49 protein-coding genes are annotated in these 50,490 nt (G+C 71.0%); 24 read left to right on the forward strand and 25 right to left on the reverse strand.

The features are described from left to right. On the forward strand, positions 1-590 hold a 590-nt coding region (locus ABZ622_RS22760; RefSeq protein ID WP_360545867.1), incomplete at its 5' end, for a choice-of-anchor A family protein. 74 nt (positions 591-664) lie between these two features. Here the strand turns inward: ABZ622_RS22760 and ABZ622_RS22765 are convergent. Then, the gene (locus tag ABZ622_RS22765; protein ID WP_360545869.1) at positions 665-1,327 is read right to left on the reverse strand and encodes a hypothetical protein; all 663 of its coding nucleotides are present in this window, start codon (positions 1,325-1,327) and stop codon (positions 665-667) included. Between the two features lie 316 nt (positions 1,328-1,643). Between ABZ622_RS22765 and ABZ622_RS22770 the strand changes: the two genes are divergently transcribed. Next, on the forward strand, positions 1,644-2,852 hold the full coding sequence (locus tag ABZ622_RS22770; RefSeq protein WP_360546003.1) for a PQQ-binding-like beta-propeller repeat protein: 1,209 nt from the start codon (positions 1,644-1,646) through the stop codon (positions 2,850-2,852). A 126-nt stretch (positions 2,853-2,978) separates the two neighbouring features. Here ABZ622_RS22770 and ABZ622_RS22775 read toward each other — a convergent pair whose 3' ends face one another. Together ABZ622_RS22775 and ABZ622_RS22780 are read right to left on the reverse strand one after the other, a co-directional pair. Beyond that, positions 2,979-4,190 carry a DUF6596 domain-containing protein gene (locus tag ABZ622_RS22775; RefSeq protein ID WP_360545871.1) on the reverse strand — a complete coding sequence of 404 codons (1,212 nt, stop codon included), beginning with the start codon at positions 4,188-4,190 and terminating at the stop codon, positions 2,979-2,981. Next, positions 4,187-4,558 carry a YciI family protein gene (locus ABZ622_RS22780; RefSeq protein ID WP_360545873.1) on the reverse strand — a complete coding sequence of 124 codons (372 nt, stop codon included), beginning with the start codon at positions 4,556-4,558 and terminating at the stop codon, positions 4,187-4,189. The genes ABZ622_RS22775 and ABZ622_RS22780 overlap by 4 nt, the downstream gene beginning before the upstream one ends. A gap of 196 nt (positions 4,559-4,754) precedes the next feature. On the opposite strand from ABZ622_RS22780, the gene ABZ622_RS22785 reads away from it, so the two are divergent. Beyond that, entirely contained in the window at positions 4,755-6,281 is a 1,527-nt protein-coding gene (locus ABZ622_RS22785) for an MFS transporter (protein WP_360545875.1), read from the forward strand. Here ABZ622_RS22785 and ABZ622_RS22790 read toward each other — a convergent pair. Further along, complete coding sequence (locus ABZ622_RS22790) at positions 6,238-7,221, reverse strand: GNAT family protein (protein ID WP_360545877.1); 984 nt, start codon at positions 7,219-7,221, stop codon at positions 6,238-6,240. The two genes, ABZ622_RS22785 and ABZ622_RS22790, sit on opposite strands and share 44 nt — an antisense overlap. Before the next feature lie 52 nt (positions 7,222-7,273). Between ABZ622_RS22790 and ABZ622_RS22795 the strand changes: the two genes are divergently transcribed. Next, on the forward strand, positions 7,274-7,882 hold the full coding sequence (locus ABZ622_RS22795) for a TetR/AcrR family transcriptional regulator (RefSeq protein ID WP_360545879.1): 609 nt from the start codon (positions 7,274-7,276) through the stop codon (positions 7,880-7,882). Between the two features lie 21 nt (positions 7,883-7,903). On the opposite strand, the gene ABZ622_RS22800 is transcribed toward ABZ622_RS22795, so the two are convergent. The 4 genes from ABZ622_RS22800 to ABZ622_RS22815 form a co-directional block, all read right to left on the reverse strand. Beyond that, positions 7,904-8,566: an NUDIX domain-containing protein gene (locus tag ABZ622_RS22800; protein ID WP_360545881.1), complete on the reverse strand. Its 663-nt coding sequence runs from the start codon at positions 8,564-8,566 to the stop codon at positions 7,904-7,906. Continuing rightward, positions 8,563-8,976, reverse strand: a complete 414-nt coding sequence (locus ABZ622_RS22805; RefSeq protein WP_360545883.1) for a DUF4406 domain-containing protein — start codon at positions 8,974-8,976, stop codon at positions 8,563-8,565. The genes ABZ622_RS22800 and ABZ622_RS22805 overlap by 4 nt, the downstream gene beginning before the upstream one ends. Before the next feature lie 99 nt (positions 8,977-9,075). Beyond that, complete coding sequence (locus tag ABZ622_RS22810) at positions 9,076-9,861, reverse strand: DeoR/GlpR family DNA-binding transcription regulator (RefSeq protein ID WP_360545885.1); 786 nt, start codon at positions 9,859-9,861, stop codon at positions 9,076-9,078. A 54-nt stretch (positions 9,862-9,915) separates the two neighbouring features. Continuing rightward, positions 9,916-10,905, reverse strand: coding sequence for a CorA family divalent cation transporter (locus ABZ622_RS22815; protein WP_360545887.1), 990 nt, complete (start codon positions 10,903-10,905; stop codon positions 9,916-9,918). A gap of 286 nt (positions 10,906-11,191) precedes the next feature. Here ABZ622_RS22815 and ABZ622_RS22820 point away from each other — a divergent pair, with 286 nt between their 5' ends. Beyond that, on the forward strand, positions 11,192-12,604 hold the full coding sequence (locus tag ABZ622_RS22820) for an alpha/beta fold hydrolase (RefSeq protein WP_360545889.1): 1,413 nt from the start codon (positions 11,192-11,194) through the stop codon (positions 12,602-12,604). A gap of 27 nt (positions 12,605-12,631) precedes the next feature. On the opposite strand, the gene ABZ622_RS22825 is transcribed toward ABZ622_RS22820, so the two are convergent. Continuing rightward, positions 12,632-13,237, reverse strand: coding sequence for a L,D-transpeptidase (locus tag ABZ622_RS22825; RefSeq protein ID WP_360545891.1), 606 nt, complete (start codon positions 13,235-13,237; stop codon positions 12,632-12,634). A gap of 296 nt (positions 13,238-13,533) precedes the next feature. On the opposite strand from ABZ622_RS22825, the gene ABZ622_RS22830 reads away from it, so the two are divergent. From ABZ622_RS22830 to ABZ622_RS22840, 3 genes are all read left to right on the forward strand, one after another. Beyond that, positions 13,534-14,283 (forward strand): dienelactone hydrolase family protein, encoded by a 750-nt coding sequence (locus tag ABZ622_RS22830; protein ID WP_360545893.1) that lies wholly within the window; start codon positions 13,534-13,536, stop codon positions 14,281-14,283. Positions 14,284-14,432: 149 nt separating this feature from the next. Continuing rightward, the gene (locus ABZ622_RS22835) at positions 14,433-14,843 is read left to right on the forward strand and encodes a VOC family protein (protein WP_360545895.1); all 411 of its coding nucleotides are present in this window, start codon (positions 14,433-14,435) and stop codon (positions 14,841-14,843) included. Between the two features lie 103 nt (positions 14,844-14,946). Next, positions 14,947-15,588 carry a glyoxalase gene (locus tag ABZ622_RS22840; protein WP_360545897.1) on the forward strand — a complete coding sequence of 214 codons (642 nt, stop codon included), beginning with the start codon at positions 14,947-14,949 and terminating at the stop codon, positions 15,586-15,588. A gap of 292 nt (positions 15,589-15,880) precedes the next feature. On the opposite strand, the gene ABZ622_RS22845 is transcribed toward ABZ622_RS22840, so the two are convergent. The 9 genes from ABZ622_RS22845 to ABZ622_RS22885 form a co-directional block, all read right to left on the reverse strand. Further along, entirely contained in the window at positions 15,881-17,128 is a 1,248-nt protein-coding gene (locus tag ABZ622_RS22845; protein ID WP_360545899.1) for a hypothetical protein, read from the reverse strand. Further along, positions 17,125-18,222 (reverse strand): ThiF family adenylyltransferase, encoded by a 1,098-nt coding sequence (locus tag ABZ622_RS22850; RefSeq protein ID WP_360545901.1) that lies wholly within the window; start codon positions 18,220-18,222, stop codon positions 17,125-17,127. Before ABZ622_RS22850 ends, ABZ622_RS22845 begins: the two co-directional genes overlap by 4 nt. Before the next feature lie 156 nt (positions 18,223-18,378). Further along, complete coding sequence (locus ABZ622_RS22855; RefSeq protein WP_360545903.1) at positions 18,379-21,390, reverse strand: BTAD domain-containing putative transcriptional regulator; 3,012 nt, start codon at positions 21,388-21,390, stop codon at positions 18,379-18,381. A 197-nt stretch (positions 21,391-21,587) separates the two neighbouring features. Beyond that, entirely contained in the window at positions 21,588-22,061 is a 474-nt protein-coding gene (locus ABZ622_RS22860; protein WP_360545905.1) for a hypothetical protein, read from the reverse strand. Between the two features lie 151 nt (positions 22,062-22,212). Next, positions 22,213-23,475 carry an arginine deiminase gene (locus tag ABZ622_RS22865; RefSeq protein WP_360545907.1) on the reverse strand — a complete coding sequence of 421 codons (1,263 nt, stop codon included), beginning with the start codon at positions 23,473-23,475 and terminating at the stop codon, positions 22,213-22,215. 65 nt (positions 23,476-23,540) lie between these two features. Next, a complete protein-coding gene (locus tag ABZ622_RS22870) occupies positions 23,541-24,983 on the reverse strand; it encodes a basic amino acid/polyamine antiporter (protein WP_360545909.1) in 1,443 nt (480 codons plus the stop codon). Between the two features lie 435 nt (positions 24,984-25,418). Then, a complete protein-coding gene (locus ABZ622_RS22875; RefSeq protein WP_360545911.1) occupies positions 25,419-25,829 on the reverse strand; it encodes an arsenate reductase ArsC in 411 nt (136 codons plus the stop codon). Next, on the reverse strand, positions 25,822-26,937 hold the full coding sequence (gene arsB, locus ABZ622_RS22880; protein ID WP_360545913.1) for an ACR3 family arsenite efflux transporter: 1,116 nt from the start codon (positions 26,935-26,937) through the stop codon (positions 25,822-25,824). Before arsB ends, ABZ622_RS22875 begins: the two co-directional genes overlap by 8 nt. Beyond that, a complete protein-coding gene (locus ABZ622_RS22885) occupies positions 26,934-27,326 on the reverse strand; it encodes a metalloregulator ArsR/SmtB family transcription factor (RefSeq protein ID WP_360545915.1) in 393 nt (130 codons plus the stop codon). The genes arsB and ABZ622_RS22885 overlap by 4 nt, the downstream gene beginning before the upstream one ends. Before the next feature lie 104 nt (positions 27,327-27,430). Between ABZ622_RS22885 and arsM the strand changes: the two genes are divergently transcribed. After that, positions 27,431-28,246, forward strand: coding sequence for an arsenite methyltransferase (arsM, locus tag ABZ622_RS22890; RefSeq protein ID WP_360545917.1), 816 nt, complete (start codon positions 27,431-27,433; stop codon positions 28,244-28,246). A gap of 49 nt (positions 28,247-28,295) precedes the next feature. Here arsM and ABZ622_RS22895 read toward each other — a convergent pair whose 3' ends face one another. Continuing rightward, a complete protein-coding gene (locus tag ABZ622_RS22895; RefSeq protein ID WP_360545919.1) occupies positions 28,296-29,201 on the reverse strand; it encodes a LysR family transcriptional regulator in 906 nt (301 codons plus the stop codon). A gap of 170 nt (positions 29,202-29,371) precedes the next feature. On the opposite strand from ABZ622_RS22895, the gene ABZ622_RS22900 reads away from it, so the two are divergent. Then, positions 29,372-30,313 (forward strand): EamA family transporter, encoded by a 942-nt coding sequence (locus ABZ622_RS22900; RefSeq protein ID WP_360546005.1) that lies wholly within the window; start codon positions 29,372-29,374, stop codon positions 30,311-30,313. On the opposite strand, the gene ABZ622_RS22905 is transcribed toward ABZ622_RS22900, so the two are convergent. Both ABZ622_RS22905 and ABZ622_RS22910 read right to left on the reverse strand, forming a co-directional pair. Further along, positions 30,273-30,551, reverse strand: a complete 279-nt coding sequence (locus tag ABZ622_RS22905) for a hypothetical protein (protein ID WP_360545921.1) — start codon at positions 30,549-30,551, stop codon at positions 30,273-30,275. The genes ABZ622_RS22900 and ABZ622_RS22905 overlap by 41 nt on opposite strands. Before the next feature lie 136 nt (positions 30,552-30,687). Beyond that, a complete protein-coding gene (locus tag ABZ622_RS22910) occupies positions 30,688-31,296 on the reverse strand; it encodes a TetR/AcrR family transcriptional regulator (protein WP_360545923.1) in 609 nt (202 codons plus the stop codon). 140 nt (positions 31,297-31,436) lie between these two features. On the opposite strand from ABZ622_RS22910, the gene ABZ622_RS22915 reads away from it, so the two are divergent. The 3 genes from ABZ622_RS22915 to ABZ622_RS22925 all read left to right on the forward strand — a co-directional run bounded on the left by ABZ622_RS22915 (position 31,437) and on the right by ABZ622_RS22925 (position 33,709). Further along, positions 31,437-32,240 carry an alpha/beta hydrolase gene (locus ABZ622_RS22915; protein ID WP_360545925.1) on the forward strand — a complete coding sequence of 268 codons (804 nt, stop codon included), beginning with the start codon at positions 31,437-31,439 and terminating at the stop codon, positions 32,238-32,240. Positions 32,241-32,318: 78 nt separating this feature from the next. Further along, on the forward strand, positions 32,319-32,537 hold the full coding sequence (locus tag ABZ622_RS22920) for a DUF4287 domain-containing protein (RefSeq protein WP_360545927.1): 219 nt from the start codon (positions 32,319-32,321) through the stop codon (positions 32,535-32,537). Positions 32,538-32,764: 227 nt separating this feature from the next. Continuing rightward, positions 32,765-33,709, forward strand: coding sequence for a peptidoglycan recognition family protein (locus ABZ622_RS22925; protein WP_360545929.1), 945 nt, complete (start codon positions 32,765-32,767; stop codon positions 33,707-33,709). Between the two features lie 76 nt (positions 33,710-33,785). Here ABZ622_RS22925 and ABZ622_RS22930 read toward each other — a convergent pair whose 3' ends face one another. Together ABZ622_RS22930 and ABZ622_RS22935 are read right to left on the reverse strand one after the other, a co-directional pair. After that, positions 33,786-34,601 (reverse strand): SGNH/GDSL hydrolase family protein, encoded by an 816-nt coding sequence (locus tag ABZ622_RS22930; protein ID WP_360545931.1) that lies wholly within the window; start codon positions 34,599-34,601, stop codon positions 33,786-33,788. Further along, positions 34,588-35,157: a PadR family transcriptional regulator gene (locus tag ABZ622_RS22935; protein WP_360545933.1), complete on the reverse strand. Its 570-nt coding sequence runs from the start codon at positions 35,155-35,157 to the stop codon at positions 34,588-34,590. The genes ABZ622_RS22930 and ABZ622_RS22935 overlap by 14 nt, the downstream gene beginning before the upstream one ends. 87 nt (positions 35,158-35,244) lie before the next feature. On the opposite strand from ABZ622_RS22935, the gene ABZ622_RS22940 reads away from it, so the two are divergent. Together ABZ622_RS22940 and ABZ622_RS22945 are read left to right on the forward strand one after the other, a co-directional pair. Beyond that, complete coding sequence (locus ABZ622_RS22940; RefSeq protein ID WP_360545935.1) at positions 35,245-35,688, forward strand: nuclear transport factor 2 family protein; 444 nt, start codon at positions 35,245-35,247, stop codon at positions 35,686-35,688. An 80-nt stretch (positions 35,689-35,768) separates the two neighbouring features. After that, positions 35,769-36,665 carry an alpha/beta fold hydrolase gene (locus tag ABZ622_RS22945; RefSeq protein WP_360545937.1) on the forward strand — a complete coding sequence of 299 codons (897 nt, stop codon included), beginning with the start codon at positions 35,769-35,771 and terminating at the stop codon, positions 36,663-36,665. 75 nt (positions 36,666-36,740) lie between these two features. Here ABZ622_RS22945 and ABZ622_RS22950 read toward each other — a convergent pair whose 3' ends face one another. Together ABZ622_RS22950 and ABZ622_RS22955 are read right to left on the reverse strand one after the other, a co-directional pair. Further along, positions 36,741-38,288: an FAD-dependent monooxygenase gene (locus ABZ622_RS22950; protein ID WP_360545939.1), complete on the reverse strand. Its 1,548-nt coding sequence runs from the start codon at positions 38,286-38,288 to the stop codon at positions 36,741-36,743. A 109-nt stretch (positions 38,289-38,397) separates the two neighbouring features. Beyond that, positions 38,398-39,054 carry a TetR family transcriptional regulator gene (locus tag ABZ622_RS22955; RefSeq protein ID WP_360545941.1) on the reverse strand — a complete coding sequence of 219 codons (657 nt, stop codon included), beginning with the start codon at positions 39,052-39,054 and terminating at the stop codon, positions 38,398-38,400. 572 nt (positions 39,055-39,626) lie between these two features. Between ABZ622_RS22955 and ABZ622_RS22960 the strand changes: the two genes are divergently transcribed. From ABZ622_RS22960 to ABZ622_RS23000, 9 genes are all read left to right on the forward strand, one after another. After that, positions 39,627-40,433, forward strand: coding sequence for an alpha/beta fold hydrolase (locus ABZ622_RS22960; protein ID WP_360546007.1), 807 nt, complete (start codon positions 39,627-39,629; stop codon positions 40,431-40,433). Between the two features lie 28 nt (positions 40,434-40,461). After that, a complete protein-coding gene (locus ABZ622_RS22965) occupies positions 40,462-41,304 on the forward strand; it encodes a MerR family transcriptional regulator (RefSeq protein ID WP_360545943.1) in 843 nt (280 codons plus the stop codon). A gap of 229 nt (positions 41,305-41,533) precedes the next feature. After that, positions 41,534-41,731, forward strand: a complete 198-nt coding sequence (locus ABZ622_RS22970; protein WP_360545945.1) for an acyl-CoA carboxylase subunit epsilon — start codon at positions 41,534-41,536, stop codon at positions 41,729-41,731. Positions 41,732-41,741: 10 nt separating this feature from the next. After that, positions 41,742-43,346 carry an acyl-CoA carboxylase subunit beta gene (locus ABZ622_RS22975; RefSeq protein ID WP_360545947.1) on the forward strand — a complete coding sequence of 535 codons (1,605 nt, stop codon included), beginning with the start codon at positions 41,742-41,744 and terminating at the stop codon, positions 43,344-43,346. Between the two features lie 249 nt (positions 43,347-43,595). Further along, positions 43,596-46,655 carry a BTAD domain-containing putative transcriptional regulator gene (locus ABZ622_RS22980; RefSeq protein WP_360545949.1) on the forward strand — a complete coding sequence of 1,020 codons (3,060 nt, stop codon included), beginning with the start codon at positions 43,596-43,598 and terminating at the stop codon, positions 46,653-46,655. Between the two features lie 142 nt (positions 46,656-46,797). Continuing rightward, on the forward strand, positions 46,798-47,832 hold the full coding sequence (gene sbnB / locus ABZ622_RS22985; RefSeq protein WP_360545951.1) for a 2,3-diaminopropionate biosynthesis protein SbnB: 1,035 nt from the start codon (positions 46,798-46,800) through the stop codon (positions 47,830-47,832). A gap of 12 nt (positions 47,833-47,844) precedes the next feature. Next, positions 47,845-49,380, forward strand: a complete 1,536-nt coding sequence (locus ABZ622_RS22990; protein ID WP_360545953.1) for an anthranilate synthase component I family protein — start codon at positions 47,845-47,847, stop codon at positions 49,378-49,380. Beyond that, positions 49,377-50,009, forward strand: a complete 633-nt coding sequence (locus tag ABZ622_RS22995) for an aminodeoxychorismate/anthranilate synthase component II (protein ID WP_360545955.1) — start codon at positions 49,377-49,379, stop codon at positions 50,007-50,009. The genes ABZ622_RS22990 and ABZ622_RS22995 overlap by 4 nt, the downstream gene beginning before the upstream one ends. Before the next feature lie 190 nt (positions 50,010-50,199). Then, on the forward strand, positions 50,200-50,490 hold a 291-nt coding region (locus ABZ622_RS23000), incomplete at its 3' end, for a hypothetical protein (protein ID WP_360545957.1).

Genomic DNA, 50,490 nt, shown 5'->3' on the forward strand with positions numbered 1-50,490 from the left:
CACGTCTGGCACGTCTGGCGTTTCCGGTGCGTCCCGCGTTTCCGGGCACGCCCCGCGTTTCCGGTGCGTTCGAGGGCTCCACCTCGCTCACCCTCGGCGGTGGGGGCAACTTCATGGGGTCGCTCCTCGCCCCCAAGGCCTCCGCCGATCTCACCGCGAGCACCAATGGCCGCGTGTACATCGGTGGCGACGTGAAGACCCACGGCTCGGGCAACGAGACCCACAACTACCCGTGGGCCGGCTCCCCGGCGTTCAAGTGCAAGCCCAAGCCGTCCCAGCCCGAGAAGCCGGCGCCCCCCGGACCGACCACGCCCAGCAATTCCGCCTCCCCTTCGCCGACCCGGCCGGGCGAGTCGACTCCCTCGCCCACCGAGTCCACGAAGCCGTCCCAGCCGTCCCAGCCGGCCCCCGTGGAATCCGAGTCGGCTCCCGCACCCGCCGAGTCGTCCCCCGCCCCGTCCAACGACGGGGGATCCCTCGCCACCACCGGTGCGTCGCAGGTCACCATGTACGCGGCCGCGGCCGCCGTACTGGGCGCCCTCGGGTTCGGCCTGCTCGCGTTCACGCGCCGTCGCCGGAGCCGCGCGTAGCCGGCCGGCGCCGCAGAACCACCGGCGGGGCAACGGCCGACCGTTGCCCCGCCGGTCCTGGGCGAGTTCGTCGGCTACGACGTGCTCCGTCGGACCGCGGCGGAATCCCCGGGCACCGGCGGCAGTTCGGCGTGCGTGACCTTGTAGCCGCCCTTGGTCACCGGGGCGTACGGCGCGGGCGCCATGCAGGTGCCGACCGTGGCTTCCTCGGGCGCGGCATCGCCGTTCGGCACCAGGTTCACACCGTTCCAGGAGAACCCGACCCGGTCGCCGGAGTGCTGTCCCCTGCCCTTGCCGCCGTCGTAGACGCTGAAACCGATCCGGCGCCCGACATCGGGCGGCCCGCCGGGGCCGACCTCGGTGATGACCGCCGTCAGCGTCGCAGTGTGCGGACCGGTCACCAGACAGTCCACCCGCCCCTCGGACGTGTACGTGGTGTTCCGGTCGGCGGAGTAGTGGGAGATCTTTATCGTGCCCCGGGCATCGGTGGGGAGGCCCGTGGGGATCCCGGGCAGCGGCTGGCTGTACGGGGCGGCGTGCGCGTCGAACGTGAACGAGCGGATGTCGTCGTCCTTGTAGTAGGGCAGTACGAACTCCGCGCTTCCGGTGACGCTCGCGTACGCCGGCTTCGCCTCACGTGGCCCGGCAGAGGCAGAGGCAGAGGCGACCGAGGCACCGCCCAGGGGCAAGCAGACGGCGAGCGCGGCGAGCACGGCTGTCGTCCTGCGAGGGGGCATCGAAGTCACTGTGTTCTCCCGGGAGTTGGTGGTCCGTGGTGGTGTGATCCATCCTTCACGTCCGCGCCTCCCGGCCCATCGGCCGCGATCCGTAGTTTCCGACGCGCCCACCTCAACCACGAGACCTACCGGCGTCAGCCTCCGGTCGCACGACGGTTGCCCTGTGACGGGAGGTTCACGGCTGTGTCCCGGCTGTGTGCCATTCGGCGTCCGGCCGAAAATCGCCGGTTAGCCTGGCGGCGCTCAAGGGGTCCCTGGGGGACGTCGGAACAGCTGGACGGAAGAGGGAACATACGTGAGTGGTCGTGACGGGCACATGGTGTCGCGCAGGCGGATACTCGGGCTGGCCGGGACAGGGGTGGGGCTGGCCGTGTTCGGGGCCGGACTCGTGGGGTGCGGCCCCGAGGAGGCGACGGGCACGCCGAGCGGCAGCTCGAAGCCGGGCGGGGGCAAGAAGGGCGGAGGTTTCACCACTCCGCCGCCGGGCACCGCGCCCGAGCCGCTGTGGCGGGCGGCTGCCGCGAACACCAGTCTGTCCGGCAACGAAGCGCTCGCGGTGATCGGGAACGTGGCCCTGGTGGCGGGCGACCCGCTGGTGGGACGGGACATGGCCACCGGCAAGGAGAAGTGGTCGCGCCGCGGCGTCACCACACCCGGTGCCAAACTCATCTTCGGCGGCGGCACGCTCTACCTCGCCAGCGCCGAGTACGACGGCGACGTGGTGGGACTGGATCCGGCCACCGGCAAGGAGACCTGGCGCAGCCGACTGGGCAAGCAGTACGAGCAGCCGCGCCCGATCGCCGCCGACGACCGCCATGTGTATGTACTCGCCGGCATCCTGGAGAAGGACTTCACCACGCCGAACAACGTGATCGCCGCGATCGACACCACCTCCGGCAAGATCGCCTGGCGCGAGCAGCGCGACGCGGGGACCGAGGAGTTCGGCATCACGGCCGCGGCCGTCGACGGGCGCCTGGTCTACACGGACTACCGGGAGAACGTGACCGTCCGCGACACGGCGACCGGCCGGCAGCTGTGGACGAAGAAGATCAGCCGGTCCAACAACCGCCGCTTCGCCGTGCACAAGGATCTGGTGATCGTGGCGGACGGCCGGCGGCTGCGCGCCTTCGACCTCGCCGGGGGCAAGGAACGCTGGTCGCTCCGGACGGAGGAGTTCAGCGCGTTCAACGACCCGCACGTCCTGGACGGGGTGCTCTACGCGGCCGACAGCGCACGCGCCATGTGGGCGCTGGACCCCGCCACGGGCAAGAAGATCTGGCACAACGAGGACCTGCGGGACAAGGCGACGCAGGCGTGGCAGTTCGCCAAGGTGAACGGCACCCTGTACGGCGCGACCGAGTTCGACAAGGACGGAGGCGTGCACGCCTTCGACGCGGCGACCGGCAAGCTGCGCTGGACGTACAACGACAAGAGCGGCGACATCCAGCAGTGGTACGTGGCGGCGGCGGGCGACCGGCTGGCCGTGATGCACGGAAAGCGGATCTACGCCCTCCCCGCCGTGTGATCCGGACGTCTGTGTGATTCGGACGTCTACGTGATCCGGACGTCTACGTGATTTGGGCGTCCATGTGATCCGGGCGTCTGCGTGATTCGGACGTCCGGGCGGAGTTCCGGGCCTGCGGAACGGCCCTCATGGCTTCACCCGGCCGGCCCGGGACTCCAGGTAGCGCTGCTCGGCGATGCTGGCGGTGGCCTTCGCGGCGCGGCGGTAGAGCTCGTACGCACCGGCCGTGTCGCCGGTCTTCTCCAGCAGATGCGCGCGTACGGACAGCAGCCGGTGGTGCCCGGCCATCCGCTGGTCGCCGTCCAGGGTGGACAGCAGGGCCAGCCCGGCCGGCGGGCCCTGAGTCTCGGCGAGTGCGATCGCCCGGTTGAGGGTGACCATCGGGTTGGGCGCGATCCGTTCCAGTACCAGGTAGAGGGCGTGCACCTGTGGCCAGTTGGTCTCCTTCGCCGTGGCCGCGTCGGCGTGCGTGGCGGCGATCGCGGCCTGCAACTGGTACGGGCCCAGCGCCGGACCGGCCAGCGACGCCTTGACCAGCCCCAGCCCCTCGTCGAGCAGCTCGCGGTCCCACTTCGTACGGTCCTGCTCGTCCAGCGGCACCAGGTCGCCCGCCGCCGTCGTGCGTGCCCGGCGGCGGGCGTGGGTGAGCAGCATCAGCGCGAGCAGCCCGGTCACCTCGCCGTCCTCGGGCAGTTGCGCGTGCACCGACCTGGTCAGCCGGATCGCCTCGTGCGCGAGGTCCGCGCGGTGCAGCTCACTGCCCGAGGAGGCGGTGTAGCCCTCGTTGAATATCAGGTAGAGCACGTGCAGGACGACCAGCAGCCGCTCCTCGCGCTCCGCGCCCTCCGGGAGGTCGAACGAGCTGCCGGCGGCCTTGATGCGCTGCTTGGCCCGGCTGATCCTGGCCGCCATCGTCGCCTCCGGCACCAGGAACGCGCGGGCGATCTCGGCAGTGGTCAGACCGCCGACCGCCCGCAGCGTCAGGGCGGTCTGGGAGGCCGCGGTCAGCGTCGGATGGCAGCACAGGAACAGCAGGACGAGCGTGTCGTCGGTGTCCGGCACGTCCTCGGGCACCACCTCGGCGGCCGTCGCCGACTCCCGCTCGCGGCGGGCGTGGTCGCTGCGCATCTGGTCGATGAGCCGCCGGGACGCGACGGTGACCAGCCAGCCGCGCGGGTTGTCCGGCACCCCCTCGGCCGGCCACTGGACCGCGGCGGCGAGTACGGCCTCCTGCACGGCGTCCTCGCACCCTTCGAACTGACCGTGCCGGCGTACCAGGGTGCCCAGGACCTGCGGCGTGAGTTCACGTAGCAGGTCCTCGATGGCTGGTGCTGTCATGCCTCCAATTGTCCGTCGGCGAACATCACCTGCCGCACCTCGATGCCCAGACCGTCGATCGCGGCGTCCGGGATCCGGGCCGCCAGCTCGATCGCCCGCTCCCTGTTCTCGCAGTCGACCAGGTAGAAGCCGCCCAGGTACTCCTTGGACTCCAGGAACGGCCCGTCGGTCACCACCGGCTGGCCGTTGCGCACGGACACCACGACGGCCTGGGACGGGTCTACCAGCGCCTGCGTGTTGATCAGCTCGCCCGACTTCTTCAGCGCCTCGATGAACTCGCCGTGGCCGCCGCCGATCGCCGCCTTCTCCTCGTCGGTCAGCGCGTCCAGCACGGCCGGGTTGATATGCATGCTGATCAGGAACTTCATCTCTGGCACTCCTCGTGGTTCGCGAGCCCCGGTCGGGCCCTTCGCCCAGTGGGTCGGAGCCGACGCGGCCGTCTTGACATCCCCGCCGGAACTTCCACGGATGATTTTCGCCGCCGCACCGCCCGTACCGATGTCAAGAAACTCCCGGCCGCTCCGACCAGCCGGCGAAACATCGAGAGAACAGGGAGTTTCCGATATGCGAGTCAACCGGGCATGGCTGGGGCTGGTCGTCCTCATGCTGCCGACCTTTCTCGTCGCCATGGATATGACGGCACTGCTCCTCGCGCTCCCACAACTGAGCGCCGACCTGGGAGCCACCGATGTCCAGCAGCTGTGGATCAGTGACAGCTACGGACTCATGGTGGCCGGCCTGGTCATCACGACCGGCACGCTCGGCGACCGGATCGGCCGCCGACGGCTGCTGATGACCGGCTGCGCGGCCTTCGCGGTGCTGTCGGTCGTGGCCGCCTTCTCGGTCGACCCGCTGATGCTGATCGTCGTCCGAGCGCTGCTGGGTGTCGCCGGGGCGACCCTGGTGCCTTCCACCCTCGCCCTGATCACCAACATGTTCCGCGACGAACGGCAGCGCGGGAGGGCCATCGCGGTCTGGGCGACCTGCCAGTTCACCGGCGGCGCGCTCGGCCCCGTACTCGCCGGATTCCTGCTCCAGCACTTCTGGTGGGGCTCGGTGTTCCTGATCGCCGTGCCGGCCATGGCGGTGCTGCTGCTCGCCGGGCCGGTCCTGCTGCCGGAGTTCCGCAGCGACCGGGCCGGGCGGCTGGACCCGGCCGGCGTCGGGCAGTCGCTCGCGGCGGTGCTCCTGCTGGTCTACGGAATCAAGCGGCTGGCCGTCGAGAGCGTGGGCGCCGGGAGCGTGCCCCTCGTGCCGGTGGTGGCGGTCGTCGTCGGCGCGGCCATCGGCGTCCTGTTCGTACGCAGGCAACTGCGGCTGGAGACGCCGCTGCTGGACCTCCGGCTGCTGCGCAGCCGCCCGTTCACGGCCGTGCTCGTCGCGCTGGTCTTCGCCGGCATGGCCATGGCCGGTACGGGGCTGCTGGTGACCCAGTACCTGCAGAACGTGCTGGGCTACTCGCCGGTCGCGTCGGCGGTGCTGTTCGCGCCCATGGGCCTGGGCGTGGCGGTCGGCACCATGACCGCGCCGGCGCTCGCCCGCCGGATGAAGCAGCCGACCGCGATCGCCGGCGGGCTCGCGGTGTCGGCGCTGGGCAGCCTGCTGCTGGTCCTCGCCGACGGCGGGCACGCCCTGCCGCTGGTGATGACCGGCATCACCGTACTGGCGCTGGGCACCGGGCCGCTGTTCGCGCTGGGCACCGGGCTGGTCATCGGGTCCGTGCCACCGGAACGCGCGGGCTCGGCGGCGTCGATGTCGGAGACCGGCAACTACTTCGGCGGCTCGCTCGGCTTTGCGCTGCTCGGGGTGCTGGCCGCGGTGGTCTACCGCAGCCGGACGGACGGCACGTCCGACTCGCTGGCCGGCGCGGTCGAGGCGAGCCGGCACCTTCCCGCCGACCGGGGCGCGGAACTGCTGCACACCGCGCGCGAGGCGTTCACCACCGCTCTGCACGTCATCGGCGGTGTCGCCGCGGTCTTCTTCGTCGGGATGGCCGTACTGACCTTCGTGGCCTCCCGTGTCCGGTCCGCCCCGGACGAGGAAGCGTCTACGCGTCTTCCCAGGCCATCGAACTCATCCGCCAGCCGGTAGGCGTCCGTACGAACTGGATCGTCTTGCGGCCGGAGCCCTCGAACCGCTCGCCGTCGCGGACGCCGGACTTCCGGTATTCGCTGAACCGGTGCGCGATCGACCCGAAGACCTCGGTCCGCTCGGCGACCTCCCATTCGGAGAACTCGGTCAGCGTCCCGTCGGTGAGCATCTTCTCCCGGGGAGCGATGAAGGAGTCCAGGTCGTACACCACCGGCTCGGCGTCGGTGCCTCCGGTGTTCGCGATGATCGTCCCCTGCGGAATGAACACCTCACGGACGGCACCGGGGTCGGGCCGGCTGCCGCCGGTGTTGGTGAAAGCACCGAAGAGGTTGTGCGTCAGCCGGTCGAGTTCGGCCTTGACCCCGGAAACGGGTACTTCTCCCGCGGATGCCTCCGCCGCGGGCGGCCACTCCTCGGCCAGGACCGACCAGACCTCGATGTCGCGCCGCTCGCCCTGGTACTCGGTGTGCTTGCGCAGCACACCGTCACGGGTCATCCCCAGCCGGCGCGCGACCTCGACGCTCCGGGTGTTACCCGACCAGACCCACCACTCGGCCCGGCTCATCCCGCGCTCCGTGAAAGCCCAGTCGAGCAGCGCCCGGCACGCCCGGGTCACCAGCCCCCGGCCCTCACCGGCGGCCTCCAGCCAGCAGCCGACCTCACACACCCCGGAGGTGCTGTCGAAGCGCGTGAACATGACACCGCCGACGAGCGTGCCGTCCAGCCAGATCCCATAGATCCGGGCGGCGTCCCCGGCCTGCTTGTCGGCGTAGCGCTGGAGGACCGCGGTGGCGGAGGCGCGGTCGGTGCTGAAGGTCGCCCAGGGTATCCACGGGTCCACATGGGGCCGCGCGCGGTCGATGTGGGCGAGGAACTCCTGCGCGTGCCAGGGCTCCAGAGGGCGTAGCTGAGCGGTGTCGCCGAGCGGCAGTGTGAACACGGAAACCTCGTCCCTGGATACGTAACAAGCGTTCGGTATGTAAGGTAGCAGCATGCCGCCCGCACCCGGAGACCATGAAGCCCGCCGTGACGACGTGTCCCGGGCGGTGTGGCAGGTCCTCGCCGACAAGGGGTTCGGCGGGCTGACCCTGCGCGCCGTCGCGGCCGCGATGGGCGTCTCGACCGGGATGCTCATGCACTACTTCCCGACCAAGCGGGCCCTGATCGCGCACGCCCTGGACCTGCTGGAGAAGCGCACCGCGGAACGCCCGCGCCGCGACCGTCCGGCCGACGGACTGGCCACCGTGCGGGCCATGCTGCTGGACATCCTGCCGCTGACCGAGGGCGACACCGCCCGCAACCGGATCTGGGTCAGCTCCTGGGACCTGGCCCTCGCCGACGACGGACTCGCAACGGACCAGGCCGACCGCTACACCCGGTTGCGCTCGACGCTCCGCCCGCACTTCGAGGCCGCGCGCGGCCTGGGCGAAGTCCCCGGAGCCGCCGACCCGGAGCAACTCGCCGCCACCGCAGTCGCGTTCACCCATGGACTCGTCGTCCAGGCACTCTTCGACCCCGGCCGGTTCCCCGAGGAGGTACAGATCGCCATGGTCGACGACTTCCTCGCCTCCGTCACACCGCCCCGGCCCGCACGGCGATGAGCCGCCCGGACCCCCGCACTCTCACCGCGCGAACGGCCCGTCGAGTGCGGCCCATTGGAGCAGCATGATGGTCTTCGCGTCGGCGATCGTGCCGTTGCGGATCCGGTCGAGCGCCTCGGTGAAGGGCAGTTCCATGGTGGTGATGTCCTCCCCCTCTTCGGCGATTCCGCCCGGGCCGCCGCCGGCGGGGACGTCGGCCGTGTCGTAGGGGGCGGCGAAGAAGTGCAGGCGCTCGGTGACCGAACCGGGACTCATGTAGACGTCGAAGACGTGCTCGACGGCACCGACGGTGTGTCCGGTCTCCTCGGCGGCCTCCCGGCGGATCGCCTCCTCCGGGCCGTCGCCGTCGAGGAGCCCGGCGGCGGTTTCGAGCAGCATCCCGTCGGGATGTCCGTTGACATAGGCGGGGAGGCGGAACTGACGGGTCAGCAGCACGGTGCGCCGGTCGGTGTTGTGGAGCAGGATGGTCGCCCCGTCGCCCCGGTCGTACGTCTCGCGCTGCTCACGGCTCCAGTGCCCGTCGCCGTGCCGGAAGTCGAAGGTGGTCTTCCGCAGGACGTACCAGTCGCTGGAGAGCAGTTCCACCTCGCGGATCCGCACGCCCGGGTTGCCGGTGAGGTCGCGGCCGTGCTGGTCCAGGCCGGTGCGCCCGCGCCGGTCGGGGGTGTCGATCCCGGCGGTCATCGGGCGGCCGGGACGGCGTCGAGGCCGGGGTAGACGTCCTTGCCCTGCGCGCGGGCCCGCGCGACCATCCGGTCCGCCCCCTCGGAGGGGCCGCCGATGCGCAGGACCGCGTCGCAGCGCGAGAGCAGCCGCTCGGCGACGGGGTGGAAGATCTCCTCGAAGACCGCGTCGCCGGGGCCGGTGCTGCCGGCCGTCTCCAGGAGCGGCAGGGCGAGGGCCTCGCCGGTGACGGGCAGGTGCCCGGCGCGGAAGAGGACGAGAGCGGCCTCGTTCATCGCCCGTACGTTGGCCTCCAGTTTGCGGGGGTCGTCGTCGGTGCCCGAGCGGTAGGGGCCCGCGACGAGAATCATCAAGGGGCGCGGAAGGGGGTGCGGAGGGGTGTGCGGACGGGTGCGCGGAACGTCGGTCATGGGTGTTCACTCCTTGGGGACGGGCGCCGGATCAGATAACCGGATTCGGACCCGGGACTCGGGACCTGGGACTCGTGACCCGGGACTCGGGGCTCGGATTCAGACGAGGAGGCTGTCGACGCCCGCGTCCCGCAGGGCGTCCAGGGTCGCCGGGCCGCTGGGGTGCGTGGCGGCGTCCTCGGCCGCCCTGTCGGTGACGAAGCGGTCCACCGCGTCGAGCGGGGCGACCCGGCTGAACGCGCGTACCCCCAGCTTGGTCGCGTCCGCCACCGCGATCGTGCGGGTGGCCCGGGCCAGTCCGGCCTGCTTGACGGCCGCGTCGTCCAACGAGAACTCCGACCAGCCGTGCTCGGCATGCACACCGCCGATGGACATCACGAAGCAGTCGAAGGCCAGGGCCTCCAGCGTGCGCAGCGCCAGCGGGCCGACGAGGGAGCGCTCGCCGGGACGGGAGCGGCCACCCACGACCAACAGGTCGATCCCGGGCCGGTCGGCCAGGCTCAGCGCCGCCTGCAGGCTGAGCACGGCGACCGTCAGCGGGCCCCGGGCGGCCAGGTGTTCGGCGACGTGCATGGTCGTGGTCCCCGCGTCGAGCAGTACCCGCGAGCCCGGCTCCACCAGCCCGGCCACGGCAGCACCCAGACGGTCCTTGGTGGCCGTCTGCCAGCGTTCCCGCGCGGAGAACCCCGCGTCCTCCTCACGCGGGCGGGTGGCGACAGCGCCACCGTGCACCCTTCGCACCAGGCCCTGACGCTCCAGCGCGTCGAGGTCCCTGCGCACGGTCATTTCCGAGACACCCAGTCGATGGGAGAGCTCCGACACGGAAACCCGGTCGGAGCCCTGCACCAATCGCAGGGTCAGGTCCAGACGATTGGCGACACCCATGACTCATTTCTACCATGGTTCAGTTTGAATGAACATGTGAATGTGCGAATCCCGCTACTGGTCGTCGTGACCGTTGTCGTCGCGCAGCCTCCGCCAGATGCGAGTGCGGTGCAGCGCGTAGAGGGCGATGAGCAGGAACACCGCCTGCAGTCCCACGGCGAGCAGCCAGAAGACGTCCCTGCTCTCCAGCTCGTCGGTCAGGTAGGTGAAGTTCATGCCGAAGAACCCGGTCAGGAAGGTCAGCGGCAGGAAGATTGTCGACACGATCGCCAGCCGGTTGATCACGCTGTTCTGTTCGCCGGACACCAGTGAGGAGTAGCTGGCGAAGGCGCGGCGGGCGGAGTTCTGCAGCGACTCGATGTCCGTGAGCACCAGCCTCGTGGTGTGCTGGTAGTCGCGGGCGAGCTTCTGGCGCTTCTCGGGGAAACCGGGGTTCATCATCCGGCGGGTGAAGGTCTCGTCCGTCACCTGAAGGTAGGGCAGCAGCGCGTGGTGCAGGAGCGCCCCGCGTCGGCGCAGCCGTGCCAGGCGGTAGACATGCTGGGGAACCCGGTGCTGGAACATCTCGTCCTCCAGGTCCTCCACCTCCAGCAGGGCCCGCACGGCGGACCGGCGGAAGGTGTCCAGGGCCTCTTCCAGCAGCAGGAACAGCATGGCCACACTGTCGGGCGGCCGTTCGTGCGGCAACCTGGTGACGAGGCTCCCGACCGGTCCGGCCGGCCCTCGGTGCACCGTGACCAGATATCGCTCGGTCACGAAGGCATGGACATGAGTGATCCGGTCCGCCTGGACCGCGGGCACGACGAACGCGGCGCTGTCCCCGAGGAATTCGGCCCGCGCGGATTCGCCTTCCCTGCCGAGCCACGCCACGTCCTCGGCCTCCAGTCCGAGCAGGTGGGCGACCGGCTGTTCGTCGGGCGACTGCTCCTCGGGCAGTTCGACGTCCACGAGCAGGAAACGGGATGCCGTCAGACGCCTCCGTGCCTCCGACACATGGGTGTGAGTGATGACCCCTTCCGGCATCGACACCATCGATACGATCATCGTTCCTCGCCGTGGGTCGCCGGAGTCATCCGCGGCCACCATGTACGTCCCAGTACGCGGAGCCGGAGCTGAGACCGGATTCGGATGTGTACTCGGACCCATCTTCGGGGCGGGGAGCACGCCGGGCCGGGCGCACGCGCCGACCACGAGGATGACGCGGAGCACGGATCGACGACCACCCGCGGAACCGCCACTTCCAACCGGCGGACGGGCGTCCGGGCTGTTCGGGGGAACGACCTGTGTCGTGCGGGGCGGTGCGGGCGCCCCGGCTCCTACGGTCGCCGGTATGACGCACGTATCGCAGGAGGCCTCCCGGCCGAGCCGCCGCACCGCGCTCACCGGGCTCGTCGGTCTGGGCGGGGCCGCGCTGGCCGCCGGTTGCACGCCCGCGGACAGCGCCCCCTCCGAGCAGGGGCCCTCGCCCGGGGCCACGGAGCCGGCCACCCGTTCGTCACCGAACACCACACCCGGGGCGATGACGCTCTTCCGGGACCCGACGTTCAACTTCAACGGCCTGTGGGCCCTCGGCGGCGCGGGGTTCGGCGGCAGCGAGGTGGGCGAGGTGCTCACCGCCGTGAACACGATCAACAAGGCCGGCCCCTCCGCGCAGACGTACGTCGAGACCTTCAAGAAGCTCGGCGACCGGCTGATGGGCGCGCCCGAAGGCAGCCGGTCCGACCGGCAGACCAGGCGCTCCCGCGCACTGCGGGCCGCGCAGTACTACGCCCAGGCGCTGTTCTTCGTACTCGGCTCCGATGCCCCCGCCGACGAGGAACAGCTGTACAGGGCGGGACGCGGCGCCTGGGACACATTCTGCCGGCTGTGCGAACCGGCGCCGGTCACGACGGACGTTCCGTACGGGCGGACCCCGCTGCCGGTCTGGTTCTTCCGCCCCGACGACTCCGGCAAGCAGCGCCCCACCGTGATCCTCACGAACGGCAGCGACGGGCAGAACGTCGACATGTGGGTCTACGGCGTCGCGGCCGCGCTGGAGCGCGACTGGAACGCCCTCGTGTACGACGGGCCGGGCCAGGGACAGTTGCTCTTCGTGGACCGGGTGGTCTTCACCCCGCGCTGGGAAACCGTGGTCACCCCGCTCGTCGACTGGCTGGTCGCCCGTTCCGACGTGGACACCGGCCGGATCGCCCTGACCGGGCTGAGCATGGCGGGCAACCTGGCCCCCCGGGCCGCGGCCTTCGAGAAGCGGATCGCCGCCCTGGTGGCGATGCCCGGATGCCTGGAACCCTGGCTGGGCTTCCCACCGGAGATCCGGAAGATCCTCACCACGGACCAGGCGGAGACCAACAACACCTGGAACAAGGAGGTCGTCCCCACACTGTCCGCCGCCGATGCGGCGACGCTGAAGAAGCGCTTCGAACCCTTCTCCGCCCCGGCGATGCTCGCCGCCCGCGAGGGCAAGGTCTTCACCGACTTCTACACCCCCGCCAGACGCATCGAGTCACTGACGCTCACGAGCGTGGCGGACCGCATCACGGCTCCTACCCTGGTCCTCGACTACGAGTACGAGCAGTTCTACCCCGGACAGCCGCGCCGGATGTTCGACAGGCTGACGGCACCCAAGGCCTACGTGAAACTCACCGCGGCCACCGGAGCGCAGCTGCACTGCTCTCCGATGGCCCCGCAGCAGCACTGCGATGTCGTCTTCGACTGGCTGCAGGAGAAGTTGCCGGGGCGCTGACCGCGGGCGGAGCGCCCCGCTCCGCTGTCAGACGACGACGAGACGCTTGGGCGCCGCGCCCCGGCCGAGGTTGCGGAAGAGCTTCTTGATGTCCTCCGGGGCGAGCTTGATACAGCCCGCGGACTTGTAGTCGCCCACGCCGTCCCAGCGCCGGCTCTCGGTGCTGCCCTGCCCTCCGGTGCGGGTCATCTCGCTGTGGATGAAGAGTTCGGTACGCGTGGTCCGGCCGTTCTTGCACGTCTTGTTGCTCAGCGGGATGGCGTACCCCTTGATGAGGTTGCCGTTGTAGCGGGTCTGGCGGGCGCCGACGGTGTAGGTGCCCGCGGGCAGCCACCCCTTCGCCGAGGCGCACTCGTCACGCCCCTTGGTGTGGTTCCGGCCAAGTCCGGAGCCGGCGCGGAAGGCGGCCTGCGTCTTGTTGCCGCGCACCACCAGCAGACGTGAGTTCTGCGGGTCGGCGGAGTTCCGTACGAACTTCAGGGTGGTGACAACGGCGCCGGCGGCGGCAGGCCGGCCGCCGGCCGGGGTGGCGGCCTGACCGCTCGGGGCGGTGACGGCGGCAACGGTCATCAGGGCCATGGCGCTCAGGCCGATGGCGGCGGCACGGACACGCAGGGGAGAGGTCGCGGACATGAGTGATCGCTCCTTCGAGGACTGGGGAGGCGGCGAGCCCCGGGGAGTCCGGGGCGCCGTGGACCAACCATGGGCCCTGGGGGAGCCGGTACGGAACTCCCGGCGGCGATGCGCCGATGGGCGGCCATGCATGCCCTCATGCGTGCCTGATGCACCGCCCTGGCCTGCGCTTATGCACGCCGGATGACTACCGGACGCGCCCCCTTCACCGCCCGGTGGCCGACTGCCGTACGTACACGCCGGGTTCGTCTTTTTCACGGTGGCCGGATCGATCACCGCTGCTACGGTTCGTACCCATGCCCACCAAGACGCTGCAGATCCCCACTGAAGACGGCCAGGCCGACGCGTTCGCAGCCTTTCCCGACGGCGACGGGCGGCACCCCGGAGTGCTGCTGTACATGGACATCTTCGGAGTGCGTCCGGTGCTGGAGGAGATGGCCCGCGAACTGGCCGGGCACGGGTACTACGTGCTCGTCCCCAATGTCTTCTACCGGAACGGCCCGGCACCGGTGATCGAACTTCCGGAGCGCATCGGAGCAGAGGCCCGGCCCGCGCTGTTCGCCCGGCTGGTGCCCCTGCTTGAGGCGCACACCGCCGAACGCGCCCTGCGCGATGCCGACGCCTGTCTCAAGTACCTCACTGCCCAGCCCGAGGTCGGCGCAGGACCCATTGCCGCGATCGGCTACTGCATGGGTGCCGCCCTGGCGCTCCGCACCGCGGCGGCCCACCCCGGCCGGGTGGCCGCCGTAGCCGGATTCCACCCCTCCGCGCTGGTCACCGACGCGCCCGACAGCCCGCACCGCATCGCCCCCGAGGTCACCGCCGAGGTGCACTTCGGCATCGCCGAGAGCGACATGTCGCCCGAGGCCGTCGGAGAGCTCGACCAGGTGCTGGAAGCCGCGGGCGTCAGCCACACCTGCGAGATCTACCCCGGCACCGTCCACGGCTTCACCATGGCCGACACCGAAGCCTTCGACGCCGCCGCGCTGCAACGCCACTGGGACCGGCTGCTCTCCCTCCTCGACCGCACCCTGGCCAAGGGCTGAGGCTCCGGCTCGGGGACCGGCCGAGGGCCGGCCACCCGATCCGGCGGGGTACGGGCCCTCGACCGGCCCGTACCCCGGTGGCCATCGGGTGGGAATCACGCGGGGAATCACGAGGTGCGGATCGCGGAGCCGCGCCTAGCATGATCGTTATGGACATCTCCATTCACACGAGTTCCCTCCCGCACGACGACCCGGAGGAGTCCCTGGTCTTCTACCGCGACATCCTCGGCTTCGAGGTACGCGGCGACGTCGGACAGGACAGGATGCGCTGGATCACGGTCGGTCCCGTCGACCAGCCCAGCACGTCCATCCTGCTGGCTCCGCCCGCCGCCGACCCCGGAGTCACCGAGGACGAGCGCCGAACCATCGCCGAGATGATGGCCAAGGGCACCTACGGCTGGATCCTGCTGGCCACCCGGGACCTCGACGCCACCTTCGAGCAGGTGCGGGCCGCCGGTGCCGAGGTCGTCCAGGAACCGACCGAGCAGCCGTACGGCATGCGCGACTGCGCCTTCCGCGACCCCGCGGGCAACATGGTCCGGATCCAGGAACTGCGCTGAGCCGTTCGGCGGCAACGAGGCAAGGGGCGCCGGCCGGCGTACGGACCGAACCGGTCAGGAATCGAGAAGCACCGGTCGCCGGGCCATAACTAGCGTGATGGACATGGCATCCATCGAAACCGTGACCCTTGAGGTGGCCGACCCCGCGGCCGCCGAGCGCTTCCACGCCACCGCCTTCGGTCTGGACACCCAGATCCGCCTGCGCCCCTCGGAGGCCCCCACCACCGGCTTCCGCGGGTTCACGCTCGCGCTCACGGTGTCCCGGCCCGCCACCGTCGACAGCCTCATCGGCGCCGCACTCGACGCGGGCGCCACCTCGCTGAAGCCCGCCGCGAAGTCGCTCTGGGGCTATGGCGGCGTCGTACAGGCTCCGGACGGAACGATCTGGAAGGTCGCGACCTCGGCGAAGAAGGACACCGGCCCCGCCACCCGGCAGATCGACGAGATCGTGCTCCTGCTGGGCGTCGCGGACGTGATCGCGAGCAAGCGGTTCTACGTCGGCCAGGGCCTCGCCGTGGCAAAGAGCTTCAGCCGTGTGTACGTCGAGTTCGCGGCCGGGGAGAGTCCCGTCAAGCTGGCGCTGTACCGGCGCCGCGCACTGGCCAAGGACCTCGGCGTTGCTCCCGAGGGCACCGGATCGCACGGGCTCGTGATCGGCGGTGCCGACGGCCCGTTCACCGACCCGGACGGGTTCGCGTGGGAGGCCGCCTCGTCGGCCGTTCCGGCCGGACACCACCGGGCATGACCGCGGCGGCGAGCCGGCGCGAAGGGGCCGGCCTCAGCACCGAGGCCGGCCGGGCGTCGAACCGCCGTCCGGCCGGACGGTCTGTTCGGTGAGGTGACCACTCATGACCGTGGGAGAGGGGAACGGCCTTCGAGCCCTTCCCCTCCCTCACGGACTTTTCAGACCTGGAGCCCCGTGGCCTTCACGTCCTCGACCTTGCGGACCTTGATCTCCATGCGATTCACCTCCCTCGTAGCCGGATTTCGTCCCCCGCGCCGGCGGTGCACCGGGCGGGGCGGACCATGGCCCGCGGTCAGGCTCTCGCCGTGAGTCGCCGTGCGTACTCACGGGCCGAGAGAGCCGCGGGCAGAATGAAGGGGGTCAGATACACCCCGGTGCACAGCAGCGCCCACCAGAACCGGCCGGTCGCCGGGCCGTCGCCGAGACGGTCGGCGGCCCAGCCCAGCACCTCCCCGGCGAAGGGCACCAGGAAAAGGACCGCCCAGGCCGGTGTCACCACGGCCCCGAGGAACCGCACCCAGCGGAACCAGCGCCCGGCCCGCACATCCGCCGGATGCGCGTCGGCCAGCTCCGCGGCCCCGGCCGCGTCCAGCCGACGGACGGCGCGCCGCAGCATCAGGGTCGAGACCCGCCACAGATTGCGGCAGCCCAGCGCGTTGACCAGCACCGCGTAGAGGTCCGTGCGCAGGAAGACCATGCACTGCCAGAGCATCGCGGTGAGTTTCACGTAGATCCACGTGGCGAGGACCGCGTCGAGCAGGTCCGGGGCCGCCCACACTCCGGTGTCGATCAGCAGCCGCACCGCCAACGGCACGGCGAGCAGCACCGCGTCGAGGGCGAGACCGGCGAGCAGCGGCCCGTAGCGCCTGCGCCTGGGCAGGGTCCACAGCTGGGTCAGGTCGGTCTCGAAGACCAGCAGGAACACCATGCGCCGGTCCATGCCGAACCTGGCCCGCAGCCCGAGCGAACGGGCCGCGCACCAGTGCCCCAGCTCATGAATCGCGGTGGCGACCGTGGCGAGCGGGATGAGGATCAGGCTGCCGAGGCCGATGTCGTCCACGACGAACGCATCGGTGGACGGGTCCGGGAAGAGGCCGGGCCGGAATGCGAACACGGCGAGCGCGAACACCGCGCACGCGGCGTAGCAGCTCCAGGCCACCCGCCCGAAGAAGGGCCGCACAGTCTCCTGACGGAGGCCGCTCAGCCATCTCCTGCCCTGGACGGGAGCCGAGCGGACCGGTTCGCTCCGCTGTCCCTCGTCGAGGAAGCCGAGCTCGCGCAGGGTGTCGACGAAGGACGGCACATCGACGGGCTGACCGGCGAACTCCTCGGCCTCGGCGGCGGCTTCGGCGGTCGTGGCACCGCGCCGCAGGGCCTCGATGACCACGCCGCCGACTCTCGGCATGGTGATGAACTGCCCGGTCACGGGGTCGCCCACCAGGACTTCGTCCTCGCCCTCGGGCACCATGCTCAACGGCCGCAGCCGCACGGTGGCCCGGGTGGTCCCGAGCGCCTCCGACGCCTCGGACACCCCGGTCATGCCGCGGCCTTTCGCACTGGAGCCAGCGCGCACACCGGGCAGTCGGGGACATCGGGGAACGGCACCCGGCCGGCCGCGAGACCGTCGCGCAGGTCGAGCCGGATCCGGGCCCCGGAGGCCAGCGGCTCCTGGAACCCGGTCAGATAACGCAGGCTCTCCAGCGCGATCAGCGAACCGACCTGCATGGCCAACGGGCCGATGAGCGGGTTGGTGGTCCGCATGCCGTACACGATGTCCTCAGCGGCCGCCGCCGCGGTGCCCTCCACCGGCCGCTGCGAGAACTCGCACGCGAGACAGGGGCTCACGCCGGGGTTCACGGAGATGTACGAGAGCAGCGTGCGGGTGGCACCGCCGGCCACCATCGGCACACCGGCCCGGACGGCGGCCTCGTTCACCCACAGACCGGCGTCGGGATGCCCGTCCAGGCCGCCGGCCATCAGATCGATGCCGTCGGTGACATCGGCGAGATCCTCGGGACCGGCCACCCAGCGGTCGACGGTACGCACCTCGATGTCCGGGTCGTACGCCTGCACCCAGGCTCTGGCGCGCTCGACCTTCGAACCGCCGATGTCCTCGTGCCGGTAGAGGAACTGCCGGGCGAAGTTGCGGGATTCGACCCGGTCGTGGTCCAGCAGCGTCAGCCTGCCGACGCCGAGACCCGCCAGACACTGCACCAGCGAGGAACCGCCGCCGCCCACACCGAGCACCAGGACATGCGCATCGCGCACCCGTCGCAGGAAATCGGTGCGGTGCCGGTCGAGGCCGGCGAAGGTGCCGAAGAACGCGAGGTTGGAGAAATGCCGCTCGTCCACCACCGGATCACCGGTGGACCTGCCCCCGGCGCGCTCGATCAGCCCCAGGCCGGCCAGCCCCTCGACGCCCTTGCCGAGTTCCTCCTCGGTCACGTACACATCCCGGGCGCCGAGTGCGGCGCACAGCTCGGGGATGCTTTGCGGCCCCATCCCCAACGCGGTCAGGAGCGCTCCGATCTTCCCCTCGGGGTCCTCCAGAGTGATCGACTCCCGGGGGTCGAAGACGATGACCAGATCCTCTCCCACCGCCCGCCAGGAACACTCCTTGAGCGCGACACGCATCAACCACTCGCTTTCGGCCTCAGCAGACACCGGACGTCCGGTGTGGCCGCAACGTTGCGGGACAACGCTGAACTCTGGCTTTAACGCGGCTTTGCCCGTACGCCGCCCCGGATCCGCCTGTGGGAAGGGCCTGTTCCGCTCTTGCGCCGTCCCGGCTCAGCCCGCCGTCGTCAGCAACAGCTTGCGCACCACGTCCGCGTCCGGGTGGTCCAGTTCGTCGAGGATGGCGAGCGCGGCGTGCCAGGCGTCGCGGGCGGCCTCCTGGTCACCGGTCATGCGGAGGCTCCCGCCGAGGTGGTGCAGCGCGTCCGCCTCGCCGTAGCGGTTGCCGAACCGGCGGAATCCGTCCCGGCACTGGCGGTAGCTGTCGACGGCCTCGGCGTACTGCCCCATGGCGTGGTGGATGAAGCCGAGGGTCTCCCAGGTGTACGCCGCCCCCAGCGGGCTGCCCCCGGCCAGGTGCAGTCGCAGCGCCTCGCGGCAGCGGGCGAGCGCCTTCTGGTGGTCGCCCAGATGGGTGTGGCACCAGCCGATGTTGTTCAGCGCGCCGGCCTGCCCGGCCAGATTGCCGACCGCCCGTTGCAGTTCGAGCACCTGCTCGACGCGCTGCAAGGCGGCGCGGTAGTCGCCCTGTTGCTCGTACGACCAGGCGAGCGTCCGCAATGTGTCGGCCTGCGCCGTCAGGTCGCCCAGCCCGCGCTGGAGCTCCAGCGCCCGCAACAGTTCCCGGTGGGCCTCCTCGTACCGCCTCATCCGGATCGCGGCCCGGCCCGACTCGCAGTGGCACAGGGCCGTCCCGGCGCGGTCGCCCTGCTGCCGGGCCGCCACGATGGCGGTCCGCTGGGTGGTCACCCAATCGTGCCAGCGGCCGCTGAGGTGGAGGAAGTCCGCCATGGCGAGCGGGAGTTGCCAGGCATGGCCGTCGAATCCGGCCGGGCCCGCCGCGTCCGCGACCGCGAGCAGCACGGCGTGCTCCGCCTCGAACCACGCCATCGCCTCCTCGTACCCCTCCGGGCAGCGCGGCACCGAGCCGGTCACCGGTGGCGGCAGCGGCACCTCGCTGCGGGCCGGGGCGAGGTGCCGCCGGGCGGCGCGCGCGGAGTGCAGGAAGTGGTCGAGCAGGCGGTGCAGCGCCGCGGTGCGTTCGGCCTCCGTGTCCTCGGTGGCCGTCAGATCGGTGGCGTAGGCGCGCAGCAGATCGTGGAAGGAGTACCGGCCCGGACGGTGCTCGGCGATCAGGTGTACGCGGGCCAGCGCGGTCAGCGCCGCGGCGGCCTCCCGCATGGACAGGCCGGCCAGCGCCGCCACCGCGGGCGCGGCGACATCCCGGCCGGGGTGCAGCCCCAGCAGCCGGAACACCCGGGCCGTGGCGGTGTCCAGCCGACGGTACGACCACGAGAACACCGCCCGTACGCTGCTCACCCCCTCACCGGCGTCCAGCGCCTCCAACCTCCCCCTGACGTCCCGCAGTTCCGCCACGACCGCACTCAGCGCGAAACCGGGCCGGCCGGCGGCGCGGGCGGCGGTCACGGCGAGTGCCAGAGGCAGCCGGGCGCACAGGTCGATCAGCTCGGTCACCGGCTCCGGCTCCGCGGCCACCCGGTCCGTACCGAGCCGGGCGGCCAGCAGCTCGCGCGCCTCCTCCCGGGGCAGCACGTCGAGGGAGAGCAGCACGGCGCCGTCGGTGACGGCGAGACCGGCCAGCTGGCCGCGGCTGGTGACGACCACGGCACAGCCGGCGCTGCCCGGGAGCAGCGGGCGGACCTGGGCTGCGTCGGCGGCGTTGTCCAGCACGAACAGCAGGCGGCGCCCGGCAGTCTCGGTGCGCAGCAGCGCCGCCCGCGCCTCCGGCGCGTCCGGGATCCGTTCCGGCGGCACCGACAGCGCTTCCAGGAAGCCGCGGATCGCCTCGCCGGGCGACATCGGCCCGGTGGCGGGGGCGAAGCCGTGCAGGTTCACGTACAGCTGGCCGTCCGGGAAGTGCGGCGCCGCGCGGTGTGCCCAGTGCAGTGCCAGGGTCGTCTTCCCCGCGCCCGCGGTGCCGGCGATCACGCAGACGGCCGGTCCCGGCCCGGCGGACGCGTCGGCAGGCAGCTTGTCCAGCAGCCGCAGCTCGGCCCGGCGGCCGGCGAACCCGGCGACGGCGGCGGGCAGTTGGCGCGGGGCGGCCGATGGCTGCCCGGCACGGGCGGCGGCCCCCTCGGCCGGCCGCGACGACTCGGTCCGGGGCTGCCGCCGGCTCCCCGTATCGGCCCCGCTCCCGGGCCCGGCATCGGCCTCGGCCTCGGCATGGGCATGGGCATCAGCCTCGGCATCCGTCGTGGCTCCGGCTCCGGTCCGGGTCCCTGCCCCTGCCCCGGTCCCTGCCCCGGATCCGCTCCGGGCCCCGGCTCCGGTCCCGGTCCCGGCCTCGGGGAGGTCGAGACGAGTGTCGCCGCGCAGCATGCGCAGTTGCAGATCGCACAGCTGGGCGGACGGCTCGATGCTCAACTCATCGGCCAGCAGCCGGTGCAGCTCCCGGTAGGCATCGAGCGCCTCCGCCTGCCGACCCGACCGGTACAGCGCCAGCATCAGCTGACCCCACAGCCCCTCCCGCAACGGATGCTCACGCACCGACTGCCGAAGCTCCGGCACCAGGGCGGCATGCCGGCCGCAGGCCAGGTCCGCTTCGACGCGGACCTGAAGGACGTCGAGCCGCTGCTCGGCCAGCCGCGCGGCCTCCGCCTCCACCAGCGGCGCGGTCGGTACATCGGCGAGCGCGGGTCCGCGCCACAGCGCGAGCGCCTCCGCGAGCAGGCCCGCCGCCCGTTCCGCGTCGCCGGCCGCCAGCGCCGCGCGGCCCGAGTCGCCGAGCCGGGTGAAGGCGACGGAGTCGACATCGTCCTCGTCGGCCAGCACCATCTGGTACCCGGGCGGCCGGGTGACGAGCAACCGGCCCTGCCGGTCCCCGAGTTCACGGCGCAGCCGCATCACGTACTGCTGAATCAGATTGGCAGCGGCCTTGGGCTCGTGCGCACCCCACAACTCCGTCCCCAGCCGGCCCGCCGGCACGGGGACATCGCGCTGCACCAGCAGGGTGGCGAGCAGCGTGCGCGGCTTGGCGGCCGAGATCCCCCGCCAATGGGTGCCGTCGAACACTTCGAGTGTTCCGAGGATCCGAAAACGCATCCGCATCCTCCGTGCTCAGGGCCTTGTGGCAGGCGATCCTGCCACTGGTGGGAACAGGTGACCAGCCCCTTTCCCGATGCGTGGACCGGCGGACGGCATCATCCCTCTCCTGTGTGGGCCGAGTCGCGGAAGACGGCGGAAGACATGGGCAGGGGCCCGGACGGAAGTCCGGGCCCCTGCTGTACGCGGAATGTCGCTCAGTCGCCGGTGTTGGTGGCCCAGACGGGCCGGTTCGCGCTGTCGTAGACGACGACATTGCCGTCGTCCTGGACGGAGAGGTAGCGACCCTTGTGCCAGGTTCCGGCGGCCCAGAGCGGGTCGCCGGCCCGGTTGTAGACGACGAGGTTGCCGTCCTCCTGCATGACGAGGCGGTCGGCGTTGGGGTAGACGTTCGGGGCCTGCCAGACGGGATGGCCGTCCTTGTAGACGACGACGTTGCCGTCGCTCTGGACACGCAGGATGGTACGGCCGTTGCCGGAGGTCCAGGCCTGGTTCCGGCCGAGGGTGGCAGGCGGGTAGAAGTGGGAGTCGCTCCGCAGCGCCGACTGGGCCTGCGTGCTCCGGACGGCATGGCTGCTTCCCACGGCGTCGGCAGCCGGAGCGGCGGCCAGGACGGGCAGGACTGCGAGGGCGAGCGCGGGAAGGCCGCGTCGCACGAGGTTCTTGATCACAACCCCGGATTTACGCAGGCCACAGGTGCCCGCGCCAGGCACGCGGCCACGAACCCACCCGGACGGCCCAGCGACTTCAGTGCCGAAACGACACTGCTTACGCCGGTCGCGCGGCGCCGGGTGGGGCTGGACCGGGAGCCGTCGCGGCGGGTCAGTACGACACGGGTTCGCGGATGATCGGGCAGGTCATGCAGTGGCCGCCGCCACGGCCGCGGCCCAGTTCGGCGCCGACGATGGTGATGACCTCCACGCCCGCCTTGCGCAGTTGGGTGTTGGTCTGGGTGTTGCGGTCGTAGGTGAAGACCACGCCGGGCTCGACGGCGACGGCGTTGTTGCCACTGTCCCACTGCTGGCGCTCCGAGGCGTAGGCATCGCCCCCGGTCTCGACGACCCGGAGGGCGGGCAGTCCCAGTGCCCTGGCGACCACCTCGATGAAGGTGCCCTTCCCCTCGTCGGCGACCTCCACTCCGGGTGCCTTGTCGGCCGGACGGAGGGAGAAGGTGTGGATGGCGTCGACGATGGCCGGGTAGAGGGTGACGATGTCGCGGTCGGCGAAGGTGAAGACGGTGTCGAGGTGCATGGCGGACCGCAGCCTGGGCATCCCGGCGACGACGACGTGCTGGGCCGCGCCCGCGGCGAACAGGGCTGCGGCGACCTGGGTGATGGCCTGCCGGGACGTCCGCTCGCTCATGCCCATCAGGACGACGCCGTTGCCGATCGGCATGATGTCGCCGCCCTCGAAGGTGGCCTGGCCCCAGTCCTGTTCGGGGTCGCCCCACCACACCGCCGACCCCTTGAAGTCCGGGTGGAAGGCGTAGAGGGCCTTCATCAGCAGCGTCTCGTCGTGCCGGGCGGGCCAGTACAGCGGGTTGAGGGTGAGTCCGCCGTACAGCCAGCACGTGGTGTCCCGGGTGTAGAGGGTGTTGGGCAGCGGCGGCATGAGGTACTCGCGGGCGTCGGCGGAGGAACGGGCCAGGGCCAGGTACCCGGAGCGGTGCTCCTCGGGCAGATCTTCGGTGCCCAGGCCGCCGATCAGGTACTCCGCGAGTTCCTGGGAGGTGCGGGATTCCAGGAAGGCACGGGTGTCATCGACGAGGCCCGGGCCGACCTCGTTGGGGATCACCTTGCGGTCCAGGAGCCACGACCGGGCGTCGGGCAGCGCCATCGTCTCGGCCAGGAGGTCGTGCAGTTCGACCACCTCCACGCCGCGCCCGCGCAGCTTGTTCACGAAGTCGGCGTGGTCGCGCTGGGCGTTCTCCACCCACATCACGTCGTCGAAGAGCAGGTCGTCGGCGTTGGTGGGGGTCAGCCGGCGATGGGCGAGCCCGGGTCGGCAGACCAGGACCTTGCGCAGCCGGCCGACCTCGGAGTGGACACCGTACTCGGTGGCGGGGTGGCCGCTGGGGTGGGTCATGACAGCCCTTTCGTGACAGCTCTTCCGGGTGGGGGTCCGGGCGCGGTGTGCGTGGTGTGCCGGGGTCAGATGCTGATCCAGCCCGTCGCCAGGGCGATGACGCCGACGACGGCCCCGGCGACCGAGACGGCGAGGATGACGGCCTCTCCCGGCGAGAAGAGCCTGCGGCTCTGCTCGCGGCGGGCCATCACGAACAGCACGGAGGCGGGGGCGTAGATGATGAGCGACACCAGGAGGTACTTCGGGCCGGCCGCGTAGAGCAGGAACGCGGTGTAGACGGTGGCGATGATGCTGACCGTCAGTTCACGGCCGGGGCGGGGCGACCGGTCCGCGCCGCCCCGGCCGACCGCGACCTTGACCGCGTAGCCGGCGGCGAGGAGGAACGGGATGAGGCTCAGCGCGCTGGTCAGGTTGAGCGCGAAGTTGAAGGCGTCCTCGGAGAAGGCCGTGACCACCAGGACGATCTGGGACAGGAGCGTGGTCATCAGCAGGGCGGGGACCGGCACGTCCGCCCGGTTGGACCGTCGCAGGAAGCGCGGCATGTCGTCGTCCTTGGCGGCGACGAACAGAACTTCGGCCGCCATCAGGGTCCAGGCGAGGTAGGCGCCGAGTACGGAGACGATGAGCCCGACGCTGACGAACACCCGGCCCCAGGTGCCGACGGCGGCTTCAAGGACGCCCGCCATCGACGGCTGCCGGAGCTCGGCGATCTCGCTCATCGGCAGGATGCCGTAGGAGACGACGGTGACGGAGGCGAAGACGCAGAAGACGCTGATGAAGCCGAGCAGGGTGGCGCGCCCGACATCCTCGCGGCGCTTGGCGTGGCGGGAGTAGACGCTGGCGCCCTCCACGCCGAGGAAGACGAAGACGGTCGCCAGCATGGTGCCGCGGACCTGGTGGAAGAGGGATCCGGCGTAGTCGGCGCCCCCGAAGTTCTCGGCGAAGACATGGGGCTTGAGGCAGAAGAGTGCCAGGACGATGAAGACGAGGATCGGGACGATCTTCGCGACGGTGACGATCCGGTTGATCGCCGTGGCCTCCTTGACCCCGCGTCGGATGAGGAAGAAGAACGCCCACAGACCGGCCGTCGACAGGACGATCGCCAGGGCGGTGTCGCCCTCCCCGAGAGCGGGTGCGACGGAGCCGATCGTCGACATGATGAGCACCCAGTAGGTGACGTTGCCGACGCAGGCACTGGCCCAGTAACCGACGGCCGAGAAGAACCCGAGGTACTCGCCGAACCCGGCCTTGGCGTAGGCGTAGACCCCGGCGTCGAGGTCCGGCCTGCGGACCGCGAGCGACTGGAAGACGAAGGCGAGCATCAGCATGCCGGTCCCCGCGACCGCCCAGGCGATGAGGGCTCCGGCGACGCCGGTCTCCTCGGAGAACCGGCGCGGCAGGGAGAACACACCGGCTCCGACCATGGAGCCGACCACCATCGCGGTGAGTGTCGCAACGGTCAGCTTGGCGGCCTGTCCGGCGGCCGGTGCCTCGTCCGTCGTGCTCATGGGACTCCTAGGGGCGCGAGTGGAGTGGAGGGTTCACGCGGAGCCGGCCGGCGATGCGATGCGACGGGATGCGATGCGACGGGATGTGAACGCGATCCGACACGAGGCGTCGGCTCGGCGTCCGGCGTGATGCCTGCGCGCATCAGGGTGTGGGACGCGCGGGGGCGGCCCGAGGAGCAGTCCCGGGAACGGCCCGGGGGAGCCCGGCGGGGGACACAGGGTCCGTCGGCCCGCGTCCGGCGAGCGTGGTGCCGCGTCCCACGTCGATCAGCTCCCGAGAATATCTACCGAAAATTCGCATTACAGACATTAGCAATCCGGTAGTTGAATCGCTCGCAACCCGGCGGATCTTCGTTGCGATCTCCTGAGCGGCCGTCGCGCCGGGGTCGGCAGCCCCGGCGTGACGGCCGCCGATGCCTCTCACATGGGCTCCGGTCAACTCGCGGGGAGGAGTTCGGCCAGCAGGTCGCGGATCCGGGATTCGATCTCGTCCCGGATCGGGCGGACCGCGTCAGCCCCCTGACCGGCCGGGTCGTTCAGCTTCCAGTCCAGGTAGCGCTTGCCGGGGAAGACCGGGCAGGCGTCTCCGCAGCCCATCGTGATCACCACATCGGACGCCTGTACCGCCTCGGCGGTCAGCACCTTCGGGAGCTGGGCGGACAGGTCGATGCCGACCTCGGCCATCGCCTCCACAACGGCCGGGTTCACCGCGTCGGCGGGGGCCGAGCCGGCGGAGCGGACCTCGACCCGGCCCCGGCCGAGCCGGGAGAGGAGCGCGGCGGCCATCTGCGAGCGGCCCGCGTTGTGGACGCATACGAACAGCACCGACGGCACGGGTTCAGGCATGGGCGGGACCACCTTCCTCGACGGCGGACGGGGCGGACCGGGCGGGCCCGGGGAAGAAGCGGCGGGCGGCCAGGGCCACGTGAACCAGGCCGATCAGAACCGGGACTTCGATCAGGGGGCCCACAACTCCCGCCAGGGCCTGCCCGGACGAAGCGCCGAAAGTGGCGATGGCCACCGCGATGGCGAGTTCGAAGTTGTTGCCCGCGGCGGTGAACGCCAGCGTCGTCGCCTTCGGGTAGCCGAGGCCCACGGCCTTGCCGAGGGCCATGGAGCCCGCCCACATGACGGCGAAGTACACCAGCAGGGGCAGTGCGATCCGCACCACGTCCAGCGGCCGGGAGGTGATGGCTTCGCCCTGGAGGGCGAACAGCACGACGATCGTGAACAGCAGCCCGTACAGGGCGTACGGGCCGATCCTCGGGATCAGCCGGGACTCGTACCAGGCCCGGCCGCGAGCCCTCTCGCCCAGCTTGCGCGTCGCGAATCCGGCGGCGAGCGGGATGCCTAGGAAGATCAGCACGCTGCGGGCGATCTCCCACACCGACACGTCCAGGCCGGTCTGCTCAAGGCCGAGCAGGCCGGGCAGGGCGGATAGGTAGAACCAGCCCAGAGCGGCGAAGGCGATCACCTGGAACACGGAGTTCAGCGCGACGAGGACGGCGGCGGCCTCGCGGTCGCCGCAGGCCAGGTCGTTCCAGATGATGACCATGGCGATGCAGCGGGCGAGCCCGACGATGATCAGTCCGGTCCGGTACTCCGGCAGGTCGGGCAGGAAGATCCAGGCGAGGGCGAACATCACGGCCGGGCCGAGCACCCAGTTGATGACCAGGGACGGGACCAGCAGGCGCTTGTCGCGGGTGACGGTGCCCAGGCGGTCGTAGCGGACCTTGGCCAGGACCGGATACATCATTACGAGCAGGCCGAGCGCGATCGGCAGCGAGACCCCGGTGACCGTGACCTTCGCGAGGGCGTCGCCGAGACCGGGAACGAGGCGGCCCAGGCCCAGGCCGGCAGCCATCGCGACGAGGATCCACACCGCCAGGAACCGGTCCACCAGCGACAGCCGCCCGGCCACCGGACCCGTCGGGAGCGTGGCCGGCCCGCTCACGACGCGGCCCCGGCCGGCTCGTCATGGGACGGGGACTCCGGACGCGCCAGCACCTGGGCGAGCTTGTCCGTCATCGCGGGCAGCAGCCGGTAGTACACCCAGGTACCCCTGCGCTCGGAGGCGATCAGCCCGGCCTGCTTCAGCAGCTTGAGGTGGTGCGAGATCGTCGGCTGCGACAGATCGAACGCCGGGGTCAGATCGCACACGCAGATCTCACCGCCGTTCCGCGAGGCGATCATCGACAGCAGCCGCAACCGCACGGGGTCGCCCAGCGCTTTGAACACCTTCGCCAACTCGGCGGCCCGGTCCTCGTCCATCGGCGCGGTCAACAGCGTCGGGCAGCACCTGTCGCCGTCCTGGCCGAGCACCGCCAGTTCTTGTTTCGACATTCTTCTATATTGACGTTTCTCGATCCAAGGCACAAGCTTGCATCGAGGAACGTCAATGCAGCATGGTCGGGCGGGAGTCCGGCCCCTCCCACAGGAGTCACCTCATGAGCGAGCAGAGCACCGACCTGCGCGAGACCGTCCGCCGCCGCTATGCGGCCGCCGCCGTCCAGGTCACCGAAGGCGGCACCGCCTGTTGCGGCCCCTCCGCGATCGAGGTCGACAGCAACTTCGGCTCCACCCTCTACGCGGCCGACGAGCGCGACGCCCTGCCCGCCGAGGCCGTCGCGGCCTCGCTCGGCTGCGGCAACCCCACCGCCGTCGCCGACCTCCACGAAGGCGAACGCGTCCTCGACCTCGGCTCCGGCGGCGGCATCGACGTCCTGCTCTCCGCCCGCCGTGTCGGCCCGACCGGCAAGGCGTACGGACTGGACATGACCGAGGAAATGCTCGCCCTCGCCCTGGCCAATCAGAAGAAGGCCGGCGCCACCAACGTCGAGTTCCTCAAGGGCGCCATCGAAGCCGTCCCGCTGCCCGCCGGCACCATCGACGTCATCATCTCCAACTGCGTGATCAACCTGTCCACCGACAAGCCCGCCGTCTTCGCCGAGATGATCCGCGTCCTGGCCCCCGGCGGCCGCATCGGCATCTCCGACGTCGTGGCCGACGACACTCTCGCCCCCGAACAGCGGGCCGAACGCGGCGACTACGTCGGCTGCATCGCCGGAGCACTCTCCTTCACCGAATACCGCCAGGGCCTCGAAGCCGCCGGGTTCACCGACATCGAAATCACCCCCACCCACCCGGTCGCCGACGGCATGCACTCCGCCATGGTCCGCGCCACCAAGCCCACCACCCGTAACGACGCGGGCCGGGACGGCACTGCCGCGGACTCGTGCTGCGGTGCCACCGCCCACAACTGACGGCGCCCACAACTGACGGCGCCCGCCCCGGCGCATCACTTCGGCGGGGTCACCCCTCGGCCGCGTGCCCGGTGCGGTGGTCCTCGCGGTAGAGGTCGATGGCGAGGGCGACGGCGGCATGGGTGGCCGGGTGGGGGTCCTGACGGCGCCAGATCAGCTGTACGGGTACGGGGCCGGCGTCGCGAAGGGGGCGATAGATGATGCCGTCGCGGCGGTACTGGGCGGCGGTCGCCCGAGGGGTGACGCCGACGCAGCGGCCGGTGGCGATGGCGGCGAGCCAGTCGTCGATGTCGTGGGTGTACTCGACGGCGGGCTGCTCGTCTTCCGGCCACAGCCCCAGGGTGGTGGTGCCGGTGCGCCGGTCGATGGCGAGGGTGCGGTCGGGGATCTCGTTCAGGCGGATGCTGCGCCGACGGGCCCAGGGGTCGTCGGAGGCCAGGGCCACGTAGCGGTCCTCGTGGCCGACCAGAGCATGTGCCCAGGGCCTGAGGTCGAGCGGGGCGCGGATGACGGCGAGGTCGCACAGCCCTTCGGCGAGGCCCCCGGTGGGGGCGTTGTGCCGGATGAGCCGGAGTTCGGTATCGGGGCGGCTGTGGTGCCAGCGGCGTTGGAACTCGGTGGTGTGGCGGCCGAAGGCGGACCAGGCGTGGCCGATGTGCAGGCGGGTATGGCCGGCGGACGCCTCGGTGACGAGTTCGTCGGCGCCGGAGAGCAGGAGCCGGGCGCGGGCGAGGGCCTGTACGCCGGCGGGGGTGGGCGCGACGGTGCGGCTGGTGCGGTGCAGCAGCCGCACCCCGAGGACCTTCTCCAGGGCGAGCAGGTTGCGGGAGACGGCGGCCTGGGAGATGCCCAGCTCAAGTGCCGCGTCGGTGAAACTTCCGGTGTCGACGATGGCGACCAGGCAACGCAGATGCCTCAGCTCCAGCCCGGCGGAGCTCCCTCGACTCGTATCCATACGCTCAGCGTATCGAACGTGGCTCGGATGCATTTTGCGTATGCGGATGGGGGCCGCACCGTGGGGACATGGTGCTGGAGACCTCACATGACGCTGCCGGGCCCGATCCCGCCGCTGCCGCCGGCAATGTGCACGGCCGGGAGGGGACCCGTCTCGGCGGGACGGCGCTGATGCTGGGCAGCGGGCTGTCCAACCAGGCCGGGGCGTCGGTGGCGGCACTGGCGTTCCCGGTACTGGGGCCGGCGGGGGTGGTGGCGGTGCGCCAGTGGGTCGCCGCGGGAGTGCTGTGCGCGGCCGGCCGGCCGCGGCTGCGGTCGTTCACCGGGGCGCAGTGGCGGCCCGTGCTGGGGCTGGCGCTGGTCTTCGCGACGATGAACCTGTCGCTCTACACGGCCATCGACCGCATCGGGCTCGGGCTGGCCGTCACGTTGGAGTTCCTCGGCCCGCTGACCGTGGCGCTGGCCGGCTCCCGGCGCCGGACCGACGCGCTGTGCGCGCTGGCCGCCGCGGCCGCGGTCGTCGTGCTCGCCCGCCCCTCCCCGTCCACCGACTATCCGGGCATCGGCCTGGCCCTGCTGGCCGCGGTGTGCTGGGGTTGTTACGTCGTACTCAATCGGACCGTCGGCCGACGGCTGCCCGGCCTGGAGGGCTCGGCGGCGGCCGCAGCCATCTCCGGCGCCCTCTACGTTCCCGTCGGCGTCCTGGCGCTCTGGCACCGTCCCCCCACCCTTGGCGCCCTCGCCTGCGCGCTGGCCGCCGGGGTGCTCTCCTCGGCGGTGCCGTTCCTCGCCGATCTGCTGGCGCTGCGGCGCGTCCCGGCACACTTCTTCGGCGTGTTCATGAGCGTGAACCCGGTCTTCGCCGCCCTGATCGGACTGATCGTGCTGGATCAGGCCCTCGATACGGCCGCGTGGGCGGCGATCCTGGTGATCGTCGGCGCGAACGCCGTCGCCGTCATCGCGGCCGCCCCCACCGGGAAGAGCACGGAGAGCGGGAAGAGCCGGAGCGGTCCCGACCCGGTGGTTCAGGCCGTGGGCCGCCCGGGCGTTTCCGGGCCCCCGAGCGCGGGTGTCAGGCGTCGAGCGAGCCGAAGAAGGCGCGGACGTCGCTGACGAACGCCTCCGGCTGCGCCAGGGCGAGGAAGTTGCCGCCGCGCTCCAGCTCGGTCCAGCGGGTGACGTTGTGGTCGCGCCCGGCGAAGCGCCGGACGGCGATATCGGTGTGCAGGGCGACGGTCACGCCGGAGCTGCCCGCACGGCTGCGACGACGGGTGCGGACACCCCAGGCGTACACCGTGGCCGTGCCGGCCGACCGCCCAGCCCCGGCCGTCTCGGCGGACGTGCTGACCACCCTGGTCTCCGCCTGTCGCGACCGGGAACGGCTGCGCCTCGACTACCTGGACCACGCCGGCTCGCGGAGCGCTGCGCCCGTTCCACACACCGATTGATCCACGTCGCCCTCGCGTACGGCGGTGCGCTCCGCCGGATCAGCGGTGGGCGGCCAGGAAGGCCCGGACGCCGGCAGCGGCGTAGTGGTCGAGGTCCTCCTCGGCGTGCTGGGCGCTGCCGTGGAACATGGCCTTGTTCACGGGGATCCACAGCAGCAGGCCGGAGAAGTGATGGGCGGCCAGCATCGCGTCGTCGGTCCGGAGCAGGCCGTCGTCGGCGAGGCGCCGGAAGGTGTCCGCCAGGGTGACCAGGACCCTTTCGAAGCCCTGCTCGTACCAGGCGGCACCCAGCTCGGGGAAGGTATCGGCGTTGGCGATGATCAGACGTCGCAGCTGAAGGACCTGAGGCTGGGTGAGGGCGACCAGGAACTGGTGGGCGAGCCGGGTCAGGTTCTCTTCCAGGCCGTCGGCGTCCGCGGGGATGGCGGCCACCAGGTCGATCATGCCGTCGACGCGGTCGGTGGTGGCCAGGACGATCTCGGAGAAAAGCTTCTCCTTGTCCGCGAAGTGCTTGTAGACCGTCTGCTTGGACACCGCGGCCAGTTTGGCGATGTCGTCCATGCTCGTTCTCGAGTACCCCTTGCTCAGGAACACCGTGGTCGCGGCTTCCAGGATTGCCTGGTGCTTGCGCGCTGAACGACTGTCCATCGTCAACAACTCCCTGTCTCGGTCCGCCCCCACCGAAGAGTACTGGACTGGCCAGTACTCACGCGAGTACTGTACCGTCCAGTTTGGTTGTGCGGGATTACGGTCCCGCACCGCGTAGGAAATGGGAGAAGGGATCTCGCATGGACAAGGTGTTCTCGTCCGACGGCACGGCCATCGCCTACGAGCAGCAGGGCTCGGGCGCCGCGGTGGTGCTCGTCGGCGCCGCCTTCATGACCAGGGGTGACTCCGCCGAACTCGCCGCTCTGCTGGCCGAGCGGTTCACCGTGTTCACGTACGACCGCCGGGGCCGCGGCGACAGCGGGGACGGCGCGGCGTACGACGTACAGCGCGAGGTCGAGGACCTGGACGCACTGATCGGGCGCGCGGGCGGCGAGGCGATGGTCTTCGGCATGTCCTCCGGTGCTGTTCTGGCGCTGGAGGCCGTGGCCCGGGGCAGCGCCGCCTCCCGTCTGGCCCTGTACGAACCGCCGTTCATCGTCGACTCCACCCGTCCTCCGCTGCCCGCCGACTACGTCGACCACCTGAAGGCGCTCGTGGCCCGGGAGGCATATGGCGATGCTGTCGCCTACTTCATGACCGCGGCCGTGGGGATGCCCGCCGAGGCGGTCGCCGGGATGCGGCAAGCCCCGTTCTGGGCCGGGCTGGAGGCCACTGCCCGCACCCTGCCCTACGACGGCCAGATCATGGGCGACACCATGTCCGGCCGCCCTCTGCCCACCGACCGTTGGCAGTCCGTGACGGTCCCCGTCCTCGTCGGCATCGGCGGTGCCGGCGAGGAGTCCATGCTGAACGGGGCGAGGGAACTCGTCGCGCTGGCGGACAACTTCACCCTGCACACCTTCCCCGGCCAGGACCACAACATCGACCCGAAGTCCCTCGCTCCCGTCCTGGACGGCTTCTTCGCCGCCGGGCAGAAGGCGTGACCAGCACCTTCGCCCGCCCGGGCAGGTAACCGCACGGCTCCCGGGACCACCGCATACGCACACAGGAGAGGCAACGACATGACTGCACCGGTGAACGGCCCCGCCAGCTACTTCCCTTCGATCGAGAAGAAGTACGGCCGCCCGATCGCGGAGTGGAAGAACCTTGTCCGCTCGTCGCCCCTGACCAAGCACATGGAGCTCGTCGCCTGGCTCAAGACCGAGCACGGCCTGGGCCACGGCCATGCCAACGCCCTCGTCGCACACACCCTGGCCGAGGCGAAGTCCAGCGGCGAGTGAACTCCTGCGCACCGTGCGCGGAATCCCGGCCGGGCCGCATCGGATCGTTCGCCGCTGACGGTCCGTGCACACTGCGGGTCGCGCGGTTGAGTTCGGCTGCCATTGCGAGGGTATGGAGCTCTTATGGAATGGTCGCCACCGCAACGCGGTTCGCGTTCACGCGGACGGTGGTGAACCGTACACAGGGTCCGCGACGTCCCGTACCCCTCGGGCTGAAAGGGAAACGAATGGCTAGTCCTCTGTCGGCCTCCGCTGTGCTCAAGGCGTTGCGCGCCGAAGGCGTGCGCGTGGTCGAGGTCGGCAACTGGCGTACCCACAACCGCAACTCGAAGGGCCCGTGGGGCCCGGTTCACGGCAGCATCGTGCACCACACCGTGACCAAGGGCACCGCGGCGACGGTCCGGATGGTCTACGACGGCTATGCGGACCTGCCCGGCCCGCTGTGCCACGGGATGATCGCGAAGGACGGCCGGGTGCACATGGTCGGCTGGGGGCGCGCGAATCATGCCGGTGGCGGCGACCCCAAGGTGCTGGACCAGGTCATAGCGGAGTCGTACGGCACCCGGCCGACTCCGCCGACCCGCGGCAACAGCAACGGGATCGACGGCAACGCGCGGTTCTACGGGTGGGAGTGCGAGAACCTCGGCGACGGCAAGGACCCCTGGCCCAAGGCCCAGTACGACGCGATCGTCCGCGTCCAGGCCGCCCTGTGCCGGGCGCACAAATGGTCGGCGAAGTCGGTGATCGGCCACCTGGAGTGGTCGAACGACAAGATCGACCCCCGCGGCTTCACCATGCCCAAGCTCCGCGCCGACGTTTCCGAGCGGCTCAAGCACCCCGCGAGCTGGAACCCCGGCTCGGACCAGGAGGAGGACCCCATGGCAGGCATCACCAAGCGCGACATCTTCGACGCCGTGTGGAAGACCGACGCGATCGGCGGCCCGTCGGACGCGGCGGACCACAAGACGAACCCCACGTGGCAGCCGCAGTCCATCCTGAAGGACATGCAGGCCCGCATCCGGTCCATGGACAAGCGGATGGCCGCCCAGACCGCCGCGATCACCGCGCTCGCCGGTCAGATCGGCACGGGCGCCGACACACGGACCGTCGTCGCCGCGGTCGAGGCCGCGATCGAACGGGCCGCCATCGATACCGATACCGCGGACGCCTGAGACCGACGGGCAATCGGGGGGGCGGGAGAAGGCGCGTACCCAGCCCCGCGACGCCGCCCCCCAATTGCCGGTCGGTCTAGGCACCTTCCGGCCGGCTCCCTGCCGCGGGGCCGGGTGCGGCGCTCAGGGGCAGCAGCCGGGGACGCTTCGCGGTGCGGTCGGCGCCGGAGGACCGGCCGCGAAGGCGGCGTCCGAGCCAGGGGCCGAGGAACGCGGCCGCCCAGCGCAGTTCGGCCGCCGCGGCCTGACGGCGCGTGGGGACCGTCCGCGGAGGCAGGGGGAGAGTCCAGGCGTCGTCGCTGCCGGGCAGGTGGATCGCTTCGGCGAGGGCTGCGGCGATCCGCTCGTGGCCCAGGGGACTGGCGTGGAGCCGGTCGGCACTCCACAGCCGGGGATCGGTGGCGACGGCCGCCCGGCCGGTTTCGGCGACGGCGACCCCGTGACGGGCGGCCGCGGCACGGATGCGGGTATTGAGGTCGAACACGCGTGACCTGACCGGCCGGGCGAGGGGCGCGATCTTCCCCACGTCGGGGAAGGTCAGCGTCACCACCCGAGCCCCGGCCGAGGTGAGCGCGGCGAACATCTCCTCCATGTGCCCGGCCACCTCCGCGGCGTCGAACCGGGGCCGGAGCAGATCGTTGACCCCGGAGACGACGGTGGCCAGGTCGGGCCGCAGGGCCAGGGCCGGCGCCAGTTGTTCGGCGCGGACCTGGCCGGCGACCCGGCCCCGTACGGCGAGGTTGGCGTACCGGAGCCCCGGGTCGACGGCCGCGAGGTGCTCGGCGAGCCGGTCGGCGAAGCCCCGCAGCCCGACGGTGTCGTCCCCGTCGCCGAGCCCTTCGGTCTGGCTGTCGCCCAGGGCGACGTAGCGCAGGTACTCACCCTTCGGCATGCGTCGACCGCCTCGCCCGGAGAACCGCCGCGATCCGCCGGCACCAGTCCCGGTGCTCCTGCTCGAAGGCCAGGCCGCGCAGACAGGTCAGATACGGACCGATCCGCTCGCCCCGGCGGAGGAACTCCTCCTCGTCCGCGTCGCCGCGCAGTTGCCGCAGCAGCTTGCCGAGCAGCTCGATCTTGGCGTCGGCCGCGGACGCCCGCTCATCGAGCTGCTCGATCACCGACGCCGTGCCGATACGGTCGGCGACCTGGACCTTGACGAGCAGATCGTCGCGGATGAACGAGGGCTTCGACACGGCCGCGGCGAACTTCTCCAGCTCGGCGCGACCGGCGTCGGTGACCTGGAAGAGACGTTTGTTGGGCCGGGTCTCCTGGACCACCTGCCGCCCCGCGACCAGCCCTTCCTTCTCCAGCTTTGCCAACTCCGCGTACAGCTGCTGCGGCAGGGCGTGCCAGAAGTTCGCGACGCCGATGTCGAACGCCTTCGCCAGCTGGTATCCGCTGTACTCACCGTCCAGCAGTGCCGCCAGCACGGCATGTCGCAAGGCCATCGAAGAGACCCCCTTCCCTTTCCTCGTCCGCCACCGCATCATACTCAAGAAAATGACTAATCACATTCTTGAGTAACAGGAGGAGCCATGGTGGAGACCGTAGAGACTGCCGAACGCTTCCGTACCGCGGTGGAGAAGGGCGAACTGGCCACACTGGGCGAGCTGTTCACCGAGGACATCCGTCTCTACAGCCCGGTGAAGTTCACCCCCTTCGAGGGCAGGCCCATGGTGCTGGGGCTCTTCGGCGTACTGCTGCGCACCTTCGAGGACTTCCGTTACGTCGGACACTTCGAGGGCACGGCCGAGACGAGTGCCGACGGCGAGGAAGCCCCGTCGACGGTCCTGCTCTTCCGGGCCACCGTGAACGGCAAACAGATCCACGGCATCGACCTGCTCCAGTTCGACGGGGCGGGCCGGATCAAGGAGTTCACAGTGATGGTCCGCCCCCAGTCCGCCGTGCAGGCTCTGGGCCAGGCTGTGCTGGAGGGCCTGGTCGCCGACGGCCTCGTCCCCGGGGCGGCCGACCGCTAGGGACTGTCCCGTACTCCCCGGCGGACGGTCGGCGCTGATCCCGGATGCGCGTGGACGGTCGGCGCTGGGACACTTCGGGCATGCCACTTGTCGAAGCCCTGCCCGGAGTGTCCATCGAGTACGAGACCTTCGGTGACCCCTCTGACCCGGCCGTCCTCCTCGTGATGGGATTCAGCGCTCAGCTGATCGCCTGGCACGAGGACCTCTGCCGCGCGCTCGCGGAACGTGGACGCTACGTGATCCGGTACGACAACCGCGACTGTGGGCTGTCCACCAAGTTCGACGAACATCCCGTCGACATGGGCCGGTTCATCGACGCCGTGAGTTCGGGAGACATCGCGTCCGCCCGCGCGATGGCGCCCTACACACTGCAGGACATGGCCGACGACGGCCTCGGTCTGCTCACCGCGCTCGGAATCGAGCGGGCTCACGTGGTCGGATCCTCCATGGGCGGCATGATCGCCCAGACGATGGCCATCAGCCGGCCGGCCCGAGTGCTGACCCTGACGTCGATGATGTCCTCGACCGGCGAGCCCGAGTACGGTCAACCCAGTCCCGAGGCCCAGGCCGTGGTCTCCAGCCCGAAGCCGTCGGACCGCGAGGGGTACATCGCGGCGGCGGAGAGGGACCTGGTGTGGGCCTCCAAGCGGTACGGCAGACCGGCACCCCTCCGTGAGCTGGCTGCCCGGAGCTACGACCGCGCCCACTACCCGGCCGGAGCCGGGCGGCAGCTCGCGGCAATGATCCTCAGCGGCCCACGCACCGACGCGCTCCGCGGGCTTCGAGTGCCGACGCTGGTGATCCACGGTCTGGACGACACACTGACCGCCCCCAGCGGGGGGAGGCGCACCGCCGACCTGGTGCCCGGCGCGAAGCTCCTGCTGCTCGCGGATATGGGGCACGACCGCCCCCGCGAGCTCTGGCCCGAGATCATCGACGCCTTGGAGGCCCACACCCGGGCAGCCGGCACCCGCTGAGCGGCCGCCGGCCACCCTCGCGGTGCCGAGCCGCCGGTGACAGCGACAGCTTCCGCGTCACCGGCCGGCTGCTGCTCAGACCGTGAACCAGCGCTCGACCGCCGTCCGCAGTCCGGCCAGTTCGGCCGCGTCGGGTGCGGGGGAGCCGCCGGCCCAGGCCACGTATCCGTCGGGGCGCACCAGCAGGGCGGAGAGGCCGGCCGGGCCGCCGACGGCCTGTGCGACTACCGGGTCGATGGCGCCCTGATCCTTCGCCAGTACGGCTGCCACCGACCGGTCCTCGGTGAGGTCGATCAGCAACGGCCGGGCGCTCCGGGCGAGTTCGGCGAGCCGGACCTTCTCCGTGCCGGTGATCAGCTCCAGCTCCGGTGCGAAGTAGCCGACCGCGGGGTGGGGATCCGGGATGCCCATGTCGTAGCGCACGTCGGTGCCCGCGGTGAGGTCGGCGAGGCGCTGGACGACCTCCTTGCCGGTGAGCAGCTCGGTGAAGAGCTCGCGCAGGGCCGTGGTGCCGCTCCCCGGCGCGGTGAGCGCGGACTGCGCCTCGGCGTTGAGCACCATGCGGCGGGCGGCCTGCCGGCGCTCGGTGTCGTAGCTGTCGAGCAGGCCGGGCGGGGCGGTGTCGTGCAGCGTCGCGGCGAGCTTCCAGCCGAGGTTGGCGGCGTCCTGGAGGCCGAGGTTCAGCCCGGGGCCGCCGCCGGCGGTGTAGACGTGGGCGGCGTCGCCGATGAGGAGGACCCGGCGGTCGCGGAACCGGTCGGCGACCCGGGTATTGCCGCCGGTCAGCCGCCGCAGCACATGCGGACCCGGCCCGTCCGGCGGGCCGAGCGGCAGGTCGACGCCGAGGACGCGGCGGACGCTCGACTCCATCTCGGCCAGGGTCATCGGCTCGTCGGTCGCGGGCTGGTCCCACTCGGTGGTGCTGATCAGCGGCGGCTGCCCGGGGAACGGCGCGTACGAGAAGCCGCCCCCGTCGGTGCGGTGGGGCAGGAAGGGCAGCACCGGCCCGTGGCCGGGCACGGTGAGCGCACCGTTGCCGGGGTCGACCCAGTCGGCCGGGACGGTGGCGTGGGCGGTGCGGTTGGTGCGGCGGTCGTAGCTGACGCCGGGGAACCCGATCCCGGAGAGCTTGCGGATCACACTGTGCGCGCCGTCCGCGCCGACCACGTAGCGGGCGCGGAGCTGTCGGTCGCCGTCGGGGCCGGTGACGTCGAGGGTGACGGCGTCCTCGTCCTGGGCGACAGCACTGACCCGGTGCCCGCGCCGCAGGTCGACGCCGAGTGCGCGGGCGCGCTCCTCCAGGACCTGGACGATGCGGTGCTGCGGGGCGGCCAGGCCGAAGACCGGACTGGCGTCCAGCAGGCCGAGGTCGAGGCCCATGGCGGCGAACATGAAGTACGCGGAGTTCGGCTGCGGGGGCTCCGGGCTGCCGCTGAGCGGCTCGTGCAGGCCGCGGTGGTCGGCCAGCCGCACCACCTGGCCGAGCAGGCCGTTGGCCTTGGGTTCGGTGCTGGGCTGTGGGAGCTGCTCCAGCACGATCGGGCTGATGCCTGCCAGGCTCAGTTCGCAGGCCAGCATCAGCCCGTTCGGGCCGCCTCCCACGATGATCACGTCGGCTGTCACGGTCGTGCCTCCTTGGTGCGGAAAGGGAAGGACAGGGGCGGCGCCGGGCGTGCGGCGGCCGCCGCTCCTTGCTGTGGAAGAGAGAGGGGGCGCGCCGGCTGTCTGGTGGTCAGCGCTCTTCGCTCGGGACCGGCAGACCGGCGGCGAGCTGCTCGAAGACCTGGGCCAGGACCGCGCCGAGCGGCGCGGGTTCGTCGGCGCGCAGGTTGTGCTCGACGGCCACCGCGCTGCCGGCCGCGACCACGGCCGCGACCAGCTTCGGGTAGACGTCCCGTTCGGCGTCGGTGCGGGTCCGCTGCGCGACGGCCCTGGCCAGCTCCTGCTGGGCGGCGGCGTTGGCCTTGACGATCTCACCGGCCAGCGCGGGTTCGCCGAGCATCAGCCGCACTCCCTCACGCCACCGCTCGTTCTGCGGCGCGTTCCGGGACGTGGGGCTCTCCGACGGTGCGAACCGGCCGAGGACGGCGTGGAGCAGCGAGTCCCAGAGCGGTTCGCCGGCCGGGCGCGCGAGCAGGTCCTCGGCGACCTGGAGCATTCTCTCCAGGTGGCTGGCGGCGATCGCCTCGGCCTTGCCGGAGAAGTAGTTGCGGAAGGTGCGGACGGAGACGTTGGCCTCGTCCGCGATCCGGTCGACCGTCACGTCCGCCCAGCCGTGCAGGACGCAGAGCCGGATCGCCGCCTGGCTCAACGCGACCCGGGTCTCGCGCTTCTTGCGCTCGCGGAGTCCGGGCTGCCCGGCCGTGGGGACCTCGTCTGCTGATGTCATGCGAGCAGCGTAGAACAAATCTTGCCGAGATGGCAAAATTGCCGAAACGGAAAGAATTTCTGAGTGGTCTGCCGGAGGTGCCGTGCCGGCGCCGGTGACCGGTGAGGTGGCTGACGCCCCGCTTCCGGTCCCCGGCGCCGCTGGGGCGTGGGCTCGGCGGGTGCGGAGCCGGTACTCAGCCGTGCCCGGCTTGTTCGTGCACTTCCATTCCGACCAGCCCTCGCGCTGGTACTGCTGACCGGCGTCGATACGCCGGGACTTGCTCCCGTACAGGCCGATGTGCGTCCAGTCCGTCGCCTGGGCGGAAGGCGTGCTCAGGCCGACGACGGCCATCGCCGCGACGCCCAGGGGCAGCAGTGCTCCACGCTTGCGCTGCAATAGGTTCAACTTGGCTTGCTGATAAGTGAGTTGGGTGCGTCGTGGAGGCAGGTCGCCGCGAGGGTTGACCCTGACGCAGGGGCAACCTCCCAGCATGGTTTGGCATGACTGCGAAAACCAATGCGATCGAGGTGGCCGGGCCGCGCAGGCCGTACGGCGACGGCGGGGAGCGGGCCGAGCGAGAGGACAGCACGATGCGGCACTTCGAGGTCCACCACGACGGCGTCACGATCCCGGTATCCCGCGGCGGCCGGGGGCGACCGCTGGTCCTGTGCCCCGGGCTGAACTCGACACAGGCCGATCTGCACGAGCTGACCGAGCTGCTGCGGCGCGACCATGATGTGGTGACCTTCGACTTCAGGGGCCATGGCCTGGCCTCGGCCGCCGACCGGTACTCCTTCGAGGCGTTTCTGAGCGATCTCGTCGCCGTGCTGGCGGAGCTGGGACGTCTCGGCCTGCCGTCGGCGCCCGTGCTCGTGGGCTACTCGCTGGGCGCGGATCTGGCCGTGCATCATGCCTCCGAGCACCCTGACAGCATCTCCGAGCTTGTCCTCATCGACGGGGCGAACCCGCTGCCCGAACCGTTCATCACCGAGGCTGACCTGGCGGAATTCCGCGCAATGGCGGAGGATCAAGTGTCGTGGCATGCGGCCGAGCGGACCGAGGGCACCGCGCGTCAGGTGTTGCTCACCGCACAGGACATCCTCGACCTGAATCTTGAAATCGATGTGGTTCGGTCCGAAATCCTCGACCGGTACCGGAAGATCGACCGTCCGATCAGCATGATCATGTCGACCTCGATCGCCGGCGGCAGAACCGAAGGGCGTGCACCGCGGCACAACCGGCTCTGGCGTGCCGGCTTCGAGCGGCTCGTCCACGAGCGGCCGTACGTCTCCGCGTCCTGGCTCGACGCCGACCACCGGCTGGTCTTCACCCACGCTCCGGAAATCGCCCGGATCATCCGGAACTCACACCTCCCGGCCGACAGGCTGGCCTCTTGAACCGGACAGCCCCTGGGAGACTGGTCCGATGCTGACGATCGGCGAGCTGGCGTCGTACGCAGGAGTGACGGTGCGTGCGGTGAGGCATTATCACGCCAAGGGGCTGCTGCCGGAGCCGGAGCGGGATCACTCCGGCTACCGGAGGTACGGAGCCGGCGCCGTGGTCGAGCTGATCAGGATCCGGACCCTGGCCGAGGCCGGGGTCCCGCTGGCGCGTGTGCGGGAGCTGCTACAGGCCGACCAGGAGGAGTTCGCCGCGACGGTCGCAGACATCGACAAGCGGTTACGGGCGGAGATCCGGGAGCGACAGCGGCACCGCGAGCGGATCGCCCGCCTCGCCGCCGGGGACAGTCTGGCGCTGCCCCCGGAGGTGGTCGAGTTTCTCGACCGGCTGCGGGCGTTCGGGGTCGACGAGCGACTTGTGCGGGTCGAACGTGACGGCTGGATCCCGCTGGCCGCGCACTCACCCGAGCGAGTCCCGGAGTGGATGGCACGCAAGCGGAAGCAGATTGCCGACCCGCAGTTCATCGACTTCTACCTCACTCTGGGCCAGGCTCTCGACCGGACCGACGAGGACGCACGGTTGGTCGAGCTGGCCGACAAGCTGGCCGCCCACCTCACGCAGCTGGCCGATGAACGGGGCGACGACTACGTCGACGATGTCGACATCGAGCGACCGTTCGCCGAGCTGATGGACACGCTGGCGTTCGACACCGCGCCGCTGGCCCGTCGACTGATCGAGTTGCTGAAGGAGCGAGGCTGGACCGGCTGGACCCGGCTCGAACGCGTGGGCCCAAGGCGAGGTGCGGCCGGACAACGGCAGGACGACACCGCGGTGCAGCGTTCCCGGAGTGAATGCTGCGGTCAGTAGAACCTTCCGCCGTGCCGACAGCTTGATCAACCCCCGAAGGACATCCGACGCTGGAATCCGACGACGTGCGGCGCGAACGGATCCCCGCCACTGATACCTCCGCATAGGAGCCGCGTAGCCCCCCGCAAGGAATCCGTCGTCCCATGAGGGGCCGTGGGGTTCTCCGCAGTGAACTCCCCGGAGGCGGGAGTTCTCCGTAGTGAGCTCCCCGGAGGCGAAGGAGGGTGAGATGGACAGTCCGGACAGCTCCGGGATCGCGCTGAGCGTCGAGCGGGGGCAGGCCACCGACGAGGAACTGGCTGCGCTCACCGTGGTGTTGCTCGCGTTGCGGGCCGAGCGGGAACAGTCGCCGCAGAGGCGGGCCGTCGCCGGGTCGCGGTGGTGGCGGCACGCGGACCGGTACAACGCCCCGCTCAGCTGGCAGTGAGGGGACCGCCATGACGACGACCATCGACCCCTCCGCCTCTCTCTCGGCGGATGCCGCCGCCCCGGCCGATGTCCGGGGGCGTGTCGTGGAGCTGCACGCCCTGCGGGAACTGGCCCGCAGCGGGCCGAGTGAGAAGGCGACCGAGGCCCAGCACGCCAAGGGCAAACTGACCGCGCGCGAACGGCTGGCGCTCCTCTTCGACGAGGGCACCTTCTGCGAGGTCGAGCAGTTGCGGCGGCACCGGGCCACCGGCTTCGGGCTGGAGAACAGGAAGCCGTACACCGACGGGGTCATCACCGGCTGGGGGCTCGTGGACGGCCGGACCGTCTTCGCCTTCGCCCATGACTTCCGGATCTTCGGCGGTGCGCTGGGCGAGGCCCACGCCACGAAGATCCACAAGATCATGGACATGGCCATCTCGGCCGGTGCGCCGCTGGTCTCCCTGAACGACGGCGCCGGCGCCCGTATTCAGGAGGGCGTCTCCGCGCTCGCCGGATACGGCGGGATCTTCCAGCGCAACACCCGGGCCTCGGGTGCGATTCCGCAGATCAGCGTGATGCTCGGCCCGTGCGCGGGCGGCGCGGCGTACAGCCCGGCGCTGACCGACTTCGTGTTCATGGTCCGTGAGACCTCGCAGATGTTCATCACCGGGCCGGACGTGGTCAAGGCGGTGACCGGTGAGGAGATCACCCAGAACGGGCTGGGTGGCGCGGACGTGCACGCCGAGACCTCGGGCGTCGCGCACTTCGCGTACGACGACGAGGAGACCTGCATCGCCGAGGTCCGCTACCTGATCGGGATGCTGCCCTCCAACAACCGGCAGGACCCGCCCGTCCAGCCCACCCGCGACCCCGCCGACCGGCGCAACGACGGGCTCCTCGACCTCGTCCCCCTCGACGGCAACCGGCCGTACGACATGCACGAGGTCATCGAGGAGATCGTCGACGACGGCGACTACCTGGAGATCCACGAGCGCTGGGCCCGCAACATCATCTGCGCCATGGCCCGGCTCGACGGACAGGTCGTCGGCATCGTCGCCAACCAGCCGCAGTCACTGGCCGGGGTGCTGGACATCGGCGCCTCCGAGAAGGCCGCCCGCTTCGTCCAGATGTGCGACGCCTTCAACATCCCCATCATCACGCTGCTGGACGTACCCGGCTTCCTGCCCGGCGTCGACCAGGAGCACGGCGGGATCATCCGGCACGGTGCGAAGCTGCTGTACGCGTACTGCAACGCGACCGTGCCCAGGATCTCCCTCATCCTGCGCAAGGCGTACGGCGGTGCGTACATCGTGATGGACAGTCAGTCCATCGGTGCGGACCTGACGTACGCCTGGCCCACCAACGAGATCGCGGTGATGGGCGCCGAGGGGGCCGCCAACGTCATCTTCCGTCGGCAGATCGCCGCCGCCGAGGACCCGGAGGCGATGCGCGCCCGCATGGTCGAGGAGTACCGGGCCGAACTCATGCACCCGTACTACGCCGCCGAGCGCGGGCTCGTGGACAACGTCATCGATCCGGCCGAAACCCGGGAGGTGCTCGTCAAATCCCTGGCGATGCTCCGCAACAAGCACGCCGACCTGCCCTCCCGCAAACACGGAAACCCCCCGCAGTAGCCTCTCCGGCGGAGCCGATCGCAGCCGATCGCGGCCGATCGGACCCGTGCGGATGTGACCGCATATGACAGGTAAACGGTCCCGGACGGTGTGTCCGCCCCCGGCATCGGGGACCGGCCACCGGGAGTTCGTCGCCGATCACCCGTTTCGAACTCCTGGACGGGTAATGTGATCCCGGAATTCCTCGGGGTGGGGGAAACGGGAGGCCCGGTGGGGGAACGGTTCTTATTCAAAATCCTTGGCCCACTCATGGTGACGTCGGGCGAGCGAAAGGTGGTCATCGGCGGGGCACGTCAACGGACCACGCTCGCTCTGCTGTTGCTCAATCCCGGCCGGACCGTGCCGGTGGACACTCTGGTGCACGAAGTGTGGAACGGGAATCCGCCCGCCACCGCCCGTACCCAGATCGCCATCGTTATCGCCGCGCTCCGCAAGACGTTCAAGGCGCAGGGCGCGGCCGACGACACCATCGTGACCGCGCATCCGGGCTACCTCCTCGATGTCGAGAGCCACTACATCGACTCGGTGGAGTTCACCGCACTCGTCGCCCAGGCGGAGATCGACGCACGGGAGCAGCGCCTGGAGGACGCGGCGGGCCGGTACCGGCGCGCCCTCGACCTGTGGCGCGGGCCCGCGCTCGCCGGGGTGTCCGGGCTGCTCGTCGAGGAGGAGGCCGGCCGTCTCGGTGAGTACCGGCTCAACGCCTATGACGACGCCACCGCCGTCCAGCTGGCGTTGGGGCGCCACTACGAGCTGCTGCCCGAGCTCGGCGGGGTCGTGCAGGAGAACCCGCTGCGCGAGCGGACCCGGTACCACCAGATGCTCGCCCAGTACCGGGCGGGCCGGCGCGCCGAGGCCATGGAGTCCTACCGGGAGGCGCGCGAGCAGTTCATCGAGGAGCTGGGGCTCGAACCGGGCCCGGACCTCCAGGAACTGCACGACCTGATCCTGCGCGACGACCCGTCGCTGACCCCGGCCGACGGACCGGTCTCCGTCGGGACCGAGGCCGCGGCGCCCGAAGTCGTCGTGGTCCCCTCCGAACTGCCCCCAGACGTACCGGGGTTCACCGGCCGCGAGAGCGAACTCACGGCCCTGGACGCGCTGGTGATCGAGTCCGGGGCGGCGCTCCAGACACCCACCGTCGGCCTGATCACCGGTGTCGCCGGGGTCGGCAAGTCCGGCCTCGCGCTGCGCTGGGCGCACCGGGCCGCCGACGACTTCCCCGACGGGCGGCTCTTCGCGGACCTGCGGGGTTACGACGAGCAGCACGAGCCCGCCCCCGTCGCCGACGTTCTCGGCCGCTTCCTGCGCTCGCTCGGTGTGCCGGGGCAGCAGATCCCGGAGGCGCTGGAGGAGCGGATCGCGCTCTATCGCAGCCTGCTCACCGAACGCCGCGCACTGATCGTCCTGGACAATGTGCGCACCCACGCCCAGGTCGTCCCACTGCTGCCGGGCAGCGGCGCCAGCTGTGTGGTCGTCACCAGCCGCGACCAGCTGGAGCAGCTGGTGACCTGGCCCAAGGAAGCCCGCGTCCACCTGGGCGTACTGCCGCCCGACGCGGCCGTCGAACTCGTCGCCAAGATCGCCGGAGAGGAGCGGATCGCCGCCGCCCGCACGGACGCGACCCGCCTGGTCGAGCTCTGCGACCGGCTGCCGCTCGCGCTGCGGATCGCCGCCGCACGCCTCGCGTCCAAGCCGCACTGGTCGGTACGGCACCTGGTGGCCAGACTCAGCGACGAGCGGCGCAGGCTCGACGAGCTGAGCCAGGGGGAGTCCCGGGTCCGGGCCGGGTTCGAGCTCAGCTACCGCTACCTCTCCGTCGACGCGGCCCGCCTCTACCGGCGCCTCGGCCTCGCCGACGTACCGGACTTCACCTCCTGGGTGGCCGCCGCCCTGCTCGACGTCGACGTGATCCACGCGGAGCTGCTCCTGGAGGACCTGGTGGACACCCAGTTCCTGGAGGTCGTGGGCGTCGACGCGACCGGCCGGCTGCGCTACCGCTTCCAGAACCTGCTGCGCCTGTACGCGGGGGAGCGCGCCCGGGACGAGGAGTCGGACGAGGCCTGGCACGACGCCTGCCACCGGGTCTTCCGCACCGCCCTGACCATCGCCCGCGAGGCCCACCGCAGGGAGAGCGGCGGGGAGTTCAGCATCGTGCACAGCGGCACCGAGCCGGCCACCATCGACACGGACCTGCTGGAGGAGCTGCTCGCCGACCCGCTGGCCTGGTTCGAGGCGGAGCGGCTCTGCCTGGTGGGCATGGTCGAGCAGGCGGCCCGGATGGGCATGGCCGATCTCGCCTGGGACCTCACGGGGTCCGCGTCCGTGCTCTTCGAGACGCGCAGCTACGTGGAGAACTGGGAGAGCTGCGCCGTGCACGCCCTGGACGCGGCCCGTGCCGCCGACGACCGTCTGGGCCAGGCGGTCATGCTGCACCACACCGGGGCCGCCGCGCTGATGCGGCAGAGCATGGACGAGGCGAAGGCGCGCTCCGAGGAGGCGCTGGAGCTGTACGGAGACCTGGACGAACGGCTGGGCCGGGCCCTGGTCCTGCGCAACCTCGCGGTCGTCCACCGTCTCCAGGGCGACCCCGACGCGGCGGCGGACCGGCTGCGCGGGGCCCTGCCCATCTTCCGCGAGGCCGGCGACCTGTCGTCGGAGTCGTCCGTCCTCCAGAACATGGCCCAGCTGGAGCTGGACCGGGGCAACTACGAGGCCAGCCTCGGCCACGCCCGGGACGCGGTACGGGTCGCGGAGTCCATGGACCCCGGCGCCTCGCGCAGCCTCGCCCAGTGCCTGTACCGGCTGGGCAGCGCGCAGCTCCTGTCCGGGCGGGCGGAGGAGGCCGAGGAGTCCTACCTGCGCGTGGAGGAGCTGTCCCGGGCGAAGGCCGACACCCACGGTCTCGCGCACGCGCTGTACGGGCTCGGCCAGGCCCGGGTGGCGCTCGGCGCGCTCGAATCGGCCGAGACCGCGTACGTCCAGGGCCGCAAGGTCGCCCGCGGGCTCGGCAGCCCCGTGGTCGAGGGATCGATCCGGCTGAAACTCGGCGTACTCCTGCGGGAGCTGGGCCGGGACGAGGAGGCGCGGGCCGAACTCCTGGGCGCCAAGGAGCTGTTCACCCGCAGAGGGGCCACGCACTGGCAGGAGGAGGTCGCCCGGGAGCTCAGCGGCTCCCCGGAGATTTCTCCGGCAGTCTCGCCGGGGCTGTCGCCCGATCCTTCCTCGGATCTTTCCCCGGATCCCGCCCCGGAGCTTTCCTCGGATCCCTCCCCGGAGCTTTTCCCGGGGGTGGGAGTCGGCGAATAGGAAGAAAAGGACCGGCCATTCTTTCGAGGGCCGGCCACGGGCGGTGGGGCGGGGTCCGCTTAATCCGGCGATATCACGCCGATAAGCCGATTGCCTAGCGTCGTCACAGAAATTCGGTTTCCCGAGAGCTGTGGAGTCTGTGATGCCGCCTACCCCCGGGGTGCCCTCGTTCGCCGTGATCCCCGGCGCCCAGGTGCACCGAGTCCTCGACGGCCGGCACGAGGAAGCGGTCCGGCTGATCGAGTCGGCCTACCGCGTGCACGGCGGTGGTGACACGGTCAACCCGCCGTCCTATTTCCTGCGCTTCCCCGACCGCCCCACCTCACGCATCATCGCCCTGCCCGCCTCCCTCGGCGGCGACGCACCCGTCGACGGCATCAAATGGATCTCCAGCTTCCCCGAGAACGTGGCGGCCGGGATCCCCCGGGCCTCCGCCGTGCTCATCCTCAACGATCCGGCCACCGGCTACCCGCTGGCCTGCCTGGAGAGCTCCATCATCAGCGCGGCCCGCACCGCCGCCTCGGCGGCGCTCGCCGCGGACCGGCTCACCGAGGGGCGTGACCGGCCGCGCCGGATCGGTTTCTTCGGCACCGGCCTGATCGCCCGGTTCATCCACCAGTACCTCGCCGGCACCGGCTGGAGCTTCGAGGAGACCGGGGTGTACGACCTGTCGGACGAGCACGCCCGGGGCTTCGCCGAACACCTGGACCGCGAGGGCGACAACGGCAGGGTCACCCTGCACACCGGCCCCGAACAGCTGATCCGCTCCAGCGACGTCGTCGTCTTCGCCACCGTCGCCGGCGCCCCGCACGTAACCGACCCGGCGTGGTTCACCCACAACCCGCTGGTCCTGCATGTGTCGCTGCGCGACCTGTCGCCCGAGGTGATCCTCGCGGCCACCAACGTCGTCGACGACATCGACCACTGCCTCAAGGCCGACACGTCCCCGCACCTCGCCGAACAGCTCAGCGGGAACCGGGAGTTCATCGACGGCACGCTGTACGACGTACTCACCGGCGAGCTGAAGATCCCCGACGACCGGCCCGTCGTCTTCTCGCCCTTCGGGCTCGGCGTCCTGGACCTCGCGGTCGGCAGACACATCTACGACACCCTGCGCGCCGACGGCCGACTCGCCGTCGTGGACGACTTCTTCCACGAGATGCGCCGATACGGCTGAGATGAGACGACAGTGACCACTCTGCTCGACAGCCCGCCCCGGCCCGCAGGGCCCGGCCCGGGCCCCATCACCGTACGGGTGACGGAGACCGCCCTCGCCCCGCACGAACCGCTCGACCTGTACGCCGCCCTGCGCGAACAGTCGGCGCACGACGTCTTCCTGCTGGAGAGCCGCGAAGGCCCCGGACAGTCCCCCGGGGCCACCGTCGTCGGCCACGGACTGCTCGCCGAGATCCGGGTGCACGCCGACCGGATCTCCGTCGACGGCGCCGAAGCCGTCGTCGCCGCGGCCCTCACGGCCGCCGACCGCCTCGGCCTCGCCCCCCGGCCCGGCAACGAACGCGGTCTCCTCCACGGCGACCAGGTCTGGCAACTGCTGCGCGCCGTCCAGGACCTGTTCACCGTGGAGACGAGCCGGCCGCACGACAGCTACGCCTTCGGCTTCCTCGCCACCTTCGGCTACGGCTCCGCCTGGCACATGGAGACCCTGCCCGAGCGGGGCGACCGCGACCACGGCGAAGCCGACATCGTGCTCGGCCTGTTCCGCGAGACCGTCTGGTACGGCCCGGAACCGGGCACCGTACGCAGACTCACCGCGCACAGCGACGTCTTCCCCGACCCGGAACCCCTCGACCTGACCGAGGAGACCGTCCGGGCGGTCGCCGCCGTCGGCCCGGTCCCCGAGGTCCTGCCCGAGGCACCCCGGCCGCACTCCGTACGCGACACCTGCGACGAGGAGACCTTCCTCGCGCGGGCCCGGCGCTGCCTGGAACACATCGGCGTCGGCGACATCTACCAGATCCAGATCGGCCACCGCATCGACGTCGAATCCGGCCTCGAACCCTTCGAGGTCTACCGGCGACTGCGCGGCCGCAACCCGTCCCCGTACATGTACCTCGTACCGCGCGACGGGCGCACCGTCATCGGCGCCAGCCCCGAAGTGCTCTTCCGCACCGAGGGCGGCAAGGTCGTCATGCGGCCCATCGCCGGGACCGCGCCGCGCAGCGGCGACCCCGGCGTCGACGAGGCCCGGGTCGCCCGGCTCGTCGCCGACGAGAAGGAACGGGCCGAGCACGTCATGCTCGTCGACCTGTGCCGCAACGACGTCGGCCGGGTCTGCCTGCCCGGCACGCTGGAGGCACACGGCCTGATGACCGTCGAGACGTACTCGCACGTCTTCCATCTCGTCTCCACCGTCGAGGGCACCCTCGCCCCCGAGGACGACACCTGGTCCGTGCTGCGCGCCACCTTCCCGGCGGGCACCGTCACCGGGGCACCCAAGATCCGCGCCATGGAGATCATCGAGGAGCTGGAGAGCGAGCCGCGCGGCATGTACGCGGGCGCCGTCGGCCTCGTCGACCTGCGCGGCTGGAGCCAACTCGCCCTGTGCATCCGCACGATCGTGCACGACGGGCGCAGCGGCACCTACTCCACCCAGAGCTGCGCGGGCATCGTCGCCGACTCGTCCCCCGGGGCCGAGTGGCGCGAGACCCTGCACAAGATGGGCGCGGCCTACTGGGCGCTGACCGGTGAGGAGCTGCTGCCGTGAAGGTCCTGCTCGTCGACGCGTACGACAGCTTCACCCACATCATCGACCAGTACCTGCGCACCCTGGGCGCCGACACCGACGTCGTACGGTCGCACACCCGCACCCCGCAGCAGCTCGCCGGCCTGAGGCCCGACGCGGTGGTCCTCGGCCCCGGGCCGGGCCACGCGGCCGACTCGGGCCACGTGGAGCTGGTGCGCACCTTCGCCGGGTCCGTACCGCTGCTCGGCATCTGCCTGGGCCACCAGGCGATCTGCCTGGCGTACGGGGGGCGGGTCACGGTCGCCGAGCGGCTCAAGCACGGCAAGACCAGCCTCGTACGCCACGACGGCGCGGGGGTGTTCGAGGGGCTGGAACCGGTGATGACCGCCACGCGCTACCACTCGCTGATCGCCGACGAACCGCTGCCGCCCCCGCTGATCGCCACCGCGCATGCCCAGGACGACGGCTACGTCATGGGGCTGAGGCATCGCACGCTGGCCGTGGAAGGGGTGCAGTTCCACCCCGAGTCCATCACCACGGTCGGCGGCCTGCGGCTCCTGGACAACTTTCTGACGGCCGCCCGACGGGCCGGCCCCGCACGGGAGGAGACCGATATGCGGAACTCGCGCGCGGGATCCGTCGGAAATTGAAATCGACCCCTCGCCCGCACCGTCCAGATGCTGGAATATTTTCGTCCGGATGGCGCTGAGCAGCGGTTATATCAAATTTATTGCTGCGTCTGATGGGCGGAAGTCCTGGCGATAATGATTCGAAACCGGTCCTTCCTAATGTTCTGGATGTCGGAACGAGCCGAAACAGTTCATAGGGGGAAAAGAAATCATGAAGCTCAACGCGATCACCGGGAAGATCCAGCAGACCGCCGTCGTGACGCTCGCCGGCGCGGCGATATTCGCCACCGTGCAGACCGTCTCGGAGGCCGGCCGGGCGGACCGCGTCGGCTCCTACACCACCGCCGCCGCCACGCTGCTGGACGACCCGTGGCACCCGAGCCCTGTGGCCGCTCAGGCATCGACGCTGGACGACCCGTGGCACCCGAGCCCTGTGGCCGCTCAGGCATCGACGCTGGACGACCCGTGGCACCCGAGCCCCGTGGCCGCTCAGGCATCGACG

It is taken from the genome of Streptomyces sp. NPDC007164 (assembly GCF_040634135.1).
Lineage (GTDB): Bacteria > Actinomycetota > Actinomycetes > Streptomycetales > Streptomycetaceae > Streptomyces > Streptomyces sanglieri.

Bases quoted from the DNA above. Each gene is read 5' to 3' on its own strand.
- ABZ622_RS22765 (WP_360545869.1), bottom strand. From the start codon at position 1,327: ATGCCCCCTCGCAGGACGACAGCCGTGCTCGCCGCGCTCGCCGTCTGC.
- ABZ622_RS22770 (WP_360546003.1), top strand. From the start codon at position 1,644: ATGGTGTCGCGCAGGCGGATACTCGGGCTGGCCGGGACAGGGGTGGGG.
- ABZ622_RS22775 (WP_360545871.1), bottom strand. From the start codon at position 4,190: ATGACAGCACCAGCCATCGAGGACCTGCTACGTGAACTCACGCCGCAG.
- ABZ622_RS22780 (WP_360545873.1), bottom strand. From the start codon at position 4,558: ATGAAGTTCCTGATCAGCATGCATATCAACCCGGCCGTGCTGGACGCG.
- ABZ622_RS22785 (WP_360545875.1), top strand. From the start codon at position 4,755: ATGCGAGTCAACCGGGCATGGCTGGGGCTGGTCGTCCTCATGCTGCCG.
- ABZ622_RS22795 (WP_360545879.1), top strand. From the start codon at position 7,274: ATGCCGCCCGCACCCGGAGACCATGAAGCCCGCCGTGACGACGTGTCC.
- ABZ622_RS22800 (WP_360545881.1), bottom strand. From the start codon at position 8,566: ATGACCGCCGGGATCGACACCCCCGACCGGCGCGGGCGCACCGGCCTG.
- ABZ622_RS22805 (WP_360545883.1), bottom strand. From the start codon at position 8,976: ATGACCGACGTTCCGCGCACCCGTCCGCACACCCCTCCGCACCCCCTT.
- ABZ622_RS22810 (WP_360545885.1), bottom strand. From the start codon at position 9,861: ATGGGTGTCGCCAATCGTCTGGACCTGACCCTGCGATTGGTGCAGGGC.
- ABZ622_RS22815 (WP_360545887.1), bottom strand. From the start codon at position 10,905: ATGATCGTATCGATGGTGTCGATGCCGGAAGGGGTCATCACTCACACC.
- ABZ622_RS22820 (WP_360545889.1), top strand. From the start codon at position 11,192: ATGACGCACGTATCGCAGGAGGCCTCCCGGCCGAGCCGCCGCACCGCG.
- ABZ622_RS22825 (WP_360545891.1), bottom strand. From the start codon at position 13,237: ATGTCCGCGACCTCTCCCCTGCGTGTCCGTGCCGCCGCCATCGGCCTG.
- ABZ622_RS22830 (WP_360545893.1), top strand. From the start codon at position 13,534: ATGCCCACCAAGACGCTGCAGATCCCCACTGAAGACGGCCAGGCCGAC.
- ABZ622_RS22835 (WP_360545895.1), top strand. From the start codon at position 14,433: ATGGACATCTCCATTCACACGAGTTCCCTCCCGCACGACGACCCGGAG.
- ABZ622_RS22840 (WP_360545897.1), top strand. From the start codon at position 14,947: ATGGCATCCATCGAAACCGTGACCCTTGAGGTGGCCGACCCCGCGGCC.
- ABZ622_RS22845 (WP_360545899.1), bottom strand. From the start codon at position 17,128: ATGACCGGGGTGTCCGAGGCGTCGGAGGCGCTCGGGACCACCCGGGCC.
- ABZ622_RS22850 (WP_360545901.1), bottom strand. From the start codon at position 18,222: ATGCGTGTCGCGCTCAAGGAGTGTTCCTGGCGGGCGGTGGGAGAGGAT.
- ABZ622_RS22855 (WP_360545903.1), bottom strand. From the start codon at position 21,390: ATGCGTTTTCGGATCCTCGGAACACTCGAAGTGTTCGACGGCACCCAT.
- ABZ622_RS22865 (WP_360545907.1), bottom strand. From the start codon at position 23,475: ATGACCCACCCCAGCGGCCACCCCGCCACCGAGTACGGTGTCCACTCC.
- ABZ622_RS22870 (WP_360545909.1), bottom strand. From the start codon at position 24,983: ATGAGCACGACGGACGAGGCACCGGCCGCCGGACAGGCCGCCAAGCTG.
- ABZ622_RS22875 (WP_360545911.1), bottom strand. From the start codon at position 25,829: ATGCCTGAACCCGTGCCGTCGGTGCTGTTCGTATGCGTCCACAACGCG.
- ABZ622_RS22885 (WP_360545915.1), bottom strand. From the start codon at position 27,326: ATGTCGAAACAAGAACTGGCGGTGCTCGGCCAGGACGGCGACAGGTGC.
- arsM (WP_360545917.1), top strand. From the start codon at position 27,431: ATGAGCGAGCAGAGCACCGACCTGCGCGAGACCGTCCGCCGCCGCTAT.
- ABZ622_RS22895 (WP_360545919.1), bottom strand. From the start codon at position 29,201: ATGGATACGAGTCGAGGGAGCTCCGCCGGGCTGGAGCTGAGGCATCTG.
- ABZ622_RS22900 (WP_360546005.1), top strand. From the start codon at position 29,372: ATGCTGGGCAGCGGGCTGTCCAACCAGGCCGGGGCGTCGGTGGCGGCA.
- ABZ622_RS22910 (WP_360545923.1), bottom strand. From the start codon at position 31,296: ATGGACAGTCGTTCAGCGCGCAAGCACCAGGCAATCCTGGAAGCCGCG.
- ABZ622_RS22915 (WP_360545925.1), top strand. From the start codon at position 31,437: ATGGACAAGGTGTTCTCGTCCGACGGCACGGCCATCGCCTACGAGCAG.
- ABZ622_RS22920 (WP_360545927.1), top strand. From the start codon at position 32,319: ATGACTGCACCGGTGAACGGCCCCGCCAGCTACTTCCCTTCGATCGAG.
- ABZ622_RS22925 (WP_360545929.1), top strand. From the start codon at position 32,765: ATGGCTAGTCCTCTGTCGGCCTCCGCTGTGCTCAAGGCGTTGCGCGCC.
- ABZ622_RS22930 (WP_360545931.1), bottom strand. From the start codon at position 34,601: ATGCCGAAGGGTGAGTACCTGCGCTACGTCGCCCTGGGCGACAGCCAG.
- ABZ622_RS22935 (WP_360545933.1), bottom strand. From the start codon at position 35,157: ATGGCCTTGCGACATGCCGTGCTGGCGGCACTGCTGGACGGTGAGTAC.
- ABZ622_RS22940 (WP_360545935.1), top strand. From the start codon at position 35,245: ATGGTGGAGACCGTAGAGACTGCCGAACGCTTCCGTACCGCGGTGGAG.
- ABZ622_RS22945 (WP_360545937.1), top strand. From the start codon at position 35,769: ATGCCACTTGTCGAAGCCCTGCCCGGAGTGTCCATCGAGTACGAGACC.
- ABZ622_RS22955 (WP_360545941.1), bottom strand. From the start codon at position 39,054: ATGACATCAGCAGACGAGGTCCCCACGGCCGGGCAGCCCGGACTCCGC.
- ABZ622_RS22960 (WP_360546007.1), top strand. From the start codon at position 39,627: ATGCGGCACTTCGAGGTCCACCACGACGGCGTCACGATCCCGGTATCC.
- ABZ622_RS22965 (WP_360545943.1), top strand. From the start codon at position 40,462: ATGCTGACGATCGGCGAGCTGGCGTCGTACGCAGGAGTGACGGTGCGT.
- ABZ622_RS22970 (WP_360545945.1), top strand. From the start codon at position 41,534: ATGGACAGTCCGGACAGCTCCGGGATCGCGCTGAGCGTCGAGCGGGGG.
- ABZ622_RS22975 (WP_360545947.1), top strand. From the start codon at position 41,742: ATGACGACGACCATCGACCCCTCCGCCTCTCTCTCGGCGGATGCCGCC.
- ABZ622_RS22980 (WP_360545949.1), top strand. From the start codon at position 43,596: ATGGTGACGTCGGGCGAGCGAAAGGTGGTCATCGGCGGGGCACGTCAA.
- sbnB (WP_360545951.1), top strand. From the start codon at position 46,798: ATGCCGCCTACCCCCGGGGTGCCCTCGTTCGCCGTGATCCCCGGCGCC.